Here is a 48,232-nt window from a genome sequence, read left to right as displayed (position 1 = left end):
AGCTCGGCGCGCCGGAACGCTTGATGATCAGCCCTGCAAATGTGGCGGTGTCGTTTGCTCGCATCGCCTGAAGCAACAATGGCCGCGTCGGCACTAGACTGACAAACAGAATCTTTCGCGTCTGCGCTTGAGGGTATCCATGTTGCAGAATTGATACAGGTAAGTGATGTAAGGAAGCTATGTGCAAGCTGCCGCGGTGATCCGCCCTGCCACCCCCGCCGACGCGGGGTGACTACACGAAAGTGACGTATCTGCACGCTAAGGGCGAACAAATCCGGTACGATGCCAGCAGATGCTATTCGCAGGCTTTCCTGCCCCTTTTATGTGGTGCCGCCCTACGGGCGCCGATATGGGAGGGCGGCAATCCGATTGACCAACGATCGAGGTAGAACCCTGCTCGCCAAATATGTGAGCTGGTTGCCCATCCCCGGTATGGCGAAGGATTGCCGATAAACCAGAGCGTGGACTGCATGGGCCGCGCACCGGTCAACGTCCATCAAACCCAACCTCCCCCACTTCAAATCGCTGAGGGCAGCCATGTCTGTGTCGATTCCACCGGGTGCAAAAGACCCAACACTCACTCCCGTCCCGGCAAGCTCCACGGAAAGCGCTCGCATGAGGGTGCTCACATAGGCTTTCGACGCGCCGTAGACCGCTTGGAAGGGCACGGATGTTTCGCCCGCCAGGCTCGACACGGCGATTACTGAGGATTCAAACGGCTGCTCCCTGAAAATCGCAATCAGGCGAGCCAGCAAATCCGTGAAACCGAGTATGTTTGTTTCAATTACCTCGGCATAAGTGTCGGCACGGCCTGCATCAAATGAACCAACGCTCGTCATTCCGGCAACCAACAAAGCGGCTGTTACTTGCAATTCTGCAACCTTAGCCGCGATTTTCTCCCTGCCCTCGATTTCACGTTGATCAGCCACTATAATCTCGCACGGCACATTGAACCGCTCGTCAATTTCGGTCTGTAGCTCCCGCAAGTTGTCGAGCCTTCGTCCAACAATCAGGGGCTTGGCCTGGTACGATGCCGCCAAGCGGAGGGCGGACGCTCTGCCCAAACCGGTCGAAGCCCCTGTGACCAGCACCCACGAGTTCTTGATCGCCAGCGGTTTCACGCGTTTTCCAGAGCCTTGTATAGGGCGGTTTTGCCGATCTTGAGCCGGGCCGCCGCCTCACGAACAGTGAGGCCCGCTGCGATATGCGCCCGCGCTTTACGTAGTTTGTCGGGGGTAACGACAGGCCGGCGACCACCCTTGTTGCCCCGCTCGCGTGCGGCCTTGAGGCCGGCATGAGTGCGTTCACGGATCAGGTCACGCTCGAATTGGGCCAGCGAGCCGAAGATGTTGAACACCAGCATGCCGCCCGGCGTCGTGGTGTCGATATTCTCGGTGAGTGAGCGGAACCCGATGCCGCGCGCCGCAAGCTCGCCGACCTTCTCGATCAGGTGGCTCATCGAGCGGCCGAGGCGGTCGAGTTTCCAGACCACCAGCGTGTCGCCGGGGCGCAAATAGGCGAGCGCTTCGGTTAGGCCAGGCCGATCGGCTTTTGCCCCGGATGCGTGATCGTCGAATATACGGTCGCACCCGGCAGTGTTCAGCGCGTCAAGCTGGAGCGACAGCTTCTGGTCTGCGGTCGAGACGCGCGCATAGCCGATCAGCGCCATGCGCGGGTCCGAAGTGTCCGTTTTCCCATCTTGACGCGATCTTGTCCGAATCGCCGTTACAGGTCCAGAGTTGACGGACACATTCACGCTGGCCGTCCAATCACCGTCTGACGGACAGCCTCAAGCAGGTTCAGGGTCATGGCGAGGCGACGCCTGCTCACCCGCGAGGCGCTTGCGGGTCAGTTCGATCCCCCGACTGACGAACGCGAGATCGCGCGACATTTCACCCTGTCACGCGAGGATCTCGATTGGGTCTCGATCCGGCGTGGTCCCGCATCGCAGCTCGGTTACGCCATGACGCTCCTTTATATGCGCTGGCCCGGGCGGGTACTCGGCGCGGACGAGACGCCGCCCGCAGCGGTCCTGTCGTTCGTCGCCCGTCAGCTCGATGTGCCTGAAGCGGCTTGGCATGACTATGGCCGTCGTGAGCCGACCCGCCGTGCGCATCTCACCGATCTGGCACGACGCATGGGCTATCGAGCGTTCGGCCGGACCGACTTCCACGCACTGGCCACCTTCGCCATGCCCGTGGCGCAGACCATCATCCAGCCATTGCAGCTGGCCGAGATCGTCATCGACGAAATGCGACGGCGTCGCCTGTTGCTGCCGCCCGTCACCGTCATCGAGGCGATCGTACGACGAGCGCGCCGCCAGGCCGACGAACTCGTCCACGATGTGCTGACCCAGGGGCTGGGTGATGGCGGACGTACCCGCCTCGATGCGCTGCTCGCCCGTCGTGGCGACCGGGGTGCGACGTGGCTGTCGTGGCTGCGCAACCCGCCGCTGTCGCCGGCACCGCGCAACGTCATGCGCCTGCTCGAACGACTGGATCATGTCCGGGCGATCGGACTGGCCCCGGCGCGGGCCGCTACGATCCCGACCGCGGCCTTCGACCGCATCGCCGACGAGGCGGTGCGGATCACATCGCAGCATCTGGCGGAACTGCCCGACCGGCGCCGCCATGCCGTCCTGGCGGCAGCCGCGCTGCGGCTTCGTGAGAGCCTCGCCGATGCGGTGCTGGCGATGACGGACAAGCTGCTCGGCAGCATGATGCGGCGCGCCGAGAACCGGACGCGCGACAAGGCGCTGGGTACGATCCGCGCGCTCCAGGCACAGTTGCGCCTGCTCACCGGCTCCTGCCGCCTGCTGATCGATGCACGGGCGCAAGGCTTGGACTCGCTTGCCGCGATGGCGATCGACTGGGAGAAACTGGGAACGGCGGTCGGGGAAGCGGAGATACTGGTCGCGCCGGAGACGACCGATCGTACTGCCGAGCTGATCGACCGGCATCGCTCGCTGCGTGCGGTGATCGGGCCGTTCCTGGGCGCCTCCACCTTCCGGGGTGCCGGCCCGGTCCAGGGGCTGCTCGATGCGGTCCGGATTGTCGGTGAGGTTTATCGGACCGGCAGGCGACGCTTGCCCGACAATCCACCGCTTCGCTTCGTGCCGCCATCGTGGCGGCCTTTCGTGCTGCGCGACGGGCAGGTCGTCCGCGCAGCCTATGAACTGTGCGCTCTCACCCAGTTGCGCGATCGGCTGCGTGCCGGCGACATATGGGTAGAGGAAAGTCGCCAGTATCGTGCTTTCGACAGCTACCTCCTGCCGCCCGCCACCTTTGCGGCGCTACGCGAGCGCGGGCCGTTGCCGTTGGCGATCGACACCGACTTCGATACCTTCATTGCCGGTCGCCGTGCCCGCCTCGATACCGCGATCGAACAAGTCACGGCGCTCGCCCGGCAGGGGGAACTGCCCCAGGTACGGCTCGACGCCGGCGGGCTCGTCATCTCGCCGCTCAAGGCCGTAACCCCGCCCAGTACAGAGGACGTGCGGCGCATGGTCTACGACCGCCTGCCGCGCGTGAAGATCACCGATCTGTTGCTGGAGGTCGATGGCTGGACCGGCTTTTCCGAATGCTTCACGCATCGCCGCTCCGGTCGACCGGCCGATGATCGTAACGCGCTTCTCACCGTGATCCTGGCGGACGGCATCAATCTCGGCCTGACGCGCATGGCGGATACCTGCCAGGCGGCCACCCTGCGCCAGCTCGCACATCTGCATGACTGGCACGTCAGCGAGAGCGCCTATGGCGCAGCGCTGGCGCGACTGATCGACGCGCATCGCGCCCTGCCGCTAAGCAGCCTGTGGGGCGACGGCACCACGTCGTCGAGCGATGGCCAGCTCTTTCACGCCGGTGGGCGCGGGGCTGCGATCGGTGACATCAACGCGCGTAACGGCAACGAACCCGGCGTCAGCTTCTACACCCACATCTCGGATCAATATGACCCGTTTGCGAGCAGGGTGATCGCGGCGACAGCGGGCAAGGCGCCCTATGTCCTCGACGGGCTGCTCTACCATGCCACCGGTCTGTCGATCGAAGAGCATTACACCGATACCGGCGGGGCCTCCGACCATGTATTTGGCCTCATGCCGTTCTTCGGCTACCGCTTCGCGCCGCGTTTGCGGGATCTGAAGGAACGACGCCTGCATCTGCTGCCGCAGCAGGATGCCGGGGCGCTGCTCGTCGGACTGACCGGCGATCCGGTCGCGGTCGGCCACGTCGCTGACCATTGGGACGAACTGCTCCGCCTCGTCACCTCGATCCGCAGCGGCACCGTCACCGCCTCCGCCATGCTGCGCCGGTTGTCCGCCTATCCACGTCAGAACGGCCTTGCGCTGGCATTGCGTGAGGTCGGGCGGATCGAACGCTCGATTTTCATGCTCGACTGGTTGCGCGACATCGACCTGCGCCGGCGTGCCCAGGCCGGACTCAACAAGGGAGAGGCGCGCAACGCGCTCGCCCGAGCGCTGTTCTTCAATCAGCTCGGCGAACTGCGGGACCGCCGGTTCGAAAACCAGACCTACCGCGCCTCCGGCCTCAACCTGCTCGTAGCCGCCATCATCCTGTGGAACACCCGCTACCTCGAACAGGCCATCGCCGGCATGGCCGTGCCTCCTGAAACTGCCCGCCACATCGCACCGCTCGGGTGGGAGCATATCTCGCTCACCGGCGACTACCGCTGGAACACCGACGACCGCCCTCCGGTCGGCCAGCTCAGGCCGCTACGCACACCCACATCGTTGCTCGCTGCATGACGCGGCTTCGTGTTCGCCTATCGTTCACGCAACACCCGGTGCTCCATATGCAATGCCTCGGGGAGAAGCTCCGGGTTGGCCGTGAGATAGATGATCCGGGTGTCGCAGCTCCGTCGCAGCTCATCAGCGATCATCGGGCCGGTGAAGCCGTCGGCCAGATTGAGGTCGATGATCGCGATCTCAGGAGCAAATTCGATGACGGCTCGAGCGCTCTCGATACTGTCAACGATCATGATCGCGTCGATCCCGGAATCCCGCGCGAGATCCTCTAGGTGGCTGGCAACGGCCGGAATGTCCTCGGCGATCAGCAATCGGTGCATCCGCTTTTCCCCTGTTGTCGTCCGAACAGGTTCAGCCGCCATGCGTTCCAGTCTTATGCATTTTTCCGTGCATAGCGGGAGCCAAAGCGCGCGGTCGTCGTTGAAGCCTATTGCAATCAATGGAGATGCATCGTGGGCGAGTTCGTGGACAAGGTGAAGGGCGCGATCAACGACCTGGTCGGTGACGCCAAGCAGGAGGTCGGCACCCGGACCGATAACCCCGATCTGGCAGCAGACGGCGCCGCACAGCAGGCGACCGGCAAAGGGCAGAAGCTCAAGGGCGGCATCAAAGGCGCGCTCGGTGACAAAATCTGATCAGCCTCGGCCGAAAGGGTCGTGACTGAAAGCAAGGGGCACCTCGATATGAGCACCCCTCCGACTGTTGGAAGACACTCGACATCGTAATCGTCCACGCCGTGCTGCGTGAACTTGAAGGGGATTAGCAATGGCGTCGGACGGCAAAGCGCGGAAGCAGGATTACGCAGGCGGGGAAACGCATCAGATCGCTGACGACGATCATCCGGTGCTCACGACCAACCATGGCATGCCGATCTCGGACAATCAGAACCAGCTGAAGGCGGGGCCGCGCGGCCCGGTGCTGATCGAGGACGAAGTCTTCCGCGAGAAGATGAACCATTTCGATCACGAACGCATCCCCGAGCGCATTGTCCACGCCCGCGGCTCGGCCGCGCACGGCTATTTCGAGTGCACCGAGAGCCTCGCCGATATCACCGTCGCCGATCTGTTCCAGAAGAAAGGCCAGCGCACCGAGGTGTTCACTCGCTTCTCGACCGTCGCGGGCGGTGCCGGATCGGTCGACACGCCGCGCGACGTGCGCGGCTTCGCGGTCAAGTTCTATACGCGCGAGGGCAATTGGGATCTTGTCGGCAACAACATCCCCGTCTTCTTCATCCAGGACGCGATCAAGTTTCCAGACCTGATCCACGCGGCCAAAATGGAGGCTGATCGCGGCTACCCGCAAGCGGCAACCGCGCACGACACGTTCTGGGACTTCATTTCGCTGATGCCCGAGTCCACCCACATGGTCATGTGGGCGATGTCCGACCGCACGCTGCCCCGCACCTTCGCAAACATGGAGGGGTTCGGCGTCCACACGTTCCGCTTCATCAACAAGGAGGGGAAGTCGACCTTCGTCAAGTTTCACTGGAAGCCGAAGGCGGGCCTCGCCTCCACGATCTGGGACGAGACGGTGAAGATTGCCGGCGCCGATCCGGACTTCCAGCGCCGCAATCTGTTCGAGAGCATCGATCGCGGCGATTTCCCGACCTGGGAGCTGGGCGTGCAGCTGTTCGACGAGGCGTTCGCCGAAAGCCAGCCCTACGACGTGCTCGACGCGACCAAGATCATTCCCGAGGAGGTGCTGCCCGTCCGCATCGTCGGCAAGATGGTGCTCGACCGCTATCCTGACAATTTTTTCGCCGAAACCGAACAGGCCGCATTCGTGCCGAGCCATGTCGTCCCGGGCATCGGCTTCTCGAACGATCCGCTGCTGCAGGGCCGTTTGTTCAGCTATACGGACACGCAGCTATCGCGGCTTGGCTCGGTCAATTTCCATCAGCTGCCGATCAACCGCGCGAAGGGCCGTGCCGAGGCGGCGGGCTGCCCGTTCATGAACCAGCAGCGCGATGGCCACATGCAGATGTCGGTTCCCAAGGGTCGCGCCAATTACGAGCCCAACAGCCTGGCGCAGGCGGGCGAAGAAGCCGGCGCCCGCGAAGACCCGGAGCGTGGCTACAAGACTTTCCCCTCGGAAGAGCAGGGCCAGAAGCTGCGCATCCGGCCGGAGAGCTTCGCCGACCATTACAGCCAGGCGCGGCTGTTTTTCCGGTCGATGGACCCGGCCGAACAGGCGCACATCGCCTCGGCGCTGGTGTTCGAGCTCAGCAAGGTCAGCCTTGAGCATATCCGCATCTCGGTCATGGCCAACCTGCGCAACGTCGACGAGACTCTGGCGCAACGCGTCGCCGATGGCCTCGCGATGGACCTGCCGCCGCCATCGAAGACCGCCGCCCCGGTTCTCGACATGGATCCCTCGCCCGCGCTGCGCATCATCCGCGGTCCGCTCGAAAAGCACACGCTGGAAGGCCGCACGGTCGGCATCCTGATCGCCGACGGAACCGACGCCGGCGAGCTGTCGACGCTCAAGGACGCGGTGAAGGCCGCTGGCGGCACGCCGATGACGATCGCGCCCAAAGTCGGCAAGGTGCCCCTGTCCGACGGCAGCGCGATCGCCGCGGACGCGCAGCTGTTCGGCCAGCCGTCGGTGACGGTCGATGCTTGCGCGGTGATCCTGTCTGAGGCGGCTGCGGCCAAGCTCGTCAAGGAAGGCGCCGCGGTGCAATGGGTGATGGACGCTTTCGGCCACTTGAAGGCGATCGGCGTTAACGACGCCGCCAAGCCGCTCCTCGACAAGGCGGGGGTCGAGCCCGACGAGGGCGTCACCGACCTTGCCGGCTTCGTCGAGGCGGCAATGAAGCGTTATTGGGATCGGGAAGCGTCGGTTCGAACGCTGGCGTGATCGCTCGAGACGTCTCCACGCCCGACCTCGGTCGGGCGCACCCTCACGAAAGGACGGCACATGGCAAATCTGCTCGGCGCGCTCATAGGCGCTGCAATCGACCGCGGTGACGGTGACAGCGGGATCAAGGGCGCTATCATCGGCACCGTCGCTGAAACGGCGATCCGGGGACTGGCGCCCATTGTCGCGACCTACGCACTTGGATGGGGCGTTCAATACGCAGTCCGCAAAGGGTGGCATCTGGTTGCGGGGGCCGATCCGATCGAACCCGCCAATGGAATACTGCGTCGCTGATGCCGAGTGTGCACGCGACGCTGGCCGCAGATCGGGGCACCTCAGATCCGGCGATGCTCCCGAATGATTGACTGCGTGATCATCGGCGGCGGACCGGCAGGCCTGACCGCCGCCATTTATCTCGCACGGTTCCGTCGCAACGTCGTTGTAATTGATGACGGCAACAGCCGGGCAAGCTGGATTCCCAGGTCGCATAATCATCCCGGCTTCCCGGAAGGGATCGGCGGAGACGAGCTGCTCGTGCGGATGCGCGCGCAGGCCGAGCGCTATGGCGCGGTGCTGCATCCTGAACGCGCAACGGCATTGGAGCGGAAGGGAGACGGGTTTCTCGTATCCACAGTGAACCGCACGCTGGACGCGCGTATGACGTTGCTCGCGACAGGTGTGGTCAATCGCAGTCCGCAGATCGATCCCGCCACGCACAGGCGGGCATTGGAAAGCGGCAAGTTGCGCTACTGCCCGATCTGCGACGGTTTCGAGGTCACCGACATGCGCATCGCCGTGATCGGCGCCGACGAACACGGCGTCGCGGAGGCACTTTTTCTCAGGACATATTCGTCAAAGATCACGTTGCTGGCAGAGCGGACCGTCGACCTCGACGAAGAGGACCGACAGGCGCTCCAAGAGGCCGGGATCGCGCTCGCCGGTGCGCCGCTAGCCTCCATCGACTTCGAGTCGGGAGATGATGTCATAATCGCCTTGGAAGACGGTGCCGGCACCGTAGTCGTGGACACCGTGTATCCGGCGCTTGGCTCGGACATCAACAATGCGCTGGCCATCGATATGGGGGTCGCATTGAGTGACTGCCGGTGCATTGCCACTGACGAGGATCAGCGCACCAATCTACCCGGTTGCTATGCTGCCGGCGATGTCGTGGCCGGTCTCGATCAGATCAGCGTGGCGACAGGTCACGGGGCGAAAGCGGCAACGGCGATTCACAACGCGCTTCGAGCGCTTGACGGGCAGACGGCGGACAAATGATCGGTTCCAAGCGTCTTAGCGACTTGACCGCGTCCATATCAAACCAAGACCATGCTCGCGATCGCCGCACCAGATGTCAGTCTTCGCACTCACTGCTCGGTGGCTGCGTGAACAGTTTCGATATTTCACCCCGGATGAGTGCGTAACATTCGCAGGATTCCTCCCGCAGTAGGTCGGGATTGATCACCGAGATCTTGCCGCGTTTGTACTCTATCGCTCCGATCGAGAGAAATTCGCGGGCAACGATGTTGACGGCGTTTCGCTTGACCCCGAGCATTTCGGCAAGGAATTCCTGCTTCAAGGGCAGCCTGTCGGTCTCGGTCCGATCGTGGGTGGTCAGGATCCAGCGCGCGAGGCGCTGGCGAACGGTATGAAGCGCGTTACAGGCAACCGATTGTAGTGACATTCGCACCATGACCTCGCGCCAGCGAGTAACGGCCGAACAGAACTCCACGCTCTCGTCCACCAGATCTTCGAAATCTTCCGCTTTGACCCGGTAGCCGCTGCCGGGGAGTTGAACGACATAGCGGTTGAAAGCGTCGTCGACATAGCCGCTCGCACTCAAACCTGCGGCTCCCTCACGCCCGATCGTCATTCCCTCAGCGGTTCGACCGTCGCTCATGACCGCGACCAGCGAGATCATGCCGGTCAGCGGCAGAAAGACGTGAGTGAGCGGTTGACCGGGCTCGTACAATACCTGTCCGGCTTCCAGCAGCACGGGCTCCAGGCGATCGTCCATCCGCGCCCGCTCATCGGGAGGAACCCGATCGAGAAGGTGGTTGCTGCTCGAAAGAGCCGCACCGTTCTCGCGATCTGCGGGATCGTCAGCCAATGAAAAGCTCCTCTCTAGCTGCATGCTCAACGCGCCGCCCTACACGTCGACCAATTTCGACAAAAGAAACCTCCGCGGGAACGCGCCATGTGAAAAACCGTTAATGAACGGTTGAATACATAACCGGGCGATAGCAGCATGGTTCGATCGGCATGGAGAGCGCTAGGCGGCACGGCGATGCCTGTCGCCGGGGCTGTTCTGCTCGCTTCCTGTGCCAGCCCTTCGACACAAATAGCGACCGGGCTTGGAGGGTACGGACTAAGCGAAGGTTCGGCGCGATGCATGGGAGATCGCCTGCAGTCGCGCCTGTCGCTGGGCCAGCTCCGACAACTCGGTCGCGCCGCACAAGCTTTGAGTCAGTCGCAGGCCGGGCGCCTGACGGCCAATGACCTGATCCGCGCGGGCGCTCAGGTCAACGACGTCAAAATACCCCTGGAAGTCACGAAAGCGGCCGCATCTTGCGGTGCGTTGACGGAAGCGGCCGGGGTTCAGGGAGGTTGATATGAACGATGTCCGCTATGCGGGGGGAACCGTGATCGACGGGACCCGCGACTTTACGAACCAGGTCTGGATGTACGCGCAGGAATGGGGGCCGCGCATTATCGGCGCGCTGGTCATTCTTCTGATCGGATGGCTGGTTGCACGCGCCGTCAAATGGGGCGTCGCGAACCTCATCAATCGGACGCCGCTGGCGCGGCGCGCCAATCAACCCAACCATCCGCCACGCGATAAGTCGACGATCGGTGCGCAGGTCGGGGATGCTGCGTTCTGGGTCGTTCTGCTGGTTGCCTTCTTCCTTGCAGCCCAGCCGCTCGGCCTCGCTAGCGCGACGGGTCCGCTTGCCGACATGCTGAACGGCTTCGGCAATGCCGTCCCGCGGATCATCGGCGCCGGTCTGATCCTTTTCCTCGGTTATATCCTGGCAAGCGTGGCGAAGAAGGCGGTCGAAGCCGTCATCACCGCGAGCCATGTCGAACGATTGTCGGCGCACGTCGGCAGCACGCCGCCCGCCGACCCGAGCGCCTTGCCGCGCGCGGTCGGTAGCGTCGTGTTTGCGCTGATCATCATTCCGGTGGCGATCGCGGCGCTCGACACACTCAATATCGCCGCCATCTCGCAGCCGGCGACTGCCATGCTGCGGATCATTCTCGACGCCATTCCGCATGTGATTGCGGCAGGCATCATCATCACGCTTGCCTACTACCTCGGCAAATTCGCTTCGCAGCTGATCACGTCCTTCCTAGGCTCGACCGGCGTTGACAAGGCGATTAACTCCCTGGGCCTGTTTCCCCGGAGCGATGCGCCCGACGACGGCGTCACCGGCGCCGAGCAGGTATCCGTCAAGGCGGGTGCGACGCTCACCCCGTCGAAGATGATCGGGTCGGGCGTCTTCATCGCCATTGTCATCTTCGGTCTGATGGAGGCGTTCCGGCAGCTCAATTTCGCCTATGGTTCGCGGATCATGGCGGAGGTGCTGACGCTCTTCGGTCAGGTGGTCTTCGGTGCGATCATCATCGCCGCAGCCGTCGCAATCGCACGCCTGATCTCGACGACGATTAAGGCAAGCGGCGGGGCCGGTGCCGACTTTACCGCTTCGCTCACAAAGGTGGCGATCATCGTCCTGGGCACAGCTATCGGCTTGCGCTTCATGGGTCTGGCGGACGACATCATCAATCTGGCGTTCGGCCTCATTCTCGGGGCAATCGCGGTGGCGTTCGCACTCGCTTTTGGCCTTGGCGGGCGCGATCAAGCCGGCAGGATCGTTCAGAGGCTGCTGGGCAAGGCAGAGGATGAGGCGAACCGGCCTGCTGCGCCCTCTACCGTACCGGTCGCCCCTGCGTCGCCGATCGCTCCGCGCGAACAGGACACGCAGGCATGACCCGCTGGATGAGCAAATCGCTGTTGGCTGTCGGCATCCTGCTGGCGGGCTGTGACGGCCGTCGCGAAAACGCCGGAGAGCAGGCGGACGCCAATGCCGGCGTCGTCTCCGGCGAAGATACGTTGGTCAGCGGCCCTGCAGAAACGGCGGGAGAGGCGCAGGATCGTGCGGCAGAAAGCGCGAACGCGGCCATCGAAGCGAACGCCGATGCCGCCGAGGACCGCGCGGACGCGATACGCAGTACGGCCGATCGGGAAGCCGATGCGCTCGAGGAACGAGCCAAGAAGGTCCGTCGGGATGCCGAGCAGAAGGCTGGCGCGGCCGAAGAACGTGCAGACGCCATTCGCGGCAAATGATGTTCACGGGTCGATCGCCCGGGACTGTACCTGAAGGCCCAGAGAGGTCGCGCGTAGCAACTTGATCGGGGCCCGGGGGCACGCGCTCCCGGGCCCCTTTTTACCCCTAGGTTTTGACACCGGAATGGCGCGATATGGAAACACCCGATGATTGCGAAGCTGCCGCGATCGAGCGCGAGCTTGGCTACTGCGAAAGCCGTGCGCACGCGGAAAAGCGGGCAGCGCGCCTTAGCCGGAGCGTCGAGGCAGTCATCGCCCACCGACGCCTTGCGGACGCATACGATTCAAGAGCGCAACGCCTGCGATGTCGCGTTGAAAATCACCCTTATCCGGCCAAGGAATAATCGTGCATCGTGTCATCGACATTACCGTGCCCTCGAACCGCGGCGAGCAGCTGATCGCCGCGCTGAACCAGCTCGAAGGGGTAGTCGGGCTGACGTGGCAGCACGGCGCTTCGATCAAACCCGTCGGCGACGTGGTGACCGTCCACGCCCTCAATCGTGCAACCGACGATGTGATGCGCGCCGTGGCGACGATCGGCAGCGATACGCCGTTCACGGTCGTAACGGCGGAGGTCGCGAGCATCAGCGACCCCGAAAACCAGAAGCAGATCGACGCCGACGTCGACGAGGCGATATGGGAGGAGCTCGAAACCGGTCTCCGGCATCAGGGACGCCTCACCGCAAATTTCCTGATTCTGATGGCGCTTGGCGGCGTTATCGGCGCCGCCGGAGCGTTCACCGAGCCCGCGATCGCGGCAGTGGCATATGTCGCGTCCGCGATCATCGCTCCCGGATTCGAGCCCCTGGCGAAACTGCCGTTGGGCATCGTGCTGAAACGGGCCGAAGTAGCCCGTGCCGGCATGCTGGCGACGCTCACTGGCTACGCGGTTCTGGCGGCTGCCGCAGGGGCGACATGGCTACTGCTTTCCAACTTCGGCGGCGTCCAATCGTCAGCCTTCCTCGAGGGCGACGTCCTCAAGCATACGATCCATCCTTCGGCGGAGCTGTTGACGATCGCGCTTGCCGGGGCTTTTGCCGGCGTACTCATCCAGGCCTCATACCGCCGAAGCGTGATCGCGGGCGCGCTGGTCGCCATGCGGCTGATCGAAGCAGCGTCGGTGGCGGGCATAGCCCTGGCGATGGGGCGCCTTGATTTGGCGGCCGCCAGCGGGGCGCGATTGGCGGTCGACGCCGGCTTCGTACTGGTCGCGGGTGTGATCGTTTTCGGCCTCAAGCAGCTCATCGTCCACCGTCGCGCGCCGCTGCACTGACGGCTCGCGTGGTCCCGCTCCCTGCACCCGCCTTTATTCGATGAAACGAAACCCCTCACAATGAACGATCATTCCGCCTCCGCAACGCACGATAACCGGGTCTGCATCATCGGCTGCGGGCGGGTCGGGATGGCGAGCGCCTACGCGCTCATCCAGAGCAGCTTCATCCGCGAACTCGTGCTGGTCGGCCGAGACCGCGAAAGGACCGAAGGCGAGGTCATGGACCTCGAACACGCGGTCGCGGTCCCGATGAAGTCTCCCATCAACGTCATCAACGGCAGCTACGCTGACGCCGCATCCAGCTCCGTAGTGGTCATCGCTGCCGGAAAGGCCACAGGCGGCAGCGACACCTCGCGGCTCGATCTCCTCGACGCCAACGCACCGATCGTGCGTGAGATCGTCGGCAAACTCAAGAAGGAGGGGTTCGACGGCGTGATCGTCATGGCAACCAACCCGGTCGACCTGCTCGTCCAGGTCGCGCTCGAGGAATCGGGGCTCCCGACAGGCCAGGTCGTCGGGACGGGGACATTGGTCGATACCGCCAGATTGCGCGGGATGCTCGCCGAAGCATTCGATATCGAGCCGCGCGGGGTCGATGCCTATATCATCGGCGAACATGGGGATTCCGAAGTCGCCGTATGGAGCGGTGCACGCATCGCCGGCGTGCCTCTCCTCCGACACTCGGACAGCGGAGAGGCACGGGACCTTGATCGGATGCTCGAGCGCGTTCGTCGCGCGGCACCCGAGGTCGTTCGTCGCAAGGGGCATACCGAATATGCCATCGGCCTGTGCGTCCAGCGGATCTGCGAAGCCGTACTGCGCAATGAGCACGCGGTTCTCGCGGTCTCCACGGTCCTTGATGGTGAATATGGTCTGACCGACGTGTGCCTCGGCACACCGTGCGTGGTCGGCAAGAACGGGATCGAGCGGATCATCGAGCTCGATCTCGACGAAGAGGAGTGCAAAGCTCTCCACCGCTCCGCTGAGACATTGCGGCGGCTTAACCCTCGATTATCGGCAGGCGCGGCATGACGATCGGGAACGACAAGGCCGGTGCTGGAGCGCGGTCGCCGTTCGCGATCCCGACCGAAGGCTGGCTGGCCGTGCTCCGCCGAACCTGGGAAGAGACCGGCAAGGACAATATCGGCCTCATCGCCGCCGGTATCGCCTTCTATGCATTCGCCGCGATCGTCCCGCTGCTCGGCGCGGTTGTCCTCAGCTACGGTCTCTTCGCCGAGCCCGAGACGGTTCGCAGTAACGTCGAGCACGTGTTCGCCGCAGTGCCGCGCGAGGCGGCCACCATCATCACCGAACAACTCGTGACCGTCGTCGAGACCTCGAAGGGCAAGCAGGGTCTCGGCCTGATCATCGCGATCGCGCTCGCCTTTTATGGCGCCACCAAAGGCGCGTCGGCGATCGTGACAGCGCTCAACGTCGCTTATGGCGAGACCGAGCGGCGCGGGTTCTTCCGCGTCAACCTCCTGTATTTCGCGCTGGTCGCCGGCGGTGTGTTCCTGATCTTCCTGGCGATCGCATCGACAACGCTTCTCGGATTTCTCGAAAGCCTGGTTCCGCGCGCTTCGGACGTTCTTCTCACACTCATCAGGGTCGCAGGTTACGCCCTTCTGGGAGCATTCGTCGTGACGGCTGCCGCGATCCTGTATCGCTTCGGACCGGATCGCCGCAAACCGTCATGGGTCTGGCTATCGCCGGGATCGCTGGCCGCCACAATGCTTTGGCTGGGCGGGACCGCCGGCTTCGGCGTCTATGTGTCGAATTTCGGCAACTATGGCGCGACCTATGGTTCGCTGAGCGCGGTGATTGTGATGCTCACCTGGCTGTGGCTGTCGGCGTTCGTCTTTCTGCTGGGCGCCGAGTTGAATGCCGAGCTCGAACGTCAGGTCGAGGGCGAGGGGGCGGAGGCGCAGCCATCCACCTCTCCTCTCAGCGATTCGCCGCACGGGCGAACGCCAGACCCGTCAGGTGACGATCGACGGGCGAGGGCGCCCGACAAGGTCGGGACACGCGCTCCCCCGACCAACGGCCCGGCCTGGGTCGAGGGTGCGTTGTGTGCCGCGGGGCTGCTCCTGCTGCGCAACGGCAAGCCCGGCAAGGCGGCGGTGGCCATCGTCGGCGCAGTCGCCGCCTATAAAATCGGTCGGGGCGCAAGCACTCGGCGCAGCAACGGCTTAAAACTCTCGGCACAGGTAACATCGAACGAACCCGAGCGTTCGCACCTCTCACCAACGAAGGAGTACCCAATGGCAGACCGTGACAATGATATCAGCGTCCTCAACAGCCTGATCGCCACCACCCTCGACAGCGTGGATGGCTATACTGAAGCCGCGGGCGATATCGAAAATCCTCGCTACGGCAGCGTGTTCTCGGATCGTGCTCGTGAACGCCGCGAGGTCGTGAGCGACCTTCAGGCGGAAGTCCGCCGTTTGGGCGGCGATCCCGAAGATGACGGGACCGTGCTTGCCGGAGCCCACCGCATGTTCCTCGACCTCAAGGCCAAGGTCACGGGGCAGGACGACAAGGCGATCATCGACGAGGTCGAGCGGGGCGAAGACCATATCAAGGCGAAGTTCGACGATGCGTTGGCGAAGGAGGATCTGTCGCCGGAGGTGCGGGCGGCAATCGCCAAGGCCAACCAGTCGGTGCAGGAAGGCCACGATCAGATGCGCGACCTGAAGCATAGCATGGAACGCTAACACCAGAACCTTAGCGACGCCGATACGCGTTGCCGACGTGACTTTTCAGCCCGGTCCGCACGCGCGAGGCCGGGCTGAATTATTTGAGGCCAACGCAGCCAAGCCATCGTCATCTCTAGAGTCCGTGCGCGAGCGGTTCTTTCGTGCCTGAACGGAACCCGCCGCTTACACTCTGGTTATGCATCCTGCCGTGCATAGGCATTTTACATAGAACGGGGATCGTCACCAATGAACGACTGGATGCCTAGGCCTGACACCTCGCTAACGCGCTTCGCCGAGGTCCGCATATGACTGACGCGGTCGTGCACCCTCCACGCGCGCGCATGTCCAAGCGCATGACGGCGGAGGCGTTCGGCACATTCTGGCTCGTGCTCGGTGGGTGCGGCACCGCCGTGCTCGCGACCGGAGAGGGCGGTGTCGGCGTTCTGGGGGTTGCGCTGGCTTTCGGCCTGACCGTGTTCACCATGGCGTTCGCCATTGGCGCGATCTCCGGGGGGCATTTCAATCCTGCGGTGACGGTCGGCCTGACCGCCGCAGGCCGCTTCCCGGCGCGGGAGATTCCCGCTTACGTGGCGGCCCAACTCGTCGGCGCGATCGTCGCTTCGCTGCTCCTTCTCATGATCGCCCGCAGCATGCCCGGTTTCGATCTCGGAGGATTTGCGACGAACGGATACGGCGACGCATCGCCCAAGGGATATCCGTTGGTCATTGCGCTGGTCGTCGAGACGGTGCTGACGGCAGCCTTCCTGATGGTCATCCTGGGCGCGACCGATGAACGGTCGCCAGCGGCATTCGCGCCTCTGGCGATCGGTCTGGCACTGACCCTGATCCACCTCCTCTCGATCCCGGTGACCAACACGTCGGTTAATCCTGCGCGCAGTACCGGTCCTGCCTTAGTGGTCGGGGGCACCGCTCTCGCTCAGTTGTGGGCGTTCTGGGTCGCGCCGCTGGTCGGTGCCGTGCTCGCCGGTCTGGTCGGTCGCTGGCTGTTCTCGCACGCCGACGATGTCCGGTCACCCGGACCCATCTCGGTCGCCAAGCTGGATCGCCTGGTGGACCCGGTGACGACGCCGACAGCGGGCTATGACGTCAACAGCAAGTAATCTTGAAAGGACACTCTGATGGATGGGTACCCTTCCTCCCGATCCCTACGCTCCCGATCCGGTCCATGATCCCGATGGCGCACCCCGGCCCGACAATCAGCGAGACAGCTTGCCCGGGCCGGATAATCCCGATGCGCCGTCAATCGATGATCCGGAAGTTCCCGATCAGCAGCCGGTAGAGGAGCCCGGAGCTCCGGGCGACGCGCCGAGCGATAGTCCGACACAGACCCAGGCCTGATGGCTCCCGCACCGTCGCGGACAGTCAAGTTTTAAGAGGATAAATAACATGGCAGTGAAGTTCGCAGGGACGATGAATGCGATCAATCGCGGTCTCGAAGATACCAAGCCCGCCAAGGGTGTTGATATGATCGAGGATTGGGAAGCCGCGCTGGCAGACGTCGATGTTCCGGGTGCGAAGGGCATCTTGCGTGATCTGACGTCGTTACGGAAGCAGCTCGAGAAGTCCGAGCCGGACGCCGATCGGGTCCATGCGCTTGTTCACCGCCTCGGCACTGCTACGACGAAGATCGCCGAGAAGGCCGATAAGTCGCAGGACAAGCTGAAGGCCCTGGGTGAGGCGCTGACCGAGGCGGGCGTGGACAGCCCCGACGAGGACGAGGATACCGCAGCCGCTGCCGCACCGAAGCGCGCGCCCAAAAAGAAGTGATCGAGGCGGCGGGACGATTGTCCCGCCGCGTATCGGCAGTAGTTAACTGATCGAGGGAGTAGATCCATGGCGAAGTCGGAGAAGGGTTCGAAAGGCGCCGAACGCGTCGAAAGCGATGGCACAGCGGTGAACACCAGCGTCGAGAGCAGCGCTCGCGATCAGGTGGCCGAAGCACTGACCAAGGCGACTGCCGACAGCTACACCCTGTATGCCAAGACCCTCGGGGTCCATTGGAACGTTCAGGGGGCCAGCTTTTACGGTCTGCACAACATGACCGAGGCGCAGTATCAGGAACTCCACGAAGCTGCCGACGCGATCGCGGAGCGCATCAGGGCCTTGGGCAAACTTGCCCCAACGGGTAACGCCTCATTCCGCGAGCTGACGGTCATCGACAATGATGCGCCCCATAAGCCGACGCGCGAGATGATCGCCGAACTTGTCGACGACAACGAGAAGGTCGCGCGGCGAATGAGTGAATTCGCCCAACTGGCGGACGAGGCCGGAGATTTGTTCAGCCACGACATGCTGGTAGCGCGGATCGGCGTTCATGAGCAGAATGCATGGATGTTGCGCGCCAGTCTTTCTGACTAGAGACTGACGGGGCGGGCAATTGCAGGATCGGCACGCCGACGTCAACGCCGAGACGAAATGAAGTCAGGCGGGCGATTGTTTTTTGAGGGTCAACCACGGGAGACGAGCGATGAAGAGAATTTTGGCGGGCACGGCCGCGGTTGCGCTGATGTCGCTGGCGGCTTGCAACAGCAGTCCGCGCGAACAGGCTGCCGACAACATCGAGGCGAACGCCGAGCGCGTCGCGGACAACCTCGAAAATGCGGCCGACAACGCGCCGACAGAAGCTTCGGAGGATCGCCTGGAAAATCGCGCCGACGCGGCGCGCGAGCTGGGGGACAAGAAGGCCGAGGATATGCGGACCAACGATCCCGACACCAATCTCTCGAACGGTATGTAGAATGGAGTCTCAAGCGTAGCAGCTGTTCAGAGTAGCCAATTGGAAATTGGGCGCCTACATGTCACGGGTGCCCGACTTCTAACCTCCTGCCAGCGCTCAAGCCCGGTTGCCGGCATTAGAGACGGCAATCGCAAGTGTTGAGTGCCAGCGAAACCTATCGACGTGCACGCCACAGCGACTTGAAGTCGGCTACTCTTCTGAGGCCGCATGATGCCATGCGGACGGCGTCATCGCAGAATCTCTTTCTGAGCGTACTGTCCGTCGTCAGAACATTCGGCACAACTCGCGGCGTAAATTAGCGGAGTGGGGGCCTCGTCTGGGGTTGATGTTAGGCGGCGCGCTTGCGGTGAAGCAAGCGCCGATGTTGAGGGCAGAGCGTTTGTTTCCCGCTAAACAACGCTAAGGCCAGGTTTGATCTACCAGCGTGTTAGTATGGCAGTATGGCAGCTCCCACCCTCACCATCCCCGTTCAGACGGTCCCCGGCTCCGTCCAAGATCGACCGTTGGTTCAACCTCAGCGTCATAGCCGCGCGGTTGCACAGCTCAGAGGGAGCTCTTCAACGCGCGCGGAAAAGCTGCCGAACTCCCTACCTAGTCTGACGGACCTGCCGAGGCCCCACACCAAGCAACTGCTGCATAACTCTTCGCATGTTGCCGTCGTCGCCGAACCCGCATGCCTTCGCGACTGCTGCGATCGACTGATCACTGTTGACCAGGAGTCCGATTGCGCGTTCTACTCTAAGCTCTGCAAGGTAGCGGAAGGGCGGCTTCCCGGTGGAAGTGGTGAACGCTCGAGTCAGGTGATGCCTACTTAAGCCGACGTGGGCTGCTAGCTCCGCGAGAGAGATCGGTCTCGCCTGATGTTCGTGCAGAAAGTCTTTGGCGCAAGCCAACTGCTTGGCCGACAAGCCACCCTTTATCGGCTTGAGAATGCTGCGTAAGCCGAGTGCCTCGATCGCTGCCAGAATGCAAAGCTGGTCGGCGTATAGCTGATCGCCACCCGACCTCGCCACATCGCTTATCTTCTTCATTGTTCCAACCAGGGCAGGATCGCGACCATACAGAACAGGCTCGATTTCAGCACCCCGATACTGCTCAAGGGCCTCGCCGATGAGAACAGGGTCAAAGTAAAGAGCAGTATATGTGCTTTTACTGCCTACTGGATCGCACCAGCCCTTGGCATCTCTATGCGGAGGGAGCAGTGTCAAAGTGTCTTGCAGAGTAGTCTGAGTGCTATGCTCACCACCGTCGATCTGTATCTCTCCGTCCGCGATACTCATGTCATGCAGGGCTAAATAGAATGTTGGGCCACTACGGCTAAATTCGTAGGGTCCAGTGTTAGACACATTCGTCCATTCTACTGAAAATCCGCTCCAGTCATGGTGAACGGAGACCGGCCCGCGTGGGTCTACGAACAGATCTCTGAGTGTCGACATATGGCATCAAACCTGCGAATATTGCTACGACAGAGCTTCTGTTGCTGATTCGGGGCGTCGAACGTAATGGACGGTATGGGGGAATGCCAGAGCGGAATAGGTCACGGGGATAGGTAGACCGATCTGCCAAATGACATTCGGGCACGACTGGCGGAAATCCCGAGAACCGATCTTCACTTGCAGACATGAGGGGGAAATATGGCAAATCCGCCGTGCAGTAGCACTGAGCCCGACATTCTCGCATGCCGCTCACGTGCTTTCTTTTTCGAACATATGTTCAATCAGTCGACGGATTGCTTGTTCTTCGTCCGGCCCGATGCCGATGGACGACTTGTACTCGAATCTGTAAATTCAGCGGCAATGAAGTACGTTACTGTTAGCTATGATCAAGCCCTCGGGAAGCATCCGATTGACGTTGCGGCAAGTGGAACAGGTCTGTTTGACGACGGCACGTTGGCTGAGGTTTTTAAAACGGGTGAGGTGCACCGCCGCCAGCCCCACGAAGAAACTCAGGGCGGGACGGTCAGATTCGACGCGGTATACTCGCCAGTTTACGGCTCCGACGGGGGTCTGATCGGTGTTTTGGGGAGTGCTCGTGACATCACCAACGTTCGAGCGCTCGAAGATAGACTGCGTCACACCCAAAGGATCGAGGCTCTGGGCGCCCTATCAGGCGGTATAGCGCACGATCTTGCCAACGTTCTGACTGCCCTTTCTGGATGTCTGCACTTGCTTCAGAAGCGCATGCCCAGCAGTGAGTGCTCCGACATTATTTCCGAAGCACAACGAACTATAGATCGTGGTACGGCTATAACGGGTCGTCTTCTCTCCTTCATTCACAAGAGAGGGCGTGAACTGGCGCGAGTTGACGTCGTAAAATGTTTAATTGAGCTTGCGCCGTCGATCACCCGCTTTGTGGGGAACAACGTCGAACTCTCGATAACCGGCTGTGATACTGCATTCGTGATGGTAGACCGCCATGAGCTAGAAACAGTCATTATCAATCTTGTTACAAACAGCCGCGACGCGATGCCGAACGGCGGCCGCATCGTTATCAATGTTGAGCTGAAGGACATTCATGCAGACAGTGGCTGTTTAGAACATTATGTTCTGATAGGGGTGCACGATACGGGGACCGGCATACCTCCGGATCTACTAAAGAGCGTGATGGAACCCTACTTTACAACCAAACCGGATGGCGCAGGGACGGGACTTGGACTGAGCTTAGCATCGGATCTCATGCGCAGCTCTGGCGGTCATTTCTATTTAGAAAGCGTCGAAGGGGAAGGCACTACAGCTTACTTGAGGTTCAAACAAGTTTGAGCGGCACGGCGTCTTGCCTGCCTGTCTTCGCTTCCATTTCGCTTGTGACAATATTAGCCACAGCAGACGTCTAGAGACGGTCGTGTCCGAACAGTTCAGCCTTCCAGCTTAAGCGCGCGAAAGCACGCGAAGTCACAGGTCTACGTGTGGCCTGTGTTCGCCTCACGAGAGGCTTGTGATCTGCCGGAGACCCTCTGGCGGCTTCAGGAACGAAAGTCCTTTTACGTCGGCCCGGCGCTCCTGAGCGACCGGGCGGCTTCCTGCCAGCAAGCAGTCACGCCGTTACGGGACGTGCCACGCCTGACCGACGCATCTCGCGATAAACGGTCGAACGTCCGATGCCCAGCTGCCGTGCCGCCTCGGCAGGAGATACATTCGCCTCAACCAGTTTGAGAGCTGCGCTGACTTTGCCCTGGTCCAGTGGCTGCCGTCCGGGCAGCTTTCCCTTGGCGCGTGCCGCGGCGACGCCATCCTTGGTGCGTTCGGAGATTAGCCTTCTCTCGAAATGCGCAATGGCGCCGAACACGTGGAAGACAAGCTCGCCAGCGGCGGACGTGGTATCGATCTTCTCCTCCAGGCTGAGCAGCTCGATGCCGCGCTCCTTGAGCATCTTCACAGTCGAGAGCAGCTCGCCCAGCGAACGGCCGAGCCGATCGAGGCGGACAACGGCCAGTGTATCGCCGTCGCGCGCGAAGGCGATCAGTTCGGCCAGGCCGGGCCGCTCCATGCTCTTGCCGGACATGACGTCGGTGAAGGTGCGGATCGCGCCGGCCTTGTTCAGTCGCATCTCCTGCCCCGCGACATCCTGATCACCGGTACTGACGCGGGCGTAGCCCAGAATGTCGGGCATTATGGTAGTCCCTCAAACGTCCGTTCTGTGGACAGTCAGCCGAGCGGCGTGGCGAAATGGCTTAACCCGTCCAACAACCATGTCCCTTTACTCGCGACCGTCTACAACCTCAACATACCTTTTCTGGACGGTTGGACGAACTGATGCGCAAACACACGCTGCTGACCGACCTTGAACGCGAGCAGCTGATTGGCATTCCCAGCAACGACGATGAGCTCGCCCGGCTCTACACGCTCGATCGCACCGACCTCGACATGATCCGCCTGCGACGACATCCCCGCAATCGGCTCGGGGTCGCGCTGCAACTCGCCGTCATGCGGTATCCCGGCACCTCGCTCGCACAACATCTTCAGCAAGGCGGAGGTATACCGCGCGAACTCGTGGCCTACCTTGCCGCTCAGCTGAACCTTGCTCCCGGTTCACTTGCGGACTACGCCACGCGCGAGCAGACGATGACCGATCACGCCCGCCAGCTTGCCGCTGCGCTCAATCTGCGCGGCCCAATCCGATCTGACGTGCCGTTTCTGATCGAGGCGGCAACCCAGGCAGCCTGGTCAACCGACAACGGCATGGTGATCGCACGTGGGATTGTAGGTGCCCTGCGAAAGGCTAGCATCCTACTGCCGGCGGTCTCGACGATCGAGCGCGCCGGCATCGCCGGCAGAGCGCGTGCCCGGAAGCGCGCCGCCGCCGAGATGACGCAGAGCCTCGGCGGCGAGCAGCTGGCAGCGCTCGATGCGCTGCTCGAAGTGGATGAGGTGAGCGGCATGGTTGTACTCACTTGGCTGAAAACCATCCCGATCGTCGCGAAATCAGATAATCTGCGGGGCGTCCTGGACCGGCTGCGTGCCGTGCGTGCCCTGAAGCTGCCGACCGCCATAGGCGATACGGTTCATCCGGATCGCCAGCGCCGGTTCGTCCGAGAGGGGCGTGCTTCACCCGCCTATATGATCGAGCGCTACGCGCAAGATCGTCGCCACGCGATCCTGGTGGCGGCCATAGACGACCTCGAGGGTCGGCTGATCGATGCCGCTCTCGACATGGCCGACAAGCTCATCGGGAGCCTCTTTCGTCGTGCCAGGAACAGGCAGGAGCGGCGTTACGCAAGCACGCCGGCCCAGGTGGGTCGCCTCATGCGTCTGTTCCGGGGCACCATCGACGCCCTTGCCAATGCCGTGGAGGAAGGAAGCGACCCTATCGATGCGATCGACGAGGCGGTGGGTTGGGCCACGCTCGTGCGGGCACGACCCGACGTGTCGCGCATTGCCGACACCGCCGTTGAGGATCCGCTGGTCGCCGCGGGCGACCAATATGGGGTCAGGACATAGAACGGGCACAGATATACGCTAAGCGTCTCTGCGCGCACTTATGGGTCGACTCTATGCGTCGACGACTCCAGCATTCCAAAGGCATCCATCGGACAGTTGTAGCATCGCCTCTCGTCGCAGAGCCGGCATATCGTCAGCGCCGAGACAGCGTCGTCAGACATCTGCGCAAGTATTGTCTCGGCAATACGTTCCAGCACGAGGCGGTCAGCATTCGAGACATGGCTAAGGATTTCGGATAAAGTCTCGTTTCTTCGTTGCAGGATCGCAGATAGGCGAGTCTCGCCTGCCTCAGTGAGCATCAGCGCTACTGCACGACGGTCCCGTAGCGCTTTGGATCGAACGGCGAACCCGGCTGCAACCAATCGATCGACAAGCCGCACCGTCCCCGCGTGGGACAAGCCTAGCACCCGTCCTAATTCGTCGATCGAAAGACCGGTCGCGTGACCGATGACGACGATCGCCGCGGTGGTTTCGCCACCGCCGGGTATCGTCGGGTCGAATGCCGCCTTCTTAATTCGATCGGTGATGCCCACTGCGAGGGCGCCGAACAGATTGACGAGCCGGTCCGAGAGTACGTTCAAAGGGTTGCCTCATTCATTGACGGCGTATAGTGTATGCGCAGCGCATATATCACGCCTGTCTAAGCATGAAGGCAGGTCATGCGCCATGATGAAAGCGAGGCACCATGTTTTCGACATTACACATAGCTGAAAAGACGACCGGCTCTCGCGGGTCTCTCGCGTTGCTGCGCTGGGCGCTGGTGGTCATCTTTCTCTGGTTCGGTTGCATGAAATTCACGAGCTATGAAGCGATGGGCATCGCGCCATTGATGAAGAACAGTCCGATCATGAGCTGGATTCCGGCCGTTTTTGGGGTGCAGGGTGGAAGCTATTTTATAGGCACCGTCGAGCTCGCGACGGCCGCTGCGCTGATTATCGGTGCTTTCAACAAGACGGCCTCCGCTCTCGGCGCGGCGATGTCATGCCTGACTTATGCCGTGACACTGACGTTTTTCCTGAGCACGCCTGGCGTCGCCGAGCCGACCGCTGGCGGGTTCCCGGCGATTTCGGCCGGAACCGGACAGTTCCTGTTGAAGGACCTGGTGCTTCTTGCGGCATCAGCGTGCCTTCTACTTGCGTCCATACGGACAGCAGACGCGTGACGGCAAACAGGTGATAGGCGACGCTCCGGACCTGCGCTTTTGCCGAACCATACCCGCCTCAGCCCATAACGATCGACAAACCCTGTCGCTTTGATAGGGTGTTCGAAAACATGCTTTCGAGGGTTTGTCGTACATGCTGGTCGGATATATGCGGGTGTCAACGACCGATGACCGCCAAACGGTCGATCTCCAGCGGGACGCGCTCGTCGCAACCGGGGTCGATCATCGGCATCTCCATACCGACAAGGCATCCGGCGCGCGCGACGACCGACCAGGCCTGAAAGCCTGCCTCGACTATCTGAACGCGGGCGACACACTGATCGTGTGGAAGCTCGACCGGCTCGGACGCTCGCTGCCGCACCTGCTGACGATCGTCACCGATCTGAAGGCGCGCGGCATCGCGTTCCGGTCGCTGACCGAGCAGATGGATACGACCACGCCGCACGGCGAATTGCTGTTCTCGCTGTTCGGTGCATTGGCACAATATGAGCGTGCGCTCACGCGCGAACGGGTGATGGCGGGACTGGCTGCTGCCAAACGCCGGGGACGCCAAGGTGGCCGCCCGCCGATGATCGACGCCGAAACGCTCGAGCGGATCACCGCCGCGCTGGATGGCGGGGCCAGCAAGGCGTCCGTCTGCCGGACCTTCAAGGTGCCGCGTTCGACCCTTCTCGGCACGCTTGCCCGGATCGGCTGGACCGCACCGGCCAAGGTCTAAGCCGATGCCGCGTCGCGCCGTCCTGTCGGACGAGCAACGCGCGGCGTTGCTCGCGCTTCCCGACGACGAAACCCTGCTCGTCCAGCACTGGACATTGAGCCGGGACGACTTGGCCATCATCGTCCGCCGGAGGCGACCGCATAACCGGCTGGGTTTCGCGATCCAGCTTTGCGCGCTGCGCTATCCTGGCCGTTTCCTGCGACCCGGTGAACTGATCCCTGATACGCCGCTCGCGTTCGTCGCAGAGCAATTGCAGGTCGGACCCGAGGTGCTGGCCGACTACGCGACGCGCGGCCCGACCCGGTACGAACAGCTCGATGCACTGCGCGATGCATTCGGCTTCATGCCGCTCAGTCGGCCGCTGCGAACGACGTTGCAGGAATGGCTCCTGCCGATCGCGCTGACGACGACCAGCGGGGCTAGGCTGGCGCGCGTGATGCTGGATGAGTGCCGGCGACGGCGCATCATTGTGCCGGGCATCAGTTCGGTCGAGCGGATGGTCGCACAGGCGTTGCTCGATGCCGAACGCCATGTCGCCGAGCATCTGACCCGAGGACTCGATGCTCGACAGCGCCGGCTGCTCGATGCGCTTCTCCTGCCCCACACAGGCACGAACTTGAGCGATCTGGCCTGGGTGCGGCAGTCACCCGGCAAGCCCGGCCGAAAGACATTCGCCGCCATCATCGAGCGACTGACACTGCTTCGGGCCATCGGGATCGATCCGGATATCGCCGTAGGCGTCCATCCCGAGCGCCTCCGACGCCTGTGCCAGGAAGGCGTGCGGCTGACCGCGCAACATGTTCGGACGCTGCAAGCGACGCGGCGTCGCGCCACATTGGTGGCGACCATCCTCGAAACCATCGTTACCCTCACCGACGATGCGGTGCTGATGTTCGATCGCCTGCTTGGGCAGATGTTCCGGCGCGAACAGAACAGCGCGGACACGACACTCAAGCGCAACCGGCGCACCATCAACGGCAAAATCCGGCTGCTTGCCCAACTCGGCGCTGCCTTGCTCGCCGCCAAGATATCAGGTGGCGATATCGGCGCTGCGGTCGAGGCAGCGATCGGATGGAATGATCTCGGCCGCGAGGTCGATGAAGCCCGCAAGCTGATCCGCCCCGATTCGGTCGATCCCGTCGCGGTCGCCGCGACCAATTACCCCGTCCTCCGACAGGTCGGTCCCTCGTTCATCGCCTCGTTCACATTCGGGGCGGTGCCAGCCTGCCATGCGCTCGCGCGAGCGGTCGCGATCATGCGCGACCTTCATTTTGGTCATCTGCGCAAATTGCCTGCAGGCACGCCAGTCGGCTTCATCCGGCAAGCTTGGCGTCGGGCGATCGGCACCGGCATTCCCGATCGCAGGATCTATGAATTGTGCGTGCTGGTCGAGCTTCGCGACCGGCTTCGCGCCGGCGACATGTGGGTCGAGGGAAGCCGACGCTATCGTGCTGTCGAGCAGCAACTCATTCCTGCCCCCGTATTCGCCAACATGCGCGCGGCCGGCCCCTTGCCGATACCGGCACCGGATACGGCCGATATCTGGCTGGCCGAACGACGCGCCCGCCTCGCCCGTCGATTGGCCGAGGTCGAGCGAAAGGCGGAGACGGACGCGCTGGAAGACGTGCAGCTCAGCTTGGGCAGGCTGCGGATTTCGCCCTTGAAGGCGATTACTCCCGAGGAATCCGATACCGCCCTTGCGCCGCTCTATGCGCATCTGCCCGCGATCCGCATCACCGACCTTCTTGCCGAAGTCGATCGATGGACCGGGTTCAGCCAGTGCTTCACGCATCTGCAAAGTGGCCGTGCCGCGGATGAACCACGTGCGATCCTCACGGCGGTGCTCGCCGATGCCACCAATCTGGGCCATACGCGCATGGCGGAAGCCTGCAATCTCGTGACCCAGCGCCAACTCGGTTGGCTCGCCTCGTGGCATCTGCGCGAGGAAACCTACGGTCGCGCGCTCGCCCGGCTTGTCGACGCCCAACACACCGCGCCGCTGGCCGCGCTGTTCGGGTCCGGCACCTCGTCCAGCTCAGACGGTCAGAACTTTCCGCTCGACCGCCGCGCCCAGGCAACCGGCGCAGTCAATCCGCACAAGGGGACAGAGCCGGCTGTCTCCTTTTACAGCCACGTCTCGGATCGCTACGCGCCGTTCCATTCCACAGTTATCTCCGCTTCGGCGAGCGAGGCGGCACAGGTGCTCGACGGGCTGCTCCACCACGGCGCCGATCTGCACATCGAAGAGCATCACGTCGATGGCGGGGGCGTCTCCGACCATGTGTTCGCGCTATGTCATCTGCTTGGGTTCCGGTTCGCGCCGCGTATCCCGAATATCGCCGCACGCCGTTTGCACCTGTTTAACGGCATCGAACCCGGCCCCGATATTGCGCCGCTGGTCGCGGGCCGCATCGACGAAGGTCTGATCGAGGCACACTGGGACGACGTGCTGCGACTGGGAACCTCGATCCGCACAGGCGTCGTCAGCGCCTCGATCATGCTGGAACGGCTCGGCTCCTATCCACGCGCCAACGGCCTGGCACTGGCGTTGCGCGAGATCGGTCGCGTCGAGCGTACCCTGTTCACGCTCGACTGGATCGAGCAGCCCGAACAGCGTCGCCGCGCCACCCGCGAACTCAACAAGGGAGAAGCGGAAAATGCCCTGAAACGCGCCATCTTCTTCCATCGCATCGGCCGTATCCGCGATCATGCGCTGCAAGCCCAAAGCCATCGGGCGAGCGCGCTGAACCTCGTCGCCGGTGCCATCGTCCTGTGGAACACGACCTACCTGCAAGCCGCCCGGATGCATCTCGCCAACCTCGGCCGGCCGGTCCCGCCGGACCTGCTGCAACACCTATCACCGCTCGGTTGGCAGCATATCAATCTCACCGGCGATTACCTCTGGACCGATCCCGATGCGCCATCCACCGCGCTCAGACCGCTTCGCCAGATGCGCGCCGTCGAAGGCACGGCAAAACCTTAGCGTATATCTGGGTCCGTTCTGTGTACCGACCCCAATATGCGACCCTGCGCAAATTCGCGCCGCTACTGATCGAGGCGCTGGAGTTTCGGTCACTGCAGGGCAGCGCGCGTACCGTGAAGGCGCTGGACCTACTCCGCGAGCTGAACCGCTCGGGCAAGCGCGACGTACCGGAGAACGCGCCCATGCCGTTCCGTAAAGAATGGCGGAAGCTCGTCGTGGAACCTGACGGCAAGATCAACCGCCGCCTTTATGAGACCGCAACTCTGGCACACGTCCGCAACAAGCTCAGAAGCGGCGACGTATGGGTGGATCGCTCATCCTCGTACCGGCGCTTCGACAGCTATTTGGTGCCGATGGCCACCGCTACGCCGATTGCAAAAGGGTTGGGGCTACCGGACTCGGCTGACGAGTGGCTGAACAGCCGCGCGACCTTGCTGGACCAGCGTCTCAAGGGCTTCGAGCGGCAGCTCCGTAAAGGGCAGCTGGAAGGCGTGGCGATGGTTGGTGATCGGCTCAGAATCACGCCAATCTCGAACACCACCCCGCCGGACGCCAAGGCGCTGGCCGAACGCCTCTACGGGCTGCTGCCGCGCATTCGCGTGACCGAACTGTTGCACGAGGTCGCACGCGAAACCGGTTTCCTATCTGCCTTCACCAACCTGCGTACCGGACGCACCAGTGACAACGAGAGTGCGCTCCTCGCCGCCATCCTGGCGGATGCCACCAACCTTGGGCTATCGCGCATGTCAGCAGCCAGCGAGGGCGTCACGCGCGACCAGCTAGTCTGGGCCAAGGACGCCTATATCCGCGACGATTGCTACTCGACCGCCTTGGCGCATCTGATCAACGCTCATCACATCCTGCCATTCTCCCAGGTTTGGGGTCATGGCACCACGTCGAGTTCGGACGGTCAGTTCTTCCGCGGCCGAAAGCGAGGAGCGTCCGGTGGCGACATCAACGCCCGCTACGGTGTCGATCCAGGGTTCAGCTTTTACACCCATGTCTCCGATCAGCACGGCCCCTTCCATGCGAAGGTAATTTCGGCGGCCACCCACGAGGCGCCATACGTTCTCGATGGGCTCCTGCACCACGGCAGCGTCCTGAGGATTGACGAGCATTTCACCGACACCGGCGGGGCTACCGATCACGTGTTCGCGCTCTGCTCGATGCTAGGCTTTCGATTCTGCCCACGCCTGCGCGACTTTCCCGATCGGCGGCTCGTGTCGATCGCCTCGCCGGGCACCTATCCAACGCTCGCTCCGCTCCTCGGCAAGCGCCTCCGTATCGACGTTGTGCGCGAGCATTGGGATGAAATCGTTCGCCTCGTCGCCTCAACCAGCAGCGGGCATGTTCTCCCCTCCGCCATGCTCAGGAAGCTTGCCGCCTACGAGCGCCAGAACCAAGTCGATTTGGCGCTTCAGGAGATCGGAAAGGTCGAGCGCACGCTGTTCATGCTGGACTGGCTCGAGGATCCCGCGCTGAGGCGCCGCTGCCATGCCGGGCTCAACAAGAGCGAGCAGCGCCACTCCCTTACCCAAGCGATCTACACCTTCCATCAAGGCCGCGTCGTCGATCGTACACAGGAGGCGCAGCAGTATCGTGCCTCAGGTCTGAACCTCGTAATCGCCGCCATCGTTTACTGGAACACGGTCTACCTTTCAGATGCGGTGCAACACCTGAAGGAGAGCGGTGAGGAGATGCCCGAGCCGCTGCTTGCCCACAGCTCTCCGGTCGGATGGGAGCATATAGCGTTCTCGGGAGACTTCCTGTGGGACCGTGCAGCCCGGCGTGCCGACCACAAGCCGCTCAACCTCTCACCTGACAGGGCCGCTTAGCGTTGTTTAGCGGGAAACCCACGCTCTGCCCTCATGTTGGATGGTCTGTCGTTTGATCCTTTCGCGCTGTTTTATGATGGCGGGAGCCCTTCCGAAGTAGGTGTAGGCGCTTGCAATCGTAGCGGCGTGTGCTCGCAAACAGCCTGATTTCCTGCTCACGCTTTCTGCCACTGGCGGGGAGCGTCCTGCTCGAATTATCTGCCAGTGTGCTCGCCATCATCCGGCGCTGCTTGCAAACGGGGCGTTGTGCTCACGCTCCGTGCCAATGGGCTCTCCAAACCCGTAGCCGGCAAGCGCTTTTGCGAAGCAGGTTTCCAGAACAGTTCTGACAAGCGGCGGGCCGCAGAAATGCGTTGTCGTCATGGCCCGCCCGCGAGGTCGTCAGAAAGGAAGGCTTTTGCGAACAGCGGGTGGCGCATAGAGCGGGCACAGATATACGTTTACGACTGAACCAGTCGAAGCGCGCTGGCCGCGACCGTCCCGAATGGGATCAATGGTCGGGATAGGATTCTCTTCATGCCCCAGCCGGTATAAAGGAACCGCCCCGATCGTAGCGGCTGCGTCGTTATCCCGCCTACCCAACCCGTGGGCTCGACCTTCGGCCCAGCCGGGCCCGCCTCAACGTGGCCCGTCGACTGCGATGACCGCGGCGTCGTCTAGCTGGAACCGGCCAAAGTCGTCGTCGCCCCATAACGAACGCTCCAGCCGGCCGACAAGCCGGATCGGCTTCCCGGTCGGCATTGACCCATAAGGCAGCGAGTATTCATGGTTTTGCGTCGAGGGAGCCGATCATAGGCAGGAATACGGCACAACCCGTTTCCTTGCAGGAAAGATCAAGCACCAGGTTCTTCCCCGATCCGTCGTTCCGCCCAGCAAACGTCCACAGAAGGCTGCGGCGCTCGGGATAGTTCGGGTCGGCGACACGGTAGGAAGCTACGCCTGCGGGGCGGCCGTCGAGCGTGAGCTGATCCGCTTTGTAGTTGGTCCCGGAGCTCGCGATCGGCAGCGCCGATCCTCGGCCTGTCACTGTGAACATGCCTTCGTAGCCCGGCCCGCGCAGCAGGAACACCGGATCGTCTACCGGGTCCTTTCCCGCCTTCAGAGTCGCATCTGATGGAATGGCGACCGTGCAGCACGAAGGGATCCCGACCGACTTCCAGCCGGCCGGGACCTCGGGTTGCGGTGCGTTCGGCGAGCAGGACACTAGCAGCAATCCCGCTACCGACCACACCGCGACCCTCATATCACCGCACTCCGTAGGCGTTGCGAAGCGCTGTCGTCTCCGTCGAGCACGGGGTGCGACGCACCACGCCCGCCGGCTGACTATAGTGCATGACGCACGCCGTGTTGTTGGCTTCACCGAAGCCCAAAGCATGATCGAATTGTGACCGCCAATCGTGAGGTGCTGGAGGCGTGTCAGAAGCGCGCCAACAAGACAGGAAAATCGGTGCAGTGCACCGGCACGGTCGAGCCAGTAGGCAAAGAGGCTCGTAAGTGAGGGTAATCGTCTTGCAATCCGTATTACAAGGCAATACCAGAACATACATGGTACGCCGGAGAGGCATATGGCAGACGATATCGTTGTAACAGTGCGGGTGCCGAAGAAGCTCGCGCAAAAGGCACGGCAAGTTGCTGATAGTCGTGACGAAACAGTGAGTCAGGTCATCCGGCGAGGCTTGCGTGGCTATGTGGGTCGCGCGCCAAAATCGATTAAGAATGAGGACGCAGCCTAATGTCAGAATCCAAGCGCAAGGCGTCCAAGAAGTCACCGGATTATAGTCCGGCAGCTATGGATCTGTTGAACGTCGCAGGGGGCGGCAATTTCAGAACAGTACTGGCGGATCCGCCGTGGCAGTTTCAAAACCGTACCGGGAAGGTGGCACCCGAGCACCGCCGCCTAAACCGCTACGGGACAATGACGCTGGACGAGATTTGCGAGCTACCGGTGCAGGAGTGCGTTGCGCCAACCGCCCACCTCTACCTGTGGGTGCCTAATGCGCTCTTGCCGGACGGCTTGCGTGTAATGCGGGAATGGGGCTTTGAGTATAAATCCAACATCGTATGGCGGAAGATCCGCAAGGATGGCGGATCTGATGGTCGGGGCGTGGGATTCTATTTCCGCAACGTTACAGAACTGATCCTATTTGGCGTCCGGGGCAAGAACGCCCGCACGCTTGATCCGGGTCGGACACAGGTGAACTATCTTGAGAGCCGCAAGCGGGAGCACAGCCGTAAGCCTGACGAGCAATATCCGCTGATTGAGGAATGCAGCCCCGGCCCGTTCTTGGAGATGTTCTCGCGTGGAACGCGGCCGGATTGGACCGTATGGGGCAACCAGGCGGACGAGGAATATACCCCTTCCTGGCCGACGTATGCCCATCACTCTAGGGCTGGGCTGGTGGCGGAAGCGGCTGAATAGGCTCAGCAAGGATCTCCTGCTCCTCCTCGCCCTCGGCGATGGCGCCCACGTCGAGATGCTCATCGAAAGTGACGATTGAGCTGGGTAGTCCAATGAGGAGGAGCGGGCATGGATTGCCGACGCCGCGGTGCACGCGATCTTCTAGCTTTCGCCAATGGGTCGTGGCGGCCCCATATTTATCCTTCACGAAACTAAGCGACCAAGCGTCTGCAAAGGTCGCGCCGCCTGCTCGCATACGCCGAGCAACATCGGCCTTCTGCCGGGGGGTGGGCGTCAGTCCCAAAGATCCAAGGTCATCACTCGACTCCAGACCCCGCTCGGTTGCAAACCGGCGGACGAGCTGCACCATGTCGTCCTGTAGGCTCGATCCCCGCGTGACAATCACGCCAACGCTGATCGCCCCCTCCGCGTGCAGCCGCTTAAAGTTCTCCAGGTCGCGGTCGAAGAATGGATCCTTGTTGTTCCACTCGATTTCGAGCGCGATGACGCGGCCATCGGCGAAGGTACGGACATGATCGACCTCATGGGAGATCGACTCCCTTTGGACGCCGTTGATGCGCTTTTCGATCGTGAAATTGACCTTGTGCCAGCCCAGCTCGGCCAAGGCGCGCCGGAGACGCTGAGTGCCCTTTGTCTCGCCTCCACCCGAGCCGATGATCTCCTCAATTGGGATGGATAGCGCGCCGAGCGCCGCTTCCAACTCCCCGATCGCGTCGGGAAAATCGACGCTCAGGATGGCCGTGGCATGGCTGTGAAACTCAATTTGGAAGCCGCGAGCGGCCAGATCTTCAAACATGCTCGTCCAAGAGTCGCTTCTGATGCGCCCAGGTGCCATAGATTGCCGGGCTAGGGCGAGGCCCCTATGCTCACCGAGGCGATTGCGCACGAGAGGATTGGCCACCTATCCGACTTTGCCGGCAAGCGGGTAGAGCGGTGGTGGGTGGATGCCCTGTTTCTCGCACTAGATCGTCTCATTGAGGATAGGGAGCTGGACGGAGAGCGCGTCAGCCCTGAGCGCTACGGCTCCCTATTGGGGCGATCGAGCTTCGCCCAAATTGCGGGTGCCCGCAGCTTGGAGAAGGATCTTGCGACCAAGCACCTAGTCGCCCTCTACACCGCTTGTGGCGGTAGAGAGCGCTTTTCCGATCAGCACGTCCGTGAGCGGACGGAACTGACCATACCCGATGTTCAATGGTTTGCCGCTAACGACAATCGACCCCAGGGAGCTGTGCATCCCTCAAATCCACGGTTCACTACCCGCTCTGCTGAGGCCTTGGCGGGCGATTTTACATTGGAGGATCTGGGCTTCATCTTCGTTCCTTCGTCACTACGACGAAGCCCAGATCCTCCTTAAATCACAACCTCAAATCTGTGCCATTGGTGCTGACGGCGGACACGCGACCTTGGTGAGCTTCGAATCCGTGCCCGCGGACTTGAACGCGAACGCGGCCCCGGCTGCCGCGGTGCTGGCGACGGCCGCTCCAACGAGCACCTTCTGCTTCGTGTCCATCAGACTGTCCCTCTCTCAAGGGGCCGCGCGACCGACGTGTTCCTGCTCGTCCTCTCCTCATCACCAGCGGATGCAATCTTGAACGCCAAGATTTGTGCGCGGTGGATCTGGGGAGGCTCGGCGAACAGCGAAGCAGCGCTTCCGGATAGCGCCGTGCCGATTTCGCCCGACAGATGCGTCTCGCGCCCTGCCTCGTCGGCGAAGGTATCGAGGATGGCGAACCGAGTCTTTCCGAGACGCAGAGCGTACCACGACAGGGTGCCAGGCTCCCGCTCCACGGCCGATCGGGCTCCTTGGAGGAAGCGGGCAACCTCTTCCTCCGCACCGTCCCGTGCTTCAAGCGGAACATGCAGGGCCAAGCGCGGCAGGGCGTCCGCCGCCGGCACCTTGAGGGCGAGGATGTCGGCCGGCTCGATCTCCGGCAATCCGTTGAGGATGGTGAAGGTCTTCACGACCAGCGCCCGGCCGACCGTGCCGAACAGATGCTTCAGCCGGCCGGCATTGCCGGGGAAGGTATCGAAGATGGCGAAGTCGGCGGGGCCAAAGCGCAGCGCGTACCAGTGCCGCGTGTCCTGCTCATGCTCGACCGGCTCCAGCGCACCCCGGAGGAATTCAGCGGCATCTTCCTGGTGGGTCGGCCCGGCTTCAATGCCTACGAACAGTGCCTTGTGCATCTTTTCTCTCCTTGTTCCGATGGTAGCGCCTCGAGCTCCACGGAAGGCGTCCTGGGCCTAAATCATGGGAAGTTCGCGCGGCCGGGCGCCGACAGCCCGTTCGGCCAGGGCGACTTCCCCGGCCCGCGCACCCCTGGCGGGCGCGTGCTGGAGGAGATCGCGGCCAGCCACGGCGCGACCGCACGCCAAGTGGCGCTTCGCTTCCTGGTGCGTCGGCCATCGCTGTTCGCTATGGTCAACGAGTCATCGTGTAATTTGTGGCTGCTTCCCCGGGCCGGCTGAGCGGCGCACCTTCTGGTTGTCGGACCTGAAGGAAGGAAGCAGCTATGAAGCACTATGCCGGAATAGACCTGTCGATGGAAACGTCGCACGTCTGCATTGTCGATGCCGAAGGGCGCAAGGTCGCAGCGCAATGCGTGGACAGCACGCCGGAAGCGATCGCCGCGCTGCTGGAACGCCATGGTCCGATGGAACGCGTGGTGATCGAGACCGGCCGGATGACGCCATGGGTTGCGCGTGGCCTGCACGAGCTGGGCGTCGCGATCGTGTGCATCGATGCGCGCCAGGCCCACCAGAGCCTCAAGGCGATGAAGGCGAACAAGACTGATCCACATGACGCAGCGGGGCTCGCGCAGTTGGCCCGGACCGGCTTTTACAAGGAGGTGCACGTCAAGTCGCCGACATCGCACGGTGTACGCTCGGTGATCACCGCCCGCGCGCACCTGGTCGAGGCGCGCGTCCGGCTCGACAACACCATCCGCGGCTTATGCGCTACCTTCGGGATCAGACCGGGAGCTGGCCAGGGCGAGCGGTTTCTCGCACGGGTGCAGGCCGCCATCGCTGTCCCGGGGCTCGGCGAGGCAGTGGCTTCGCTGCTTCGGGCGCGAACCGGGCTGGTCGACGAGATCCGTCGGATGGATCGCGAGCTCAAGGCGATCAGCATCGCCTCTCCAGCCTGTCAGGCGCTGATGAGCATCCCGGGCGTCGGTGTGCAGACCTCGGCTGCGTTCGCCGCCGCCGTCGATGAAGCGGGTCGGTTCAAGCGGTCGCGGACAGCCGGCGCCTACTTTGGCCTCGTCCCACGTCGGCACCAGTCCGGCGAGCTCGACTGGACCGGCCGGATCACCAAGCAGGGCGACGGCACCGTCCGCAAGCTCCTCTACGAGGCGGCGAACTCGATCCTGACGCGCACGCGGCAGACCTTCGCGCTGAAGACCTGGGCGCTGAAGATCGCGAAGCGGCGCGGCCTCAAGAAAGCCCGGGTCGCGCTCGCCCGCCGCCTCGCCGTCATCATGCACGCCATGCTCCGCGACGGCACCTTGTTCGAGGCCTGAAATGCGATAAGTTCCCGTTCGCCAGCGGTGATGCTCTCCAGCTGACCCGATGGCGGTGTCCCGCGAGGGAACGCAGGGACGGACGATCTGCGAAGGTTATCAGATGGGCTCCCGAGCCCGCTTCGAGTCAATGCAACGTCCGGCCTTGTGAGACCCGATACAGCACGACCGATCCTCGGATCGGCGAGTGCGGACAGATCCTTGAGACCCTCAAGGGACAACCGCCGAGCGACTGCAAATTACAGATCCTGACCCTAGGTCTGCCGACATACTTGGTCGCAAGCTGATCGACACCGCCGCTACACGTGCTCCAAAGCGGCGGTGTCGATCGGCATCGATAAGCGTCCTGTTCCCGGTTATTCCGCCAATCAACCGTGCGGGCGCATAACAACCTTGATCACACCTTCTTCCTTGTCGCGGAATTTAGCGTACATTTCTGGCGCGTCTTCAAGACTGGCCGGGTGGGTGATCACGAAGCTGGGGTCGATCGCGCCCGCGACGATTTTTTCCAGCAACGGTCTAGTATAGCGCTGCACGTGGGTTTGGCCGAGCTTGATCGTTAGTCCTTTGTTCATCGCTGCACCGATCGGAAGCTTGTCACCCATCCCGACGTAGACGCCGGGCACGGAGACCGTGCCGCCCTTGCGGCAGCTCATGATCGCCTGCCGCAGGACGTGGACGCGATCAGTGGCGAGCATCATGCTTGCCTTCACCTTGTCCATGACCGCGTCCGCCGCCCCGTGCGCGGCCGCCTCGCAGCCGACAGCATCGATGCAGCTGTCGGGGCCCCGGCCCTTGGTTCGCGCCTGCAGCTCGTCGTAGACATCGGTTTCGGCGAAGTTAATCGTCTCAGCGCCACCGGCCTCCGCCATGGCGAGTCGCTCGGGCACCTCGTCGATCGCGATCACGCGGCCGGCGCCCATCATCAGCGCGGAGCGGATGGCGAACTGGCCGACCGGACCGCAGCCCCAGATCGCGACGGTGTCGCCATGCTCGATCTGCGCATTCTCGGCGGCCATGTAGCCGGTCGGGAAGATATCCGATAGGAAGAGGGCCTGCTCGTCGGTAACGTTGTCGGGAATCTTGATCGGACCAACATCCGCCATCGGCACGCGGAGATACTCCGCCTGGCCGCCGCAGTAGCCGCCCAGCATGTGGCTGAAGCCGAACAGCCCGGCGGGCGAATGGCCCATCGCTTTGGCGGCCATATCGGCGTTCGGATTGGTCCGATCGCAGGCCGCAAACAGACCCTTCTTGCAGAACCAGCAATCGCCGCAGCTGATCGTGAACGGCACGACGACACGGTCGCCGATCTTGAGGTTGGTTACCTCGGACCCGAGCGCCACGACCTCGCCCATGTTCTCGTGGCCGAGGATATCGCCGGCTTCCATGGTGGGCTGGTAGCCATCCAGCAGGTGAAGGTCCGACCCGCAGATCGCGCAGGCGGTTATTTTGATGATCGCATCGCGCGGGTGCTTGATCTCGGGATCCGCAACGGTGTCGACGCGGACATCGCCTTTACCGTGCCAGCATAGTGCGCGCATGTCGTTTCCTCATCTGAGTGGATGTCCCTGTCGTCAGGGCCATGTCTATGACGCTCAACGCCTTGAGCCGCGGCATGGGTCCCCGTCCATTTGATTCGTTTACATCAACGAGCGGCCGTAAAACGGCCGTACGGCCAGCGGGTTGAACGCAGACGGCATGCCCGGCTTGAAAGCCAGCAAGATAATGAAGTGGGTCGCCCAGGCCGTGCAGCCGGCCGACACGATGGTGACAGGTTCCCACAGGCTGCGCGTCTTCCGCCCTGAGCGTACGGCATGGTCGGCCAGGGCAAAGGACGCATAGATACCGCAGAGGCAAACCAGGCCCGCGAGCAGCACCAACCACGGATCGTGGTCGTGCCAGACGCAGTCGAAAACCTGTACGACCTGGGAGTACATCATGCTCGGCTAACGGCAAGGCGTTAAGACATCCTCAACCGGTCCATATCGGCTTTCCCTGGCTGTGATCCAGGACCAAGGAAGCCGCAGTCGGGTTCTGCGCAGCCATGAACACTTACGTTGCCGAGCCCGCGCCTGTCGTCCGAACCGGCGACCATGCTCGACTGACATAACTTGATTTCGCTCCTCCGGGTCGGTTCCCAGTCGCTACAAAGATTTATGCCTCGCACCGCCGTGGCGCTGGTGGCATTAAGGGCATGATCGGAGGATTACGTCCATGGCACGCAAGAGCATCAAAAGCGCGGTGAAACTCAAGGGCGAGACGGCCAAGAAGGCACCGCCGCTGCCGGCGGGTGCCGACCAGCCGACGAACTATGCCGAGCAGCAGGGCCATGGCGGTGAAACCCGCCAGACGACCTCGGACGCGGCACTTACCATGACCACGCAGCAGGGCATCCCGATCGCGGACGCCCAGAACAGTCTCAAGGCGGGTCTGCGGGGCCCCACGCTGCTCGAAGACTTCATCCTCCGCGAAAAGATCTTCCATTTCGATCACGAGCGCATCCCGGAGCGCGTCGTCCACGCACGCGGCTATGGCGCGCACGGCGTGTTCGAACTGACCGACAGTCTGGCCGACTACACCCGCGCCGACGTGCTGAGCACGGTCGGGCAGCAGACCGAGGTGTTCGTCCGCTTCTCAACGGTAGCGGGCAACAAGGGCTCGCGCGATCTGGCGCGCGACGTGCGCGGCTTCGCCGTCAAGATGTACACGAAGCAGGGCAACTGGGACATCGTCGGCAACAACATCCCGGTGTTCTTCATCCAGGATGCCATCAAGTTCCCCGATCTGGTCCATGCGGCCAAGCAGGAGCCCGACCGGGCGTTCCCCCAAGCGCAAACCGCACACGACAATTTCTGGGATTTCGCCAGCCTCACCCCGGAAGCCTGGCACATGATCATGTGGATCATGTCCGATCGCACGATCCCCCGCTCCTTCCGCACGATGGAGGGCTTCGGCGTCCACAGCTTCCGCCTGGTGAACGCGGAAGGCAGGTCGACCTTCGTCAAGTTCCACTGGAAGCCGCGCCAGGGGCTCCAGTCGGTGCTGTGGAACGAGGCGGTCAAGATCAGCGGCGCCGATCCCGACTATCATCGCCGCGATCTTTGGGAGGCGATCGAGAGCGGTGACTTCCCGCAATGGGATCTCGGCGTCCAGCTGTTCGATCAGGAAACCGCCGACAAGCTTCCCTTCGACCATCTCGACTCGACCAAACTCATCCCCGAGGAGGACGTGCCGGTCCGCATCGTCGGTACGCTCACGCTCAATCGCAACGTCGACAACTTCTTCGCCGAAACCGAGCAGGTCGCTTATTGCACGCAGAACATCGTGCCGGGCATCGACTTCAGTGACGACCCGCTGCTGCACGGCCGCAACTTCTCCTATCTCGATACCCAGCTGAAGCGGCTCGGCAGCCCGAACTTCACCCACCTGCCGATCAATGCCCCGCGCTGTCCGGTGATGAACTTCCAGCAGGACGGCCACATGGCGATGCGCAATCCAAAGGGGCGCGTGAACTATGAGCCGAACAGCTGGGGCGCGGAAGGCGGTCCGCGCGAGAACGCGGAGATCGGCTTCACCAGCTTCCCCGCTGAGGTTCAGGGGACCAAGCAGCGGATTCGGTCCGAAACCTTTGCCGATCATTACAGCCAGGCGCGGCAGTTCTATCTCAGCCAGCAGCCGATCGAGCAGAAGCACATCGGCGACGCGCTGGTGTTCGAGCTGTCGAAGGTAGAGCGTGTCGACATCCGGGCCCGGGCGGTCAGCCACCTGCGCAACATCGACGAGGATCTCGCCGCTACCGTTGCGAACGGGCTCGGCCTCGACCTGCCGGACGCCGCCAAGGCGGCCAAGCCGACGCTAGACCTGCCGACATCGTCGGCGCTCTCGATCGTCGCCAACGGCCCGGCGAATTTCGCCGGGCGAAAGATGGGCCTGCTGCTGACCGATGGGTCGAGCGCCGAGCTGTTCAATGCGCTGACCAAGGCGCTGGAAGCCGAAGGCGCGGTCTGGGAGGTGGTCGCGCCGAAGATCGGCGGGGTCACGCTCGACGACGGCACCAAGGTCGCGGCCAAGCAGAAGATCGACGGCGGACCTTCGGTCCTGTTCGATGCCGTCGCGGTGCTCCCGTCCGAGGAGGGGGCTGCGATGCTCGCCAAGGATGCGGCCTCCAAGGACTTCGTGGCGGACGCGTTCGGCCACTGCAAGTTCATCGGCTACACCGATGCAGCCGCCACGTTGCTCGACGCTGCCCGGGTGCCGGAGCTTGACGATGGCTTCGTAGCCCTAAGCAAGAGCAAGGACGTCAAGGCGTTCGTCACGACCTGTCGTGACCTCAGGTTCTGGGCTCGAGAAATGAAGGTCGATCTCGACGCGGCGGCCTGACGACCCTGGCGGGAGCGGCAGGTGGACGTCCTGCCGCTCCACTTAACGGCAAGCCTCATATCGCACGGACGTGGGACGCGCTGCCTCGCTCGCGTTCAACGGGATCGGGTCATACCATCGGCGCGGGCCGCGGTAACGACCCAGCGGCCGGTGCGGCGCGCGGTGCGAACCGTCCAACAACGCCCGGTCTCTGCGAGGAACCGGGCGTGGATCCCTGCCGCATGCTGGACGAAATCGTAGAAATCAATCCTGTGGTGCGCGAGCACGATGATGCCGCCTGGGCGCAGGCGAGCGGCCATCTCACGCGCAACCCGGGCCATCTCTCGCGCTGAGAGGTAATACAGGATCTCGGCGATCACGATCACGTCATAGACGAGACGTGGCGGACGACCGGGGAGCACGAGCAGCGATGCGCACGCACGAGGCCAGGCCGCGACGGCGCGTGCCGTCAGGTCGACCCCCTCCCTCGTGCCCTCGGTCGCATCGAGGCGCAACGCCATCCTCGCGATCGCGGCACTGTTGGATCCGTTGCCGCTGGCCAGCTCCAGCACCCGTCCGACCGGTCGGTGACCTATTGCGTGCAGGATCGCGGCACGCTTCACCGCCTCGTCACGGGCGGTGAAGGTGCGCCAGGGATCGTCGTCGCCGGCGAACTTGGCGGCGAACCCGGCAAGATCGATCGGGCTCGTCACTTCGAACCCGGCCGGTAGCGCTCGACCGGACGAGCAAAGGCCGCAAGCTCGTGTCTCGCGATCGTGAAGCCTGCTGGGTCATCGGAAACGGCGCCGAGCTGCGTCCGGTAGACGCGGATCAGGGACCGCTTAACCGGAACTCCTCCAGGCACAGCGATGCGCCATGCCGGTCCGGACCGGTCCGGGCGAGGCGGCCACACGCGGTAGGTCAGCCGACCGGCGCCACCCGGGCATCCGGCTACGGCCGCGGCTACGGCGCGGTGATCGGGATGGTCGTCATCGCAGGCCGGTCCGACGATGAGATCGAGATCCCGGCATCGTGCGACCTGGCGGCGCAGCGCGCGATAACAGCGCCCCGGGATCGAGGGCAACTGGCCATCGGGCAAATTGAGGAACGAGACGTCGCCAGCAACGATGCCGAGACGACGTAGCGCATGAAGGCTCTCACGCTGGCGAGCCGCGACCAGTCGCGTCCTCGGCCATTTTCGGCTGCCCCGGTGAGATGCGGCACCATCGGTCACGACCGCAACCCGGACCCGAGCTCCATGGCGGCGAAGCCGCGCAATGAGGCCTGCCGCGCCGATGACCTCGTCATCCGGGTGCGGGGCGATCACCAGCGCGACACGCACGTTTCGCAGCGCGATCCTCACAGGATGGGGTCGAGGATGTGCTCGGCGACAGCCTGGCCGACGCGAAGGCGATGCGCGTCAGGCGCCGGCTGGCGCAGGTACACCATGAGATCGGCGATCTTTGCCGCCAGCGGATGCGACAGGAACAACCCCTGCAGCCCGACCGCCTCCTGCGCGATCGTCAGGGCGCGCTCGGCAAAACCGGCGATCGATAGCCGCGCAGCGGACACCCGGGCGAGGCGTTCCGCATCCGTCCCGCTGAACCAGGCGCCCGCCGTGTCGCGGATGCTCGCCGCTGCACCCTGGGCAAGCAGGAACAGGTCGGCGAGGCGCGATGCCTGGAACGGATCGGAAGCGCGCTCGTGGGTGGTCAGGTGGTCACGCACTGCATCGAGCAGGCCGGCGATGCCGCCGGCATGAACCGCGGCGAAGCGCAGCGCGCCTCCGCTGAAGAACGGCTCCCGCGCATAGCTGCCGGGCTCGCCGATACGGCCGTCTTCACCGATCACAGAGCCGGACCAGCGCACCAGATGTGTCTCCGAGCGCTGCATGCCGATCGTCTGCCACCACTCCCGATCGATGGCAGGTGGATCGGCCTCGAGGTCGAGCAGGAGCAGCTGCGGTCCGCGTTCGCTATCCGCGGTTACCAGCGCGTGAGTCAGTATCCCCGCCCCCGATGCATAGCCCTTGCCGCCGGTCAGCCGTCCGCCGGTAAGCACCAGCGGCTCACCCGGCAGGCCCGCATTCCAAACACCCAACGTCGCTCCCGCAGCGATGCGCGCCCGCAACGCAGCGACCTGGGACGACGTGCCGTATCGAAACACGATCTGCACCGCATCGACATGCCCCTCAAGCAGGCGCCCGATGGGGAGATCCCGGCGTCCCGCAGCGTAAAGAGGGCGGAGCAGGTCCAGATATGCCTTGGGCGTCGTCGGATCGCCGGCGGGATCGGTCGCCCACCCCGCCGCGACGATCCCATGACGCAGAGCCCCGACCGTCGTCATACCGCCTGCTCGCAAAGCTGGCGCTCGAGCAAAGCCAGGGCCTGCTCGGCCTCAGCGAGGGTGACGTCGGCTATATCGGGCAGTGCCGGCACGACACGCATGGCGAACGCCTCTGCGTTGGGGCAGTCGCGCGCGACGCCGATCACATGGTCACCGGTCAATCCGATACGGTCGCCGAAGCGAGCTGCGACAAAGGAATCGGGGAGCCCGGCCCAAATGCGGCGCGCCTCCGCCTGCTGTCGGTATTGCCATGCCGCCCCTCGGGGATGCGGCATTGAGGGTGCCCCGTGATGGTCGATAGCACTGAGCGCAGCCGCCATGCCGCCCGGCGCCCGGCCGAGCCGCCGTGAGGAGGTCGCAACCACCATGCCGGGATCGCGGCGCACGCGAAACCCGGCGCGCCCGGCATCGTCGAGCAGGGCGGCGTCCTCGCCGCATGGCACCGGCTGGAAGCCACCCAGCGCCTGATAGGCTCCGGGTCGGAAGGCCATGTTGGCGCCTCCCGAGCAGTGGGAGCCGGTCGGACTGTCCCACGGAACGGGGTCGACCGATCGTCGGTAGGCGTGAAGCCGATCGAGGTAGCGCTCGACCCTCCCCTGCACCGGATCCCGCTCCGCTGCGATCCGGACGATTCGCCCGGCGACAAGGTCGGCCGAGGCCAGGCCCTGCAGTGCCGCCCTGACCCAATCGGCACGGGGCTGGCTGTCGGCGTCGGTCGTCAGGAGAATACCGTGGGGCGTGCTCGCCGCATGATGCAGGCCGAGGGCGATGGCGGCCCGGCGTGCACGACCGGCATTGGCATCAGGGGACGGGTCTCCCTGAGCCACCGTGAACGGAAGGGCCATGCGACCAGCATGCTCGAGTATTACCTGCTCGCTCGCATCCGAGCAATTATCAAGGAGGAAGAACACGGCAGCCTCGACGTCGCCCAGGTCCAGTCGCTCGATCGCCTCCAGCAACTTCGGTAACGCAGTCTCCTCGTTGCGGACCGGAACACAGATCGCAGCTGACACAGGTCGCAACGGCACCCCCACCATCGGTTTCGCAGGACCGGCGACCCTGCCTTGCAGGACTGTAGGTGATAAACGCCGGTTTCGATAGCTGCTCGCGGTGATGCAAGATGCCAGATCGTCATGCAGGACTATAGGTTTGCCCGGTTTCAACCGAGATATCGGCGTCGGGTAGGTAGCCGTCGAAGTTCGCGCCGCGCACCTACAAGCTGCTGTTCGACATGGCAGGCTACCCGGATGCGAAGGCGGTGCCATTCTTCCCCGAGATCGATCCCGTGTTCCGCGTCACCGACCCTGCCGCGCACTACCATGTGCCGGTCGTGGTCAGCCCCTTCGGCTACTCCACCTACAGGGGCAATTGATCACCGATCACGCCTCGATCCCTGCCTGGTGCATCGGCTTATAGAGCTCGTGCTCAAGCGACCGCAGGTAGCGGTCGAGGCGCTCTACCAGTGTTGCGACGTCCGCAGCATAGGCTGGGACGTTCGAAGCTATCGCGTTGCTGCTCCAACGCCGTATGTGGTCGGAGTAGCGTAGCCGAAGCTCGCGATCCTCTTCCATGATCCGCTCGTAAGTCGGCATCTGGTCGGCGAAATAGCCTCGAGCCTCCTTGTTCCAGCCCTGCTGTGTAGGCAGATGCTCCCGTACCGCATTGGCCAGGTTCATTCGTAGCCGGCCGAGGTCGGTAAGCGGAGGTCCGGCCCTGACGCAGTCACGAAGTGCGTAGGCAGCGGCGCGGATCGCCTCGTGGGAGCGCCTGCTATCATCGGGCCTCATCATCTCGTTCTACTCGCCATCATCTTACTAGCCGTCATTGCTGGCGCGCCGCGCGCCGATCATGGCCGTCTGAGCTGCCCCCTTCTGAGTGGTCCATCGACTATTACAGTCTGGACCAAGGAAGGGACGACGAATGCCTGCGAAGAAGCACAAGCCCGAGGAGATTATCGGGAAGCTACGTGAGGTTGAGATCATGCTGGGTCAGGGCGGCACGACCGCCGAGGCCTGTCGGCGCATCGCGGTCAGCGAGCAGACCTACTACCGCTGGCGCAAGGAATATGGTGGCCTGAAGACCGATCAGACTCGGCGGATGAAGGATCTGGAAAAGGAGAACCTGCGGCTGCGCCGTAAGCGTCCGGTCTTCTCCGCCTTGCCGACGAGGTGATGCGCAAGCCACAGGTGCGGCACTGTGGCAGACACCGGTGCGGCATCATGGCGACGCGAATTATCGAGATGGTTGGGCCTGAACCGCGCCGGCGGTTCAGCGAAGATGACAAGGCACGGATCGTGTCGGAGGCGATGATGCCGGGTGCCAGCGTGTTGGAGGTGGCGCGGCGACACCGGGTGTGCACGTCGCTGGTGTATCGCTGGCGACGCACGCTGCTGCGCGATGGGGTGGCGAGCGAAGCATTGCCGTTGCCGGGGCCGGCATTCATTCCGGTCGAGGTGGCGGGCGCGCCCATGGTGCCGCATTCGGAGCCGCTCGGACCGGGTGTGGTGGAAGTGGTCGGCCCGGCCGGGCAACGCATCCGCCTGGCACCTCCCATCGACGCGCGGGTGCTCAAGACCGTGCTGGCGGGGTTTGCTTGATCGGGCCGCCGGGCGGTGTCCGGGTGTATCTGGCGGCCGGGGTCACGGACATGCGCAAGGGCTTCGACGGGCTGGCCGCGCTGGTACAGCAGCGGCTGCGCCAGGATCCGTTTGGCGGTGCGGTGTACGCCTTCCGGGGCAAGCGTGGCGATCTGGTCAAGCTGCTGTGGTGGGATGGTCAGGGTCTCGTGCTCCATGCCAAGCGCCTGGAGCGGGGCCGGTTCACCTGGCCGGCGACCGCGGACGGCGTCGCGGTGCTGACCCCGGCGCAGCTGTCGATGCTGCTCGAAGGGGTGGACTGGCGGCATCCGATCCGGTCCTCGCAGCCGACCTTGGCCTGGTAAAAAGTACGGTTTCCTGCGGCTTTCGCGTGTATCGGCACGGGGGTTCTGGTATAAGCGGGCGTGTCGCCCGATGCCGCCTCGCTGCCCGACGATATCGCCCTTCTGAAGGCCATGCTCATTGCTGCCGGCGCCGAGCTGGAGCAGTTGCGGATGCAGGTCGCGCGGCTGCGGCGCATGGCCTTCGGCCGTTCGTCGGAGAAGCTGACGCACCAGGCTGACCAGCTGGAACTCGGGCTGGAAGAGCGCGAGGCGGAAGCCGCCACTGCGGCGATGCCGGTGGTCACCCGGACACGGGAGACCGCCAGGCCGTATCGACAGCCGCTGCCCGACCATCTGCCCCGCACCGAGGTCGTGCATGAGGCACTGTGCGTCTGCCCCGACTGCGGTGGTGCCATGCGGCGCATGGGCGAGGACGTTACGGAACAGCTCGACTATGTGCCCGCCTCGTTCCGGGTCGTGCGCCACGTCCGGCCGCGGCTCAGCTGCCGGTCATGCGAGCGCATAGTGCAGGCGCCGTTGCCGTCCATGCCCATCGAGCGCGGTCGACCCGGTGCGGGGCTGCTCGCCCATGTGCTGGTGTCCAAATACGCCGACCATCTGCCGCTCTACCGCCAGTCGGGCATCTATGCTCGCCAGGGCGTCGACCTTGCCCGCTCCACGCTCGCCGACTGGGTCGGGCGCTCGGCCGCGCTCCTCGGCCCCTTGGTCGACGCGCTCGAGCGCCACGTCATGGGCGGCGCGACCCTCCATGCCGACGACACGCCGGTGCCGGTACTGGCCCCTGGCGCCGGTCGCACCAGGACGGGCAGGCTGTGGACCTATGTACGCGACGAGCGCGGGGCTGGCGGCGAGGCTCCGCCCGCCGTGCTGTTCCACTACGCGCCCGACCGCAAGGGCGAACGACCCGCCGGACATCTTGCCCGGTTCCGGGGCGATCTGCACGCCGATGGCTATGCCGGGTTCGACCGCCTGTATGGCGACCGCATCGCAGAGGTGGCCTGCTGGGCGCATGTCAGGCGCAAGTTCTTCGACGTCCACGCCGCAACCGGCTCCGCCACGGCCCGCGAGGCACTGGACCATATCGCCGGCCTCTATGCCGTCGAACAGGATGTGCGTGGTCGGCCCCCGGACGAGCGACGGCACGCGCGCCAGGCCAGGGCCGGACCGCTGCTCGATGCATTCCGTCAGTGGCTCGATGCAACGGGACCGAAACTGTCCCGGCGCTCCGACCTTGCGGTCGCTATCCGCTATGCGCTCACCCGCTGGACGGCGCTGACCCGCTATGCCGACGATGGTCGCCTGGAGATCGACAACAATGCCGCCGAGCGCTCGCTGCGCGGTATCGCCGTCGGGCGCAAAAACTGGCTATTCGCGGGCTCCGACCAGGGCGGGCACCGCGCCGCCAGCATCTACAGCCTGGTGGAAACCGCCAGGCTCAACGGCGTCGACCCCGAGGCCTGGCTGGCCGACACCATCAGACGCATCGCAGACCATCCGGCCCGCCGGGTCGCTGAACTGCTGCCGTGGAACTACCGGCCCGTTTGAGGTGACGCCGTCACCGGACGCTTACGCTGCGCCGGGCGATCTCGGATCTGACGCTGGACAAGCTCATCCTGCAGGAGGCAGCCAAGGGAAACTTCTGAGCCCCGCACGGCGTCGGCGCTGCATCGACCAGGTCCGGGAGGTGCTGGATGTATCCGAGCGGCGGGTGTGCCGCGTGCTCGGCCAGCACCGGTCGACGCAGCGCAAGGTGCCGTTCGGGGCAGATGACGAGCTGGCGCTCACCGAGGATATCATCGCCCTTGCCAGGCAGTACGGGCGCTACGGCTATCGCCGGGTGACGGCGCTGCTGCATGCGGCGGGTTGGTCGGTGAACCATAAACGGGTGGAACGGATCTGGCGACGCGAGGGGCTGAAGGTGCCGCAGCGCCAGCCGAAACGCGGCCGGTTATGGCTGAACGATGGCTCGTGCATCCGGTTGCGGCCGGAGTATCCGGGGCATGTCTGGGCTTACGACTTCGTCGAGGAACGCACCCATGACGGACGCAAGTTCCGCATCCTTACCATTATCGACGAGGCGAGCAGGGAGTGCCTGGCACTCGTCGTCGCGCGCCAGCTCAAACACGAAGACGTACTGGCAGCGCTGGCCGAGTTGTTCATCGAGCGTGGTCCGCCCGCGCATATCAGGTCGGACAACGTCCTATGTCGGGAAGCAGCGGCGGGTTTTGGCCAGCAGATATCGATGCGCCGACAACCATCGGCGCGGCATGCAATCTGAGCCAGATGGCTCCCACCGTCAACGGGATCGCTCCCTGCCATAG

General features: G+C 63.5%; 45 protein-coding genes and 4 pseudogenes. 31 read left to right on the top strand and 18 right to left on the bottom strand.

Annotated features, from left to right (window positions below):
- Nucleotides 1–335 precede the first annotated feature (335 nt).
- Together BSZ14_RS12790 and BSZ14_RS12785 are read right to left on the bottom strand one after the other, a co-directional pair.
- Nucleotides 336–1,121, bottom strand: coding sequence for an SDR family NAD(P)-dependent oxidoreductase (locus tag BSZ14_RS12790; RefSeq protein WP_004213209.1), 786 nt, complete (start codon nt 1,119–1,121; stop codon nt 336–338).
- Entirely contained in the window at nt 1,118–1,669 is a 552-nt protein-coding gene (locus BSZ14_RS12785) for a recombinase family protein (RefSeq protein WP_056433609.1), read from the bottom strand. The genes BSZ14_RS12790 and BSZ14_RS12785 overlap by 4 nt, the downstream gene beginning before the upstream one ends.
- 138 nt (nt 1,670–1,807) lie before the next feature.
- Between BSZ14_RS12785 and BSZ14_RS12780 the strand changes: the two genes are divergently transcribed.
- Nucleotides 1,808–4,762, top strand: a complete 2,955-nt coding sequence (locus BSZ14_RS12780) for a Tn3 family transposase (protein ID WP_010408827.1) — start codon at nt 1,808–1,810, stop codon at nt 4,760–4,762.
- A gap of 17 nt (nt 4,763–4,779) precedes the next feature.
- Here the strand turns inward: BSZ14_RS12780 and BSZ14_RS12775 are convergent, their stop codons facing one another.
- The gene (locus BSZ14_RS12775) at nt 4,780–5,124 is read right to left on the bottom strand and encodes a response regulator (protein ID WP_082442129.1); all 345 of its coding nucleotides are present in this window, start codon (nt 5,122–5,124) and stop codon (nt 4,780–4,782) included.
- Between the two features lie 90 nt (nt 5,125–5,214).
- Here BSZ14_RS12775 and BSZ14_RS12770 point away from each other — a divergent pair, with 90 nt between their 5' ends.
- The 4 genes from BSZ14_RS12770 (at nt 5,215) to BSZ14_RS12755 (ending at nt 8,896) form a co-directional block, all read left to right on the top strand.
- Nucleotides 5,215–5,397, top strand: coding sequence for a CsbD family protein (locus tag BSZ14_RS12770; RefSeq protein ID WP_010408824.1), 183 nt, complete (start codon nt 5,215–5,217; stop codon nt 5,395–5,397).
- A gap of 130 nt (nt 5,398–5,527) precedes the next feature.
- On the top strand, nt 5,528–7,621 hold the full coding sequence (locus BSZ14_RS12765; protein WP_076711220.1) for a catalase: 2,094 nt from the start codon (nt 5,528–5,530) through the stop codon (nt 7,619–7,621).
- A 60-nt stretch (nt 7,622–7,681) separates the two neighbouring features.
- Nucleotides 7,682–7,915 (top strand): hypothetical protein, encoded by a 234-nt coding sequence (locus BSZ14_RS12760; RefSeq protein ID WP_056433615.1) that lies wholly within the window; start codon nt 7,682–7,684, stop codon nt 7,913–7,915.
- A 63-nt stretch (nt 7,916–7,978) separates the two neighbouring features.
- The gene (locus BSZ14_RS12755) at nt 7,979–8,896 is read left to right on the top strand and encodes an NAD(P)/FAD-dependent oxidoreductase (protein WP_056433618.1); all 918 of its coding nucleotides are present in this window, start codon (nt 7,979–7,981) and stop codon (nt 8,894–8,896) included.
- 76 nt (nt 8,897–8,972) lie between these two features.
- On the opposite strand, the gene BSZ14_RS12750 is transcribed toward BSZ14_RS12755, so the two are convergent.
- Nucleotides 8,973–9,728 carry a Crp/Fnr family transcriptional regulator gene (locus BSZ14_RS12750; RefSeq protein WP_236696976.1) on the bottom strand — a complete coding sequence of 252 codons (756 nt, stop codon included), beginning with the start codon at nt 9,726–9,728 and terminating at the stop codon, nt 8,973–8,975.
- 282 nt (nt 9,729–10,010) lie between these two features.
- Between BSZ14_RS12750 and BSZ14_RS12745 the strand changes: the two genes are divergently transcribed.
- From BSZ14_RS12745 to BSZ14_RS12700, 10 genes are all read left to right on the top strand, one after another.
- Nucleotides 10,011–10,229, top strand: a complete 219-nt coding sequence (locus BSZ14_RS12745) for a hypothetical protein (protein WP_236696977.1) — start codon at nt 10,011–10,013, stop codon at nt 10,227–10,229.
- Between the two features lies 1 nt (nt 10,230).
- Nucleotides 10,231–11,607, top strand: coding sequence for a mechanosensitive ion channel (locus BSZ14_RS12740; RefSeq protein WP_056433628.1), 1,377 nt, complete (start codon nt 10,231–10,233; stop codon nt 11,605–11,607).
- Nucleotides 11,604–11,963 carry a hypothetical protein gene (locus tag BSZ14_RS12735; RefSeq protein WP_056433632.1) on the top strand — a complete coding sequence of 120 codons (360 nt, stop codon included), beginning with the start codon at nt 11,604–11,606 and terminating at the stop codon, nt 11,961–11,963. Before BSZ14_RS12740 ends, BSZ14_RS12735 begins: the two co-directional genes overlap by 4 nt.
- A gap of 346 nt (nt 11,964–12,309) precedes the next feature.
- On the top strand, nt 12,310–13,236 hold the full coding sequence (locus tag BSZ14_RS12730) for a DUF389 domain-containing protein (protein ID WP_056433637.1): 927 nt from the start codon (nt 12,310–12,312) through the stop codon (nt 13,234–13,236).
- Between the two features lie 60 nt (nt 13,237–13,296).
- Entirely contained in the window at nt 13,297–14,268 is a 972-nt protein-coding gene (locus BSZ14_RS12725; RefSeq protein WP_056433641.1) for an L-lactate dehydrogenase, read from the top strand.
- Entirely contained in the window at nt 14,265–15,950 is a 1,686-nt protein-coding gene (locus BSZ14_RS12720; protein ID WP_076711219.1) for a YhjD/YihY/BrkB family envelope integrity protein, read from the top strand. The genes BSZ14_RS12725 and BSZ14_RS12720 overlap by 4 nt, the downstream gene beginning before the upstream one ends.
- A 323-nt stretch (nt 15,951–16,273) precedes the next feature.
- On the top strand, nt 16,274–17,053 hold the full coding sequence (gene aqpZ, locus BSZ14_RS12715) for an aquaporin Z (protein ID WP_236696978.1): 780 nt from the start codon (nt 16,274–16,276) through the stop codon (nt 17,051–17,053).
- 286 nt (nt 17,054–17,339) lie between these two features.
- Nucleotides 17,340–17,720 (top strand): hypothetical protein, encoded by a 381-nt coding sequence (locus tag BSZ14_RS12710; protein WP_198930512.1) that lies wholly within the window; start codon nt 17,340–17,342, stop codon nt 17,718–17,720.
- A 66-nt stretch (nt 17,721–17,786) separates the two neighbouring features.
- The gene (locus BSZ14_RS12705; protein WP_056433650.1) at nt 17,787–18,311 is read left to right on the top strand and encodes a Dps family protein; all 525 of its coding nucleotides are present in this window, start codon (nt 17,787–17,789) and stop codon (nt 18,309–18,311) included.
- A 109-nt stretch (nt 18,312–18,420) separates the two neighbouring features.
- Nucleotides 18,421–18,690 carry a hypothetical protein gene (locus BSZ14_RS12700; protein WP_056433653.1) on the top strand — a complete coding sequence of 90 codons (270 nt, stop codon included), beginning with the start codon at nt 18,421–18,423 and terminating at the stop codon, nt 18,688–18,690.
- Between the two features lie 587 nt (nt 18,691–19,277).
- Here the strand turns inward: BSZ14_RS12700 and BSZ14_RS12695 are convergent.
- Nucleotides 19,278–19,970, bottom strand: coding sequence for a helix-turn-helix domain-containing protein (locus tag BSZ14_RS12695; protein ID WP_076711218.1), 693 nt, complete (start codon nt 19,968–19,970; stop codon nt 19,278–19,280).
- 429 nt (nt 19,971–20,399) lie between these two features.
- On the opposite strand from BSZ14_RS12695, the gene BSZ14_RS12690 reads away from it, so the two are divergent.
- The gene (locus tag BSZ14_RS12690) at nt 20,400–21,449 is read left to right on the top strand and encodes a two-component system sensor histidine kinase NtrB (protein WP_076711217.1); all 1,050 of its coding nucleotides are present in this window, start codon (nt 20,400–20,402) and stop codon (nt 21,447–21,449) included.
- Between the two features lie 274 nt (nt 21,450–21,723).
- Here the strand turns inward: BSZ14_RS12690 and BSZ14_RS12685 are convergent, their stop codons facing one another.
- A complete protein-coding gene (locus BSZ14_RS12685; RefSeq protein ID WP_056433663.1) occupies nt 21,724–22,299 on the bottom strand; it encodes a recombinase family protein in 576 nt (191 codons plus the stop codon).
- Between the two features lie 131 nt (nt 22,300–22,430).
- Between BSZ14_RS12685 and BSZ14_RS12680 the strand changes: the two genes are divergently transcribed.
- Nucleotides 22,431–23,627, top strand: coding sequence for a DUF4158 domain-containing protein (locus tag BSZ14_RS12680; protein ID WP_056433665.1), 1,197 nt, complete (start codon nt 22,431–22,433; stop codon nt 23,625–23,627).
- 38 nt (nt 23,628–23,665) lie between these two features.
- Here the strand turns inward: BSZ14_RS12680 and BSZ14_RS12675 are convergent, their stop codons facing one another.
- Complete coding sequence (locus BSZ14_RS12675; RefSeq protein WP_010339851.1) at nt 23,666–24,208, bottom strand: MarR family winged helix-turn-helix transcriptional regulator; 543 nt, start codon at nt 24,206–24,208, stop codon at nt 23,666–23,668.
- Between the two features lie 104 nt (nt 24,209–24,312).
- Here BSZ14_RS12675 and BSZ14_RS12670 point away from each other — a divergent pair, with 104 nt between their 5' ends.
- The 4 genes and pseudogenes from BSZ14_RS12670 to BSZ14_RS12655 form a co-directional block, all read left to right on the top strand.
- Complete coding sequence (locus tag BSZ14_RS12670; protein ID WP_010339850.1) at nt 24,313–24,789, top strand: YkgB family protein; 477 nt, start codon at nt 24,313–24,315, stop codon at nt 24,787–24,789.
- A gap of 133 nt (nt 24,790–24,922) precedes the next feature.
- Nucleotides 24,923–25,507, top strand: coding sequence for a recombinase family protein (locus BSZ14_RS12665; RefSeq protein ID WP_010339849.1), 585 nt, complete (start codon nt 24,923–24,925; stop codon nt 25,505–25,507).
- A 4-nt stretch (nt 25,508–25,511) separates the two neighbouring features.
- Nucleotides 25,512–28,490 carry a Tn3-like element ISMpo10 family transposase gene (locus BSZ14_RS12660; protein ID WP_012449407.1) on the top strand — a complete coding sequence of 993 codons (2,979 nt, stop codon included), beginning with the start codon at nt 25,512–25,514 and terminating at the stop codon, nt 28,488–28,490.
- Between the two features lie 32 nt (nt 28,491–28,522).
- A pseudogene (locus BSZ14_RS12655) lies at nt 28,523–30,325 on the top strand (Tn3 family transposase); the annotation flags it as partial.
- Between the two features lie 763 nt (nt 30,326–31,088).
- On the opposite strand, the gene BSZ14_RS20070 reads toward BSZ14_RS12655, so the two are convergent.
- Complete coding sequence (locus tag BSZ14_RS20070; RefSeq protein ID WP_231376736.1) at nt 31,089–31,568, bottom strand: hypothetical protein; 480 nt, start codon at nt 31,566–31,568, stop codon at nt 31,089–31,091.
- A 322-nt stretch (nt 31,569–31,890) separates the two neighbouring features.
- Between BSZ14_RS20070 and BSZ14_RS19690 the strand changes: the two genes are divergently transcribed.
- Both BSZ14_RS19690 and BSZ14_RS12645 read left to right on the top strand, forming a co-directional pair.
- Entirely contained in the window at nt 31,891–32,058 is a 168-nt protein-coding gene (locus BSZ14_RS19690) for a hypothetical protein (protein ID WP_154651464.1), read from the top strand.
- Nucleotides 32,058–32,744 (top strand): MT-A70 family methyltransferase, encoded by a 687-nt coding sequence (locus tag BSZ14_RS12645; protein WP_029623207.1) that lies wholly within the window; start codon nt 32,058–32,060, stop codon nt 32,742–32,744. The genes BSZ14_RS19690 and BSZ14_RS12645 overlap by 1 nt, the downstream gene beginning before the upstream one ends.
- Here the strand turns inward: BSZ14_RS12645 and BSZ14_RS12640 are convergent.
- The 3 genes from BSZ14_RS12640 to BSZ14_RS12630 form a co-directional block, all read right to left on the bottom strand.
- Entirely contained in the window at nt 32,710–33,540 is an 831-nt protein-coding gene (locus BSZ14_RS12640) for a BglII/BstYI family type II restriction endonuclease (RefSeq protein WP_010408784.1), read from the bottom strand. The genes BSZ14_RS12645 and BSZ14_RS12640 overlap by 35 nt on opposite strands.
- 567 nt (nt 33,541–34,107) lie before the next feature.
- Complete coding sequence (locus BSZ14_RS19685; protein WP_018250478.1) at nt 34,108–34,254, bottom strand: hypothetical protein; 147 nt, start codon at nt 34,252–34,254, stop codon at nt 34,108–34,110.
- On the bottom strand, nt 34,254–34,928 hold the full coding sequence (locus BSZ14_RS12630; RefSeq protein ID WP_010408781.1) for a putative quinol monooxygenase: 675 nt from the start codon (nt 34,926–34,928) through the stop codon (nt 34,254–34,256). Before BSZ14_RS12630 ends, BSZ14_RS19685 begins: the two co-directional genes overlap by 1 nt.
- A 326-nt stretch (nt 34,929–35,254) precedes the next feature.
- Here BSZ14_RS12630 and BSZ14_RS12620 point away from each other — a divergent pair, with 326 nt between their 5' ends.
- Nucleotides 35,255–36,262, top strand: a complete 1,008-nt coding sequence (locus BSZ14_RS12620; RefSeq protein WP_010408776.1) for an IS110 family transposase — start codon at nt 35,255–35,257, stop codon at nt 36,260–36,262.
- A gap of 368 nt (nt 36,263–36,630) precedes the next feature.
- On the opposite strand, the gene BSZ14_RS12615 is transcribed toward BSZ14_RS12620, so the two are convergent.
- A complete protein-coding gene (locus BSZ14_RS12615; RefSeq protein WP_010408774.1) occupies nt 36,631–37,806 on the bottom strand; it encodes a zinc-dependent alcohol dehydrogenase in 1,176 nt (391 codons plus the stop codon).
- A 99-nt stretch (nt 37,807–37,905) separates the two neighbouring features.
- Nucleotides 37,906–38,205, bottom strand: a complete 300-nt coding sequence (locus BSZ14_RS12610; protein WP_231902888.1) for a diguanylate cyclase — start codon at nt 38,203–38,205, stop codon at nt 37,906–37,908.
- 274 nt (nt 38,206–38,479) lie between these two features.
- On the opposite strand from BSZ14_RS12610, the gene BSZ14_RS12605 reads away from it, so the two are divergent.
- Nucleotides 38,480–40,645, top strand: a complete 2,166-nt coding sequence (locus BSZ14_RS12605) for a catalase (RefSeq protein WP_076711216.1) — start codon at nt 38,480–38,482, stop codon at nt 40,643–40,645.
- A gap of 95 nt (nt 40,646–40,740) precedes the next feature.
- Here the strand turns inward: BSZ14_RS12605 and BSZ14_RS12600 are convergent, their stop codons facing one another.
- Genes BSZ14_RS12600 through BSZ14_RS12585 form a run of 4 tightly spaced genes read right to left on the bottom strand, consistent with a single transcriptional unit; the run spans nt 40,741 to nt 43,929 of the window.
- Nucleotides 40,741–41,337, bottom strand: a complete 597-nt coding sequence (locus tag BSZ14_RS12600; RefSeq protein ID WP_076711215.1) for a class I SAM-dependent methyltransferase — start codon at nt 41,335–41,337, stop codon at nt 40,741–40,743.
- Entirely contained in the window at nt 41,334–41,987 is a 654-nt protein-coding gene (locus BSZ14_RS12595; RefSeq protein ID WP_076711214.1) for a PIG-L deacetylase family protein, read from the bottom strand. Before BSZ14_RS12595 ends, BSZ14_RS12600 begins: the two co-directional genes overlap by 4 nt.
- Nucleotides 41,984–42,970, bottom strand: coding sequence for an acyl-CoA dehydrogenase (locus BSZ14_RS12590; protein ID WP_076711213.1), 987 nt, complete (start codon nt 42,968–42,970; stop codon nt 41,984–41,986). Before BSZ14_RS12590 ends, BSZ14_RS12595 begins: the two co-directional genes overlap by 4 nt.
- Complete coding sequence (locus BSZ14_RS12585; protein ID WP_236696979.1) at nt 42,967–43,929, bottom strand: glycosyltransferase; 963 nt, start codon at nt 43,927–43,929, stop codon at nt 42,967–42,969. Before BSZ14_RS12585 ends, BSZ14_RS12590 begins: the two co-directional genes overlap by 4 nt.
- Before the next feature lie 248 nt (nt 43,930–44,177).
- Between BSZ14_RS12585 and BSZ14_RS12580 the strand changes: the two are divergent.
- Nucleotides 44,178–44,342: pseudogene (locus BSZ14_RS12580) on the top strand (hydroxyisourate hydrolase); the annotation flags it as partial.
- A 7-nt stretch (nt 44,343–44,349) separates the two neighbouring features.
- Here BSZ14_RS12580 and BSZ14_RS12575 read toward each other — a convergent pair.
- The gene (locus tag BSZ14_RS12575; RefSeq protein ID WP_082442131.1) at nt 44,350–44,646 is read right to left on the bottom strand and encodes a hypothetical protein; all 297 of its coding nucleotides are present in this window, start codon (nt 44,644–44,646) and stop codon (nt 44,350–44,352) included.
- Between the two features lie 244 nt (nt 44,647–44,890).
- On the opposite strand from BSZ14_RS12575, the pseudogene BSZ14_RS12565 reads away from it, so the two are divergent.
- From BSZ14_RS12565 to BSZ14_RS12540, 5 genes and pseudogenes are all read left to right on the top strand, one after another.
- A pseudogene (locus BSZ14_RS12565) lies at nt 44,891–45,106 on the top strand (transposase); the annotation flags it as partial.
- A gap of 83 nt (nt 45,107–45,189) precedes the next feature.
- Nucleotides 45,190–45,567, top strand: coding sequence for an IS66-like element accessory protein TnpA (gene tnpA, locus BSZ14_RS12560; protein ID WP_056439051.1), 378 nt, complete (start codon nt 45,190–45,192; stop codon nt 45,565–45,567).
- Nucleotides 45,564–45,911: an IS66 family insertion sequence element accessory protein TnpB gene (gene tnpB, locus BSZ14_RS12555; RefSeq protein WP_076711207.1), complete on the top strand. Its 348-nt coding sequence runs from the start codon at nt 45,564–45,566 to the stop codon at nt 45,909–45,911. Before tnpA ends, tnpB begins: the two co-directional genes overlap by 4 nt.
- 111 nt (nt 45,912–46,022) lie before the next feature.
- Nucleotides 46,023–47,456, top strand: a complete 1,434-nt coding sequence (gene tnpC / locus BSZ14_RS12550) for an IS66 family transposase (protein ID WP_056439428.1) — start codon at nt 46,023–46,025, stop codon at nt 47,454–47,456.
- A gap of 26 nt (nt 47,457–47,482) precedes the next feature.
- A pseudogene (locus BSZ14_RS12540) lies at nt 47,483–48,108 on the top strand (IS3 family transposase); the annotation flags it as partial.
- Between the last annotated feature and the right edge of the window lie 124 nt (nt 48,109–48,232).

It is taken from the genome of Sphingomonas sp. Sph1(2015), assembly GCF_001970915.1.
Lineage (GTDB): Bacteria > Pseudomonadota > Alphaproteobacteria > Sphingomonadales > Sphingomonadaceae > Sphingomonas > Sphingomonas parapaucimobilis.
The sequence above is the reverse complement of the archived record's forward strand: the minus strand, read 5'-3'. Positions and strand labels throughout refer to the sequence as shown.

What these genes read in the sequence shown, in the direction of transcription:
- BSZ14_RS12620 (WP_010408776.1), top strand. Translation starts at nt 35,255, where the DNA reads ATGAAGCACTATGCCGGAATAGACCTGTCGATGGAAACGTCGCACGTC.
- BSZ14_RS12745 (WP_236696977.1), top strand. Translation starts at nt 10,011, where the DNA reads ATGGGAGATCGCCTGCAGTCGCGCCTGTCGCTGGGCCAGCTCCGACAA.
- BSZ14_RS12760 (WP_056433615.1), top strand. Translation starts at nt 7,682, where the DNA reads ATGGCAAATCTGCTCGGCGCGCTCATAGGCGCTGCAATCGACCGCGGT.
- BSZ14_RS12670 (WP_010339850.1), top strand. Translation starts at nt 24,313, where the DNA reads ATGTTTTCGACATTACACATAGCTGAAAAGACGACCGGCTCTCGCGGG.
- BSZ14_RS12695 (WP_076711218.1), bottom strand. Translation starts at nt 19,970, where the DNA reads ATGAGTATCGCGGACGGAGAGATACAGATCGACGGTGGTGAGCATAGC.
- BSZ14_RS12630 (WP_010408781.1), bottom strand. Translation starts at nt 34,928, where the DNA reads ATGCACAAGGCACTGTTCGTAGGCATTGAAGCCGGGCCGACCCACCAG.
- BSZ14_RS12705 (WP_056433650.1), top strand. Translation starts at nt 17,787, where the DNA reads ATGGCGAAGTCGGAGAAGGGTTCGAAAGGCGCCGAACGCGTCGAAAGC.
- BSZ14_RS12720 (WP_076711219.1), top strand. Translation starts at nt 14,265, where the DNA reads ATGACGATCGGGAACGACAAGGCCGGTGCTGGAGCGCGGTCGCCGTTC.
- BSZ14_RS12775 (WP_082442129.1), bottom strand. Translation starts at nt 5,124, where the DNA reads ATGGCGGCTGAACCTGTTCGGACGACAACAGGGGAAAAGCGGATGCAC.
- BSZ14_RS12640 (WP_010408784.1), bottom strand. Translation starts at nt 33,540, where the DNA reads ATGTTTGAAGATCTGGCCGCTCGCGGCTTCCAAATTGAGTTTCACAGC.
- BSZ14_RS12575 (WP_082442131.1), bottom strand. Translation starts at nt 44,646, where the DNA reads ATGAACCTGGCCAATGCGGTACGGGAGCATCTGCCTACACAGCAGGGC.
- BSZ14_RS12740 (WP_056433628.1), top strand. Translation starts at nt 10,231, where the DNA reads ATGAACGATGTCCGCTATGCGGGGGGAACCGTGATCGACGGGACCCGC.
- BSZ14_RS12690 (WP_076711217.1), top strand. Translation starts at nt 20,400, where the DNA reads ATGTTCAATCAGTCGACGGATTGCTTGTTCTTCGTCCGGCCCGATGCC.
- BSZ14_RS12685 (WP_056433663.1), bottom strand. Translation starts at nt 22,299, where the DNA reads ATGCCCGACATTCTGGGCTACGCCCGCGTCAGTACCGGTGATCAGGAT.
- BSZ14_RS19685 (WP_018250478.1), bottom strand. Translation starts at nt 34,254, where the DNA reads ATGGACACGAAGCAGAAGGTGCTCGTTGGAGCGGCCGTCGCCAGCACC.
- BSZ14_RS12605 (WP_076711216.1), top strand. Translation starts at nt 38,480, where the DNA reads ATGGCACGCAAGAGCATCAAAAGCGCGGTGAAACTCAAGGGCGAGACG.
- BSZ14_RS12665 (WP_010339849.1), top strand. Translation starts at nt 24,923, where the DNA reads ATGCTGGTCGGATATATGCGGGTGTCAACGACCGATGACCGCCAAACG.
- BSZ14_RS12765 (WP_076711220.1), top strand. Translation starts at nt 5,528, where the DNA reads ATGGCGTCGGACGGCAAAGCGCGGAAGCAGGATTACGCAGGCGGGGAA.
- BSZ14_RS12785 (WP_056433609.1), bottom strand. Translation starts at nt 1,669, where the DNA reads ATGGCGCTGATCGGCTATGCGCGCGTCTCGACCGCAGACCAGAAGCTG.
- tnpC (WP_056439428.1), top strand. Translation starts at nt 46,023, where the DNA reads ATGCTCATTGCTGCCGGCGCCGAGCTGGAGCAGTTGCGGATGCAGGTC.
- BSZ14_RS12780 (WP_010408827.1), top strand. Translation starts at nt 1,808, where the DNA reads ATGGCGAGGCGACGCCTGCTCACCCGCGAGGCGCTTGCGGGTCAGTTC.
- BSZ14_RS12735 (WP_056433632.1), top strand. Translation starts at nt 11,604, where the DNA reads ATGACCCGCTGGATGAGCAAATCGCTGTTGGCTGTCGGCATCCTGCTG.
- BSZ14_RS19690 (WP_154651464.1), top strand. Translation starts at nt 31,891, where the DNA reads ATGGCAGACGATATCGTTGTAACAGTGCGGGTGCCGAAGAAGCTCGCG.
- BSZ14_RS12590 (WP_076711213.1), bottom strand. Translation starts at nt 42,970, where the DNA reads ATGACGACGGTCGGGGCTCTGCGTCATGGGATCGTCGCGGCGGGGTGG.
- BSZ14_RS20070 (WP_231376736.1), bottom strand. Translation starts at nt 31,568, where the DNA reads ATGAGGGTCGCGGTGTGGTCGGTAGCGGGATTGCTGCTAGTGTCCTGC.
- BSZ14_RS12710 (WP_198930512.1), top strand. Translation starts at nt 17,340, where the DNA reads ATGGCAGTGAAGTTCGCAGGGACGATGAATGCGATCAATCGCGGTCTC.
- BSZ14_RS12660 (WP_012449407.1), top strand. Translation starts at nt 25,512, where the DNA reads ATGCCGCGTCGCGCCGTCCTGTCGGACGAGCAACGCGCGGCGTTGCTC.
- BSZ14_RS12615 (WP_010408774.1), bottom strand. Translation starts at nt 37,806, where the DNA reads ATGCGCGCACTATGCTGGCACGGTAAAGGCGATGTCCGCGTCGACACC.
- aqpZ (WP_236696978.1), top strand. Translation starts at nt 16,274, where the DNA reads ATGTCCAAGCGCATGACGGCGGAGGCGTTCGGCACATTCTGGCTCGTG.
- BSZ14_RS12725 (WP_056433641.1), top strand. Translation starts at nt 13,297, where the DNA reads ATGAACGATCATTCCGCCTCCGCAACGCACGATAACCGGGTCTGCATC.
- BSZ14_RS12610 (WP_231902888.1), bottom strand. Translation starts at nt 38,205, where the DNA reads ATGATGTACTCCCAGGTCGTACAGGTTTTCGACTGCGTCTGGCACGAC.
- tnpA (WP_056439051.1), top strand. Translation starts at nt 45,190, where the DNA reads ATGGCGACGCGAATTATCGAGATGGTTGGGCCTGAACCGCGCCGGCGG.
- BSZ14_RS12755 (WP_056433618.1), top strand. Translation starts at nt 7,979, where the DNA reads ATGATTGACTGCGTGATCATCGGCGGCGGACCGGCAGGCCTGACCGCC.
- BSZ14_RS12645 (WP_029623207.1), top strand. Translation starts at nt 32,058, where the DNA reads ATGTCAGAATCCAAGCGCAAGGCGTCCAAGAAGTCACCGGATTATAGT.
- BSZ14_RS12700 (WP_056433653.1), top strand. Translation starts at nt 18,421, where the DNA reads ATGAAGAGAATTTTGGCGGGCACGGCCGCGGTTGCGCTGATGTCGCTG.